We start from the raw sequence: 54,987 nt of genomic DNA, 5'->3' as shown, positions 1-54,987 counted from the left end.
GATGCCGTAGCGGTATTGCGGCTCGGCCCCCGGCGGCCGGCGCGTGCCTTCCGGGTAGATGATGAGCTGGCGGTTGTTGGCCATCTCCTCCTTCGTCCGGTTCATGACGTCGACCATGACCTTGCCGCGGGCGCCGCGGTTGACCGGGATCATCTTCTGTTTGGCGGCGTACCAGCCGAACAGCGGGATCCACATCAGCTCGCGCTTGAGGATATAGACCGGGTCCCGCTGCCAGGGCAGGAGCGCGACGGTATCCCAGGCGGATTGATGCTTGGGGGCGAAGATGCAACCACCCTCGGGCACGTTTTCCAGCCCCTCGATCTCGAAGGTGGCGCCGACGATCTTTGCCATCAGCCAGTTGCAGGAGGCGGCCCAGGCTTTGGGGATGCGGTAGGCCGCCTTGCGCGGCATCAGGAAATAGATCGGGCTCAGCACGATCATGCGGACGATCAGGTTTGTGTAGAAGGCGGTATTGAAAAGAACCGAACGCACCAGCAGCATGAAAGGCTTCCTCTTGGACAGGCGTTGCCTACACGAGATCGCGCTGCGAAAAAAGCGCCGGGGGCTCATGCGGAGGGAAAAGTGTCAGGGCGCGGTCTTTGTTGCGGTCTTCGGCGGGTCCTCGTTGCGCAGTCCGCTGCCGCGCTCGATGCCGAACCAGTCGCGGCAGGTCGCCAGCACGACCTTGCCGTATTCTGAAAGCATGGTGCGCAACACGTCCGGCTCGGCGAACCAGGCTTTTCGGGTGAGATCGGAACTGACCACGGGATAGGGGATGAATTCCGTTACCGGATCGGCGCGGCGCAGTTCGTGCAGGCTGCGCAGCATGTGATAGTTGTTGGTCACCACCAGCACGGACCTGTAGCCGTGGTCGTGGATCCAGCGGGTGATTTCGTTGGCATTGCCGATCGTGTCGATCGCATCGTAGCCGATATCGACGCAGCAGGCGAAGAGGTCGGGCGAGGCCTGCGTGACCTTGCGGATCTGGGTCGGGCTGGTGGACGGATGCGCGCCCGAGATCAGCAGGCGCCGGCCGGCTCCGTCCCGCAAAAGCCCGAGCGCCTGCTCGATGCGCAGGTAACCACCGGTCAATACGACGATCGCATCGGCCTTGACGCCGTCAGGCGCCTTCAGTGACGTCACCGCATTCGCAAACCACAAAAACCCGCCAAAAAGCAGCGCCAATCCGAGCACGCAGGCCATGATGATGCGCCGGGCGGCCCAGCGCAGCCGGCTGTTGCGCGCAAACACTCCCCCGAGCCACCGCCGCGGGTGGCGATCCGCTTCACTTTCGGGTGTTGTCGGAGCCGGTGTCATGATTGTCCATAGCCGGAGATTCGTGGCGAGAACAGGGCTAACCTACAGAGGGACGTGACCCGTTTCAAGAAGCTGATAATCCGTCGGATCGCGCCGGATCGGAACGGATCAGGTCGATTTCGTCGATCGTGCGCATGACCGTGAACCGGGCCGTCAGCGTCGTCAGCAGCGCGATCACGATCATTGTGGCGAAGATGCCGAGATAGCCGCCGAGACCGATGGTGAAGGAGCCGAACAGGGCGCTCGCCTGGTCGCTTTCCGGCGTCGCCAGCGAATTCGCCTGCCACATGTTGGCGATGGCGAACATAGCGGCTGCGAGCGCACCGCCGGCGGCCGAGCCCTTGATGCTGATCTTTAGGAAATGTTTCTGGAATTCACCGGCTACGAAAGAGCTTTCGGCGCCGACGAAATGCAGCACCTCGACGATATGGCGATTGCCGGAGAGCGCCCCGCGGGTGGCGAAGATCACCGTCAGGATCATCGCCGTGAAAACCAGGATGAGGACGCCCATGCCGATCAGCACCGTCGTATGGGCCATCGACACCAGGCGATCCACCCAGGTGCGGTGATCGTCGAGGAAGGCCTGCGGGATTTCCGTCTTCAGGAGATCGCGCATTCCGGCGAAATCGGGCGGGTTCTGCTCGTCGATGGTGACGATGACGAGGCGCGGCACGGGCAGGTCGGCGAGGTTCAGTCCGGTGCCGAGCCACGGCTCCAGAAGCCTTGCCGTCGCGCTTTCGTCCATGATCGTGCCCTCGCGGGTGCCGACGAAGGTGAGCGCCAGGTCGCGGGCCTTCTTCAAAGCCGCATCCATGTCGAGCCCGTCATCGGGTTTGATCTGGATGGTGATCTCGCGGGAAATCTGGCTCTGCCAGCTCGATGCCGTCGCCCTCACCATGCTGACGGCGCCGAGCGTCAGGCAGGCGAGGAAGGCCATGATGGCGATCACCACCAGCAGCGCGTTGCCCTGGATGTTAGAGGGCGGCAGGATCGGGGCTGTCGGGCGCACCCGCATCTCGACGCGGCGCGCCTGCTTCGGCCCGGCCGGCGGAGCCTGCTGCTCGTTCGCGGGCTTCTGCGATTGGGCGCTCTTGGTCGCTTTCGGGCGGCTCAGCTCATTCATAGATGTCGAGCCGCCCTTCGGTGAGGATCATCCGCCTTGCATCCACCTGGTCCATCAAGGCCAGATCATGGGTGGCGATGACGACGGCGGTGCCGAGCCGGTTGAGTTCGAGGAAGAGATTGAGGAGCCGGCGCGCCATCGGCGGGTCGACATTGCCGGTCGGCTCGTCGGCGAGCAGGATTTCCGGCTGGTCCATCAGCGCGCGGGCAATCGCCGCACGCTGCTTCTCGCCGCCGGACAGAACGGCCGGCAGCACGTTGATACGTTCGCCGAGCCCGACCCATTTCAGAAGCTCGATCACGTCGTTGCGGTAGGAGCTTTCCTCCTTGCCGCGCACGCGCAGCGGCAGCGCGACGTTCTCGTAGGTCGTCAGATGGTCGAGCAGGCGGAAATCCTGGAAGACGATGCCGACCCGGCGGCGCAGCATCGGCAGTTCGGCGCGGGGGATCTGCGACAGGTCGCGGCCGAACATGTGGATGATGCCGCGGGTCGGATGCAGCGACATGAACAGCAGGCGCAGCAGGGTGGTCTTCCCAGCGCCCGATGGGCCCGTGAGGAACTGGAATGAGCGCTTGGGGATGTCGAAGGTCATATCCCGCAGGATCTCGGGACCCATCCCATAGCGCAGACCAACATTTTCGAAATGAATCAACGGATGACCCAGTCCTCGCTCTTTCGACTCTCTGGTGCCCGTCTATCTCTTAACGACCCGGGTAAACGAACGGTAAATCACGCGCGGAAAAGGGCTAATTTCAGGCCGTATTTGCGAAGCGTTAACCATTTCAATTTACGACTGAGCAGGATTCGATTCAATGCCCGCAATCCCGAACAAAGGGGAAAACGGGCCGAAGAGGGCCCCATGAGCACGTTTAGCAGCCATCAGGGCAAAACAGTCATCCAGATGGACATCCTGCCGCCGGAACCTTCCGCGCGCACGACGCGGGTGAACCCGCGGCGCGGCGAGGTGGTCGACGCCCAGTTCGTCCCGGTTCGCGAGACCTTCCGTCGAGGGCCGGCCCCGCGCTCGCACAATGACAATCGCACCAAGCGCCCGGAAACCGTGGTCGCCGCACCCTCGTTTGCGGAACGGGTTCTCGCAGGAACTGAGCGTGGCCTTATGCGTCTTTCCGCCGATTTCTTCTCGGCAGTAGTGGCCATCGTCTTCGTTACCGTTTTCAGCCTCGCGGGCGGCTTCACGTTCCTGTTCGCCGGTTCGGCGACGGCAGGAGCCGGGCCGACGCTCGACATCACCCATGTGACGATGACGCCGCAGGATGCGAACGGCATGCGCGTTCTGCTGATCAACGGCATCGTCGAGAACCGCAGCGGCGACAATCGTGCCATGCCGCAAATCCGCGCCGAGCTGATGTCCGGCCAGACGCTGATTGCCACGACGCTGATCTCGCCGCCGGCGTCGTCCATCGAAGGTGGTCAGAGCCGCGGTTTCTCGGCGCGCGTGCCCCACCCCGGTGGAAAACTGCCCGATCTGCGGCTTTCCTTTGCGGACCGCGGCGCCTAGAGCTTTCTCTTTCCCGACTGATTGTGGTATCGCGGTTTTTTACGGACACGCAGGAGAACCTCATGCCCGTCGTACGCGGCAAAATCATCGAGCCGCTTTATACCGCCGAACAGATCGCCGAGCGCAATCATGCGATCGCGGCGCAGATCGCCACCGGACCGACCAAGGATCTCTTGGTCATCGCCATTCTCAAAGGCTCGTTCATCTTCGCCGCCGACCTGTTGCGGGCGCTGCATGACGTGGGTCTTGCGCCGGAAGTCGAGTTCGTCACGCTGTCGAGCTACGGCGCCGGAACCGTTTCGCAAGGGGTGCGGATCGTCAAGGATATCGACAGCGACGTGAAGGATCGCGACGTGCTGTTGATCGACGACATTCTTGAATCCGGCCGGACGCTGAAATTCGCCAAGGAAATGCTCTATGAGCGCGGTGCCCGCAATGTTTCCGTCGCCGTGCTGCTCGACAAACGTGTCAAGCGCCAAGAGGACCTGGAGGCGGACTACGTCGGTTTCGAATGCCCGGACTACTTCGTCGTCGGCTACGGAATGGATGTCGCCTATGCCTTTCGCGAGCTGCCTTTCGTCGGTGTCGTGACCGGAGACGCCTGACCGATTTGCCTAACGTGGCGAGACGAGGTGTTAACCATGTCGGCCCGAAACGGGCCGGCGTTTACTCCTCGACAAGAAAACTCTGTTGATTTGCTCCCACATAAACAAAACACGGGAGCGATCACCGCAATGGCAAAAATCCTGATTACCGAGGACGAGGATTCGCTTCGCATGTTCGTTGCGCGGGCGCTTCGTCTCGATGGTCATGAGACCCATGAAGCGGGCGACGGCGCGGAAGGTCTCGAAAAGCTGAGCGAAGGGCCCTTCGACCTGCTGCTTTCCGACATCCGCATGCCGGTCATGGACGGCATAGAACTGGTGCACCAGGCGTCGGCCAGGTTCCCCGATCTCAAGATTCTACTGATGACCGGTTATGCGGAACAGCGGGAGCGAGCCGACGATCTTGCGGCCAAGGTGATCGACGTGGTGCAGAAACCGTTCGCGCTGCCCGATATCCGCCGGGCCGTCGCCTCGGCGCTGGCGGCCGCGAACTCGCACGCCGCCTGATCGCTCAACGGATATCCAGAAGCCGTTCCAGGTATTGCCGCTCCGCTTCGCCGGAGAGCGCATTGCCGAGCTTTTCGCGGATCGCTTCGAGGATTTCCCGGGCACGCTGGACGTCGATTTCGTCAGGCACCTTCACCTGATCGCCGAAATCCGGGCCTGACGTGGCGCGCGGGCGCCCGAGCGGATCGCGCCCGTTCTGGCCGCCTTGCGAGCTCATGTTCTCGCCCGGGCCGCCGCGCTCCTGACCTTCGCCCTGACCCTGACCCTGCTGCTGCATGGCCTGCATCATCTGCTGCATCATGTTCTGGGCACCCTGACGAAGTGCGCTAAGCGCATTGCCCTGGCCCTGAACCGCCTGTTCGCCCTGGCCATCGCCGAGCGCCTTGCCGGCATTGCCCATCTCGTTCTGCGCCTTGCCGAAACCTTCGCCAGGCTGCATGCCGAGGCCTTTGAGCGCTTGCTGCAGCTCTTCCAGCTTCTTGCCGAGACCTTCCTGCTGGGCGCGGAGGTTCTTCAGCGCTTCCCGAAGCTGCTCGGCAGTCATCTGGTCGGTATTCTGCTGCCCTTGCTGACCCTGTTGGCCCTGCTGACCTTGTTGTTGCTGGCCCTGCTGCTGTTGCCCTTGCTGGCTTTGATCGCCGGGCCGCTCGCTGGGATCGCCGCGCTGCATGCGGTCGCGGAGCGCCTGGTCCAGCTTGAAGGTCTGGTCCATCAGCCGCTGCTGTTCCTGCATGATCTCGCCGAGCTTGTCGATCTGCTGGCGCATCTGGCTGTTCTGCTGCTGCTGACCCTGCTGGCCGCGCTGCGGCCTGCCTGCCTGCAGGTTGTTCATCATCCGCTGCAGTTCGTTGAGCATCTGCTGGGCGGCATCGCGATTGCCGGACCGAGCGAGGTTCTCGATCTGGTCCATCATGTTCTGCAGGTCGCGCTGGCGGATGACGTTCTGGGACTGCATGTTGTTGGGCGCCTGCGGAGCGTTCTGCATCCGCTGGGCAAGCTCGTTCATGAACTGCTGCATGGCTTCGCGCAGTTCCTGCATCAGCTTTGCGATTTCCTGGTCGGACGCCTTGTTCTGCAGTGCTTCGGCAAGATTGCGCTGGGCGTCGCGCAGGCGGCGTTCCGCCTGCGACAGGTCGCCATCCTCGATGCCGAGCGCGATCTCCCAGAGATATTCGGCGGTATCCTTCAGCTGCTCCTCGTTGCGGGCGAGCTTCATGCGCTCGAGCGCAGAGCGGATCAGCAGGAAGTGGCTGAGGTTGGGGATGGTCTCGTCGGGACGGATCGCTAGCGCCTCGTTGAGCTCGATGGCGCGGGGCATCTGGCGGGTGTCGAGCGCGAAGACCTGGCGCTCTTCGGCGACGGCGGCTGCGAGCGGCTCGGAGAAGCCGCGCGACGGCAGCACCATTTCATGGGGCGGGCTGCGGCCGGTCTGGCCGGCGCCGTCCTTGGCGACCAGGGTGATCCTGACCCGCTTGCCGGCGAGCGGATGCTCGATCAGGCTGCGGCTGGTCAGGCTCTTGACCTCGCGGCTGTTCTGCCGCGGCAGGTCGAGCCGGTAGTCCGGGGCCGCATAGAGCGGGGTCGCGCCCGGAGCCGGTTGGTCGACAGGTTCGATCAGCGCATGAGCTTCACGGATGCCGTAATCGTCCTTGCCGGTGTAGCCGATTTCCAGCGCCCCGTTGACGGAACGCTTCGGCTGGCCGTCGAAGGCGATTTCCGGCGGTCGGTCGGGGATGACGTCAAAGGCCCAGCTCTGGCCGTTGACGGTCAGGCTGCCGCTCTCGGCGACGTTAAGCGCATAGGTGCGGGGCTGCCGCGGCTGGTTGGGCTGCTGCGGTGCAGCCTGCTGAGCCGGTGGCTGTTGGGCGGTTTGCTGCCCCTGCTGGCCGGTGGCGCCCTGCTGCGGTTGCTGCGCAGCCGTTTCGGCCGCCTTCTTGGCTTCCTCGGTGGTGAGCGTCGACGGCTGCCCGCCGGCCTTCGGAGCGAAGACCACGGCCTCGCCGCCTTCACCGCCGGTGACGCGCACGGTCAGCGCCGAATTCTGCGGGATCGAGACGGCCGCGACGGTGGTGGTGACCTCGCGGCCGGTCAGGAAGACCGGGGCGCGGCCGGTATAGGAGGGCGGGGTCAGCCAGGCGTCGATGCGCAGGTCCGGGTTGATGCTCGGCGCCGGCGGCGCAGGCCGGAAGGCATCGGCAGGAGAACCGCCGCCGTTCGAGAAGGAATAACCGAGCGCGACGACGAAGACGAGAGCGGGAATGGCGCGGAGCGCGAACCGGTCATACCGGGCGATATCCGGCTGCGGCAGGCCCGCATCGAGCGCTGCAATGCGCTCGGCCATGCGGATCTGGTGTTCCTTCCAGAGCGCGCGTGAGAAGGGCGTCTCGAAAGCCGGATGGTCGTCCTGGACTCCGACGGGCTGGTGCGGCAGGTTGTTGCGGACTTCGAGAAGCCGATCAGCGTCAGCTACCGCCGGCCAGCGCAGGCGGCTTAACGGCAGCAGCGCATACACGAAGGCAAAGGCGAAGCCGCCGACCAGGACCCAGCGCGCCCAGTCGGGCGCGATCCGGAAAATCCCGAACCAGGCGGCCGACAGGAACAGTGCCGCGATCCCGAGGGGGGCGAGCAGCAGCGGCAAAATCCGTTCGAAAAACAACACGATCCGGGCGAAGGACCGTTTCAGTGCAACGCGACGCGCCAGCACAGGATGCAATTCGAAGGCACCTTTGCGGATGAAGCTCATGCGGTCCGACTCCAGTCGTGGCGGCGCAAATCAAGCTTCCAAGATAACGATGTTTGTGGCGAAGACGAGGGCAGGGGGCGATCCGCCCCCATATTTTCCGGGCTTTCCCGTAAAAGTGAACGGCGCGTTAAATGTTCAGTCAAGCCATGCAGGCACGGAATCGAGGCCGATAAGCTCTTCGTAGCTGCCGCGCGGGCGCACCACGTGGAACTCCGATCCCTTCACCAGAACCTCCGGCACCAGCAGGCGGCTGTTGTAGGTGCTTGCCTGCACGGCGCCGTAAGCGCCGGCGGACGAGACTGCGATCAGGTCGCCGGGTTTGGGTTCGGCCATCTCGCGGTCGAGCGCCAGATAGTCTCCGGTTTCGCAGACCGGGCCGACGACGTCGCCCTTGATGCGCGGCGCATCGGCGGCCGGCACCACGACCGGACGGATCTCGTGATAGGCGTCGTAGAGCGTCGGACGGATCAGGTCGTTCATCGCGCCGTCGACGACCACGAAGGACTTTTCGCCGCCGTCCTTCACGTAGATGACCTCGGTCACCAGAATGCCGGCATTGCCGACGATCAACCGGCCGGGCTCGGTGACGATCTTGCAGTTCAGCGATCGCAGCTGGCGCTTCACCGTTTCCGCGTAGGCATCGGGCAACGGCGGGGGATTGTTGTCCTGGCGGTAGGGAATGCCGAGCCCGCCGCCGATGTCGACGTGATCGATGCGGTGGCCGTCGGTGCGCAACGTTTCGACCAGTTCGCGCAGCAGCCGGAAGGCGTGTTCGAAGGGCTGCAGTTCGGTGATCTGGCTGCCGATATGCATGTCGATGCCCTTGACGTCGATGCCATCGAGCGTCGCGGCGTGCGCGTAAACGGCGCGGGCGCGCTCATAAGCGATGCCGAACTTGTTTTCCTTCTTGCCGGTCGAGATCTTGGCATGCGTGCCCGCATCCACATCCGGGTTGATGCGGAAGGAGACATGCGCTTTTCTGCCGGCCTTCCGGGCGCGCAGGTTGAGGACTTCCAGTTCCGGCTCGGACTCGACGTTGAAACAGTAGATGCCGGCCGATAGCGCCAGATCCATTTCCTGCACCGTCTTGCCGACGCCCGAGAACATGATGCGGTTTGCCGGAATGCCGGCCGCCAGCGCGCGACGCAGCTCTCCGCCGGAGACGACATCGACGCCGGCTCCGAGCCGGCCGAGCGTCTTCAGCACCGCCTGGTTGGAATTCGCCTTCATCGCGTAGCAGACCATTGCGTCCACATCGGAGAACGCCTTGGCGAAAACCTTGTAGTGACGTTCCAGGGTGGCCGTCGAATAGACGTAAAAGGGGGTCCCGACCGCCTTGGCGATTTCGGGGATCGGCACGTTCTCGGCGTGCAGCACGCCGTCGATGTAATGAAAATGATTCACGGTAAAACTCGGAAAATTACAGGAGCGGGTCGAGCAGGAAAGGCCGGTTGGCAACCGGCTCGGCTTTCTGTTCGCCCGGTTTGCCGCTCTTGCGGATGTTCTGCTGCTCCACCGGCGTGCTCGGGCGGTCGAGGCTGCCCTTGCGGCCGCAGCCGACGACAACGATGCCGGCGAGGCTCAGCACAAAGGCGATGCGGGCGATTTTTACCAGGGACTTCGACATTCTATTCCTTCTCCGGCACGGCTGCGGAACTTTCATAGCGAAGTTCCGCGCGCTTGTGCAGTCACTATCCGGCATCACTTCTCGGCGTTCGTTCCGGCCGACATCAATTCCGGGTGCGCCACCAGGCGATCTGCTTCCTCACTTCCGCCGGCGCGGTGCCGCCGAAGCTGGTGCGGCTGGCGACCGAGGCGTCGACGGACAGGACGTTGAAGACCTTGTCGGTGATATCAGGGTTGATCGACTGCAGCTCTTCGAGCGACAGTTCGGACAGGTCGCAGCTCTTGCTTTCGGCGAGTGCCACGGCGCGGCCGGTGACGTGATGGGCCTCGCGGAAGGGAAGGCCGACTTCGCGCACCAGCCAGTCGGCAAGGTCGGTCGCGGTCGAATACCCGGCGCCGGCGGCGGCGCGCATCTTGTCGGCACGGATCGTCATGTCGCGCATCATGCCGGTCATCGCGGCGATCGCCAGTTCCAGGTTCTCGGCAGAGTCGAAGACCTGTTCCTTGTCTTCCTGCATGTCCTTGGAATAGGCGAGCGGCAGGCCCTTCATGACGGTCAGGAGCGCCACCAGCGAACCGTTGATGCGGCCGGTCTTGGCGCGTACCAGTTCGGCGGCATCCGGGTTCTTTTTCTGCGGCATGATCGATGAGCCGGTCGAGAAGGCGTCCGAAAGGCGCACGAAGCCGAATTGCGGCGTCGACCAGATGACGATCTCTTCGGCAAGTCGCGACAGGTGCACGGCGCAGATCGCCGCGACTGACAGGAATTCGAGCGCGAAGTCGCGGTCGGAAACGGTATCGATCGAGTTGCGGGTCGGCTCGCGGAAACCGAGGGCCTTGGCGGTCATGTGGCGGTCGATCGGGTAGGGCGTGCCAGCCAGCGCTGCGGCGCCGATCGGGCTTTCGTCGAGATGGTCGATCGCGTGGCGGACGCGGGCGCGGTCACGGCCGAACATTTCCACATAGGCCATGCAGTGATGGCCGAAGGTGACCGGCTGGGCGGTCTGCAAATGGGTGAAGCCGGGCATGACCGTATCGGCATGTTCCTCGGCGCGATCGAGGAAGGCTGCGATCAGGTCGGTCAGCATCGCTTCCGTCTTGGCGAGCTCCTCCTTGACCCAGAGGCGGAAATCGAGCGCCACCTGGTCGTTGCGCGAGCGGGCCGTGTGCAGGCGTCCGGCGGCGGGGCCGATCAGCACTGCCAGCCGCGCCTCGATGTTCATGTGGATGTCTTCGAGCTTGCGCGAAAATTCGAACTTGCCGCTTTCGATCTCTGACATGATCGTGTTCAGGCCAGAGACGATCTTGTCTTTATCTTCGCCCGAAATGATGCCCTTTTCCGCGAGCATCGTCGCATGCGCTATTGAGCCGCGGATATCCTGGGCGAACAGCTTCTTGTCGAAACCGATCGAGGCATTTATCTCCTCCATGATCGCATCCGGCCCTGAAGCGAAGCGTCCGCCCCACATCTGGTTGGAGGATACTGCGTCCTTCGTGCCGTCAGCCATGATGCCTAGTCCTGGAGTAATTGATGACGACCAAAAGACCTTTCGGCCTTCCGTCCGCCAGATTGATCGTGATTGCCGCCGTTGCGGGAATACTTGCCGGTGCCGTGGCGGTATACGTGAGTAGCATGGGGTCTGGCAATGGCGAGAGCGGGCTTCTCGCCCAATCCTCCGGCGCCTGCGAAGGTGCCATCGAGACGGTGAAGTCGGTCTCGCAATTCTCCAGGGGCCAGGTCGCCGCCATGGTTGCCGCCCAGCCGCCGCGGCCACTCGACCTCGCCTTCAAGGGACCTGAGGGCCAGGACCTCACGACCGCCGATTTCGCCGGCAAGACGGTGCTCCTCAATCTCTGGGCCACATGGTGCGGCCCGTGCCGGGAAGAGATGCCGGCGTTGAACGCGCTGCAGAAGGGCATGGGCGGTCCGGACTTCGAGGTCGTCGCGGTCAATATCGATACCGGCAGCGACGAGAAGCCGAAGGCCTTTCTCGCCGAATATGGAGTCGATACGCTCGGTTATTACCGCGACAGCTCGATGGGCGTCTTCAATTCGCTGAAGAAGGAAGGCCTCGCCTTCGGCCTGCCGGTGACCTTGATCATGGACAAGAAGGGCTGCCTGATCTCCGCGATGAACGGTCCGGCGGCCTGGGACAGCCCGGATGCGAAGGCGCTGATCGCTGTGGCGAAGGGGCCTTAACCCGCAATTTTCCAATTGAAGTAACGCAAATCTCTACTCTATGCTGCTTCTGGTTGTGATGGCCAAAGCAGACGCGTCCCTGTCAGGCGCATCGGAGAGGATGGGCCACTTCGACCAAGGCGAGGGCCTCGCCATCCAACAGGAGGGTGATCTATGTGGCTCAAGCCATTTAGCATCACGTTCACCATAAGGAAAACCCGCACGAGCTGGCAGGCAAGCGTGCGGGTACTATTCCGGAGGTGAACCACGGGAGGCGGGCGAAAGCTCGCCTCTCACTCCCAGAAATATAGCGCGCGGTGGCTTCGTTGGCAAGGTCGAGGCGACCTCACAGCCTTACCGCGTCGGAACCGGCACTTCGCCGCGATAGTCATAGAACCCGCGGCCGGCCTTGCGGCCCAGCCAGCCGGCTTCGACATATTTGACCAGAAGCGGGCAGGGGCGGTATTTGCTGTCGGCGAGGCCGTCGTGCAGGACCTGCATGATCGACAGGCAGGTGTCGAGGCCGATGAAATCGGCGAGCTGCAGCGGGCCCATCGGATGGTTGGCGCCGAGCTTCATGGCGGTGTCGATCGCCTCGACCGAGCCGACGCCTTCATAAAGCGTGTAGATAGCCTCATTGATCATCGGCAGCAGGATGCGGTTGACGATGAAGGCGGGGAAGTCCTCGGCGACCGTCGCGGTCTTTTCGAGCGCAACGACGTAGTCCTTGGCGGCCCGGAAGGTCGGTTCGTCGGTGGCGATGCCGCGCACCAGTTCCACGAGCTTCATGACCGGCACCGGGTTCATGAAATGTATACCCATGAAGCGCTCCGGACGGTCGGTGGCCGATGCGAGGCGGGTAATCGAGAGCGACGAGGTGTTGGTGGCGAGCAGGGCCTCAGGCTTCAGGACCGGACAGACCTGCGCGTAAATCTTGCGCTTGACGCTCTCGTCCTCGGTCGCGGCCTCGATCACCATGTCCATCGGGGCGAGATCGTTGAGGTCGGAAGAACCGGAAATCAGCGAAAGAGCAGCCTTACGCTCGTCATCGCCGAGTTTGCCATTCGAGACCTGGCGGGCGAGATTGCCGTTGATGGTGGCGAGCGCTGCTTCGATCCGGTCCTTGGACACGTCGTACATCTGCACCTTGTAACCGGCGAGAGCCGAAACATGTGCAATGCCGCAGCCCATCTGGCCTGCTCCGATGACGCCGATGTTTTTTATGACCAAACCCATGGTTTCGCTCCCTGGGCGTTTACGCTATCTCTAGCGTACGCCGATTTTATGAAAATGCCGGACTGCATGTATGCAGCCCGGCAGATTGTTATTCCGCTACTTGTCGTTTTGCCAGCATTTTTCGCGCTTGCGAGATGAACCAGGCTCAAAGTGCCTTTTCGAGCTTCGGCAGGATTTCGAAGAGATCGCCGACGATGCCGTAGTCGGCGACCTGGAAGATCGGGGCTTCCTCGTCCTTGTTGATTGCGACGATGACCTTCGAGTCCTTCATGCCGGCGAGATGCTGGATGGCGCCCGAAATGCCGACGGCGATATAGAGCGCCGGCGCGACCACCTTGCCGGTCTGGCCGACCTGCCAATCGTTCGGGGCGTAACCGGCGTCGACCGCGGCACGGCTTGCACCGACGGCAGCGCCGAGCTTGTCGGCAACCGGCAGGATCACTTCCTGGAATTTCTCCGCCGAACCCAGCGCCCGGCCGCCGGAGATGATGATCTTGGCCGAGGTCAGTTCCGGACGTTCGGACGACGAGAGCGCATCCGAAACGAAGCTCGACAGGCCCGGGTTTGCGGCAGCCGAGACGGTTTCCACCGAAGCGGAGCCACCTTCACCGGCAGCCTGGAAGGAGGCCGTGCGCACGGTGATCACCTTCTTGGCGTCGGTCGACTGGACCGTCTGGATGGCGTTGCCGGCGTAGATCGGACGCTTGAACGTATCCGCCGAAACGACCTCGATGATTTCCGAGATCTGCATGACGTCGAGCAGCGCCGCGACGCGCGGCATGACGTTCTTGGCCGATGCCGTAGCAGCGGCGATGATCGTGTCGTAGGAACCGGCCAGTGAAACAATCAGAGCGGAAAGCGGCTCGGCAAGGTTGTTGGCGAGACCCGCATCGTCGGCGAGCAGCACCTTCGAGACGCCGGCAAGCTTGGCGGCGGCATCGGCCGCAGCCTTGGCGCCGGAGCCGGCAACCAGCACATGCACGTCGCCGCCGATTTTCGATGCGGCAGAGAGCGCCTTGGCGGTCTGGTCGTTGAGGCTCGAATTGTCGTGTTCTGCCAGAAGAAGAATGGCCATGATGATGTTCTCCCTTTCCTTACAGAACGCCTGCGGTCTTCAAGGCGCCGACCAGTTCCTCGACCGTCTTCACCTTGATGCCTGCCTTGCGGCCGCCCGGTTCTTCCGTCTTCAGGACCTTCAGACGCGGCGCGGTGTCGACGCCGAAATCGCCAGGTGTCTTCTTGTCGAGCGGCTTCTTCTTGGCCTTCATGATGTTCGGCAGCGAGGCGTAGCGCGGCTCGTTCAGGCGCAGGTCGGTGGTGACGACGGCCGGAAGCTTGACTTCGATCGTCTGCAGGCCGCCATCCACTTCGCGGGTGACTTTTGCGGAACCATCGGAAAGCTCGATTTTCGAGGCGAAGGTCGCTTGGGGCCGGCCGAGCAGGGCTGCCAGCATCTGGCCGGTCTGGTTCGAATCGTCATCGATCGCCTGCTTGCCGACGATGATCAGGCCGGGCTGTTCGGCATCGACGATGCCCTTCAAAATCTTGGCGACGGCCAGCGGCTCGACGGCATCGTCGGTCTCGACCAGGATCGCCCGGTCGGCGCCCATGGCGAGCGCGGTGCGCAGGGTTTCTTCGGCCTTGGCCGGGCCGATCGACACGACCACCACTTCCTCGGCCTTGCCCGCTTCCTTCAGACGCAGGGCCTCCTCGACGGAGATTTCGTCGAACGGGTTCATCGACATCTTCACGTTGGCGAGTTCAACACCCGTTCCATCCGCCTTCACGCGGATCTTCACGTTGTAATCAACCACGCGCTTCACAGGCACGAGAATCTTCATGGGGTCCTTCCTTGACTATCTCCAGCCGCAAATTGCGACATTTGCTGCTTCCTCATTTGTCAGTTGGCGACATGGATACGCATTTTTCGCGCGATTACAACGCGGATTTGCCTCCAGGCATTGCCGTTTTCTCATAGTTCTATTCGGTTGCCGCAGCGATCTGCGGAACGTCCGGTTTAAGCTCGACTGCCTTCGGGGTCACGATGTTGCGGTCGAACAGAGGCACTCCCTTGCGGCGCATGAACAGCACGAGGATGGCGCCGGCGATGATGCCGCCCACATGCGCGCCCCAGGAGACCATGCCGTCGAGATCGAGGGCCAGCATGGCGAACTGCTGGACGATCCAGAGCGCCAGCGGAATGAAGGCGGGCAGCGGCAGCGGGATACGGAAGAGCACCAGCACCCAGACGCGCACGCGCGGGTGCAGCAGGAAATAGGCGGCCACGACGCCGGAAATCGCCCCGGATGCGCCGATCAGCGGGCCTTCCGAACTCGATGCCACGAAACCATGGAGAGCGGCGCCCGCCGCTGCGCAGAGGAGATAGAAGGCGAGGAACTTCACATGCCCCAGCGCATCCTCGACATTGTCGCCGAACACCCAGAGGAACAGCATGTTCGAGGCGAGATGCCAGAAATCCATGTGCAGGAAGGCATAGGTGACGAAGGTGAAGTCGTCCGGCACGATCACCAGCGACGGATCGAGCGTCGCATAATTGAAGATGACCGCAGGAATGAAGCCGAGCCCGAGCGAGGCGCGTTCGGCCACTTCAGGCGCGGAGAAATTCGTAAACAGCCAGACCAGCACGTTGACGGCGATGATGCTGATCGTGACGTATTGGACGCGGATGTATTTGAGTTCGACGGCGTCGTGCAGCGGGATGAACATGCTGTGGCTCCTCCGCCCGTTGCGGTTACCGGTTCTTGCCCGGGACCCAGAGTATATCAGCTTTGCCGCCGTCATTGGCGAAACGTGCCGCCACGAACAGAAAGTCGGAAAGCCGGTTGATATATTTCAACGCCGCAGCGCCGACGGTCTCGCTCCGCGACAATTCGACCATCAGCCGCTCGGCGCGGCGCGACACGGTGCGGGCGAGATGCAGATGGGCGGCGGCGCTCGAGCCGCCCGGAAGCACGAAGGATGTCAGCGGATCGAGATGGGCGTTGAGCGCATCGATCTCCGTTTCCAGCCTCGTCGCCTGGGCTTCGACGATGCGAAGCGGCTCGTAGTCCAGCTTTTCGCCGGTATCGGGCGTCGCAAGATCGGCGCCGAGATCGAAGAGGTCGTTCTGGATGCGGAAGAGCATGGCATCGAGCTCGGCTATGCCGGCGGTGTGCAGGCGCGCCAGCCCGATCGTCGAATTGGTCTCGTCGACCGTGCCATAGGCTTCGACGCGCAGGTCGTGCTTGTCGCGGCGCGGACCCGAGACCAGCGCCGTGGTGCCGTTATCGCCGGTGCGCGTGTAGATCTTGTTGAGCTTTACCATCCGCCATCATCAGAATCAGGTCGGGCGACCGCCGCCCGTAATCCAGAGAGTGAGCATGATGAGGACGATTGCAACCGCCTGCAAGAGAATACGCAATTGCATCAGCTTGTTGGATTTGTTCGCGTCGGTGCCCTTCAGCATGTTGAACAGCCCGCGGATCAGGACGAGTACGACGAGGCCCATGACGATCAGGGCAAGCACGGTTGTGAAAGTGGACATTGTCGGATTGCTGCCTTTCAATCCAGCCGGCGCATCAGGTTATAAAAGAGCGCGGCCGGGAGTATTCTTTTCAGGAAAGCGCCCTGCTTGGCGGGCGTCGTTACCAGATAATGTGGCTTCGGGCGAGGTGCGGTCAAGGCATGCGTCAAGACGTCATAGACTGCTTCGGGCCCAAGTTTATGGCGGTTGGCCTGCCCCCCTCCTTCGAGGCGCCTCAGCTGCCGCCGATACTGCTCCGCATGGACCGAACCTTCGAGGTCGACATGCTCGCGGATCTTGGTAAGAGCATTGGCCGTGAAGCGCGAGGTGATCGGGCCGGGCTCGATGAGGCTTACCCCGATGCCGCTGCCTTCGAGTTCCATGCGCATGGTGATCGTCAGGCCTTCGAGCGCATATTTCGAGGCTGTGTAGGCGCCGCGGTAACGATAGGGCAGGAGCCCCAGTATCGACGAACAGTTGACGATGCGGCCCTGGCCCTTCGCGCGCATGACGGGGATCACCCGCCGCGTCAGCTCGTGCCAACCGAAGAAATTGGTCTCGAACTGCTCGCGCAGCACATCGGTCCCCAGGTCCTCCACCGCACCCGCCTGGCCGTAGGCGCCGTTGTTGAACAGTGCATCGAGCCGTCCGCCGGTGCGATCCAGCACGGTTTCCACCAAGGCTGCGATCGTGTCGGGCTTGGTGTAATCCATCAGCAGGGTTTCGATGCCGTCCGCTTCGAGCGGTGTGAGATCTGCTTGCCTGCGCACCGTCGCGAACACCCGCCAGCCGTCCGCCTTCAGGGCCCGCGCGCAATGGGCGCCGATGCCGGAGGAACAGCCGGTAACGATGATCGTTCTATTTTCGCCCATTGAGTAAGGCTCCCTGTACAATCGAAAGAGTTCCTCCCATATTTCCCGGCACGTCACAACGGAGTTGCCCTTGCCCGAAGAAAACCGCCCCGTCCGGTGGTATCGCCTCGCCTTCAAGGTTCTTTGGGACGCCTATTGGCACTTCTCGGATGACGATGGCTGGGCAATGGCAAGCCATGTCGCGCTTTCCGGCCTGCTGGCGCTGTTTCCGTTCCTGATCTTCGGCACGGCGCTCGCCGGCTTTCTGGGCGCCGGCGGTTTTTCGGAAACCGCGGTGCATCTGCTCTTCGACACCTGGCCGGCGAATATCGCCGCACCGATCGCGTCGGAAATCCGACAGGTGCTGGAAATCCCGCGCGGCGGGCTGCTGACGATCTCGGTCCTAGCGGCTGCCTATTTCGCCTCCAACGGCGTCGAAGCGCTCAGGATTTCCCTCAACCGCGCCTACCGGGTGACGGAAACCCGGCCCTGGTACGTGACCCGTCTCGCCAGTCTCGGCTACGTGATCGTCGCGGTCGTCATCTTCGCCGTGATCAGCATCGTGCTGGTTGCCGTGCCGGTGGCGCTGCGTTTTGGCGAAACGCGCTTTCCCTGGCTGATCGGCGACCTGACGCGAGCCGCCAACTGGGGTCTCTATGGCACGGCCCTGCTTTTGATGCTCGGGCTGCTGTTCTCGCACAAATGGCTGCCGGCGGGGCGCCGGCGGATGATCGACGTCCTGCCGGGCGTGACGCTGACGATCGTCATCTGGACCGCCTTCGGCCTCGGTTTCGCCTCCTATCTTTCGACCTTTGCCAACTATGCCGCGACCTATGCGGGACTGGCGTCGATCATGATCGTGCTGGTCTTCCTCTACATGATCAGCGTGATCTTCATTCTCGGCGCCGAGCTCAACGCCGCCCTGATGAAATATCGTATCTACTCGGTCTTCAACCGGTTCCGGCGGGAGCGGCGCCAGCGCGGGGAAGCGTTGTCAAAGGCCAAGGAGGCGACGGATATCACTGAGGCAGAGACCCTGGTCGCGAAGCGCCGCGAGCCCGGTTGACCCCTCGCTTTTCGACAGTTTCCTGCCATCCGCACCGACCACCAGCCGGTGATGGTGATAGACCGGCTGCGGCAGCCCCAGCAGTTCCTGCAGCAGCCGGTGCACGGCTGTCGCCTCGAAGAGGTCGAGCCCGCGCACCACATGGGTGATCCCCTGCGCCGCATCGTCCAAAGTCACCGACAGATGGTAGCTGGACGGCGCATCGGAGCGGGAGAGGACCACATCGCCCCAGACCGACGGATCGGCCGGGATCTCGCCGCGGTCTCCGTCGCCGGTCTCGGTCCAGTTCAGCGGCGTCTCGATGAGGGCAAGCGCCTTTTTCATGTCGAGGCGGAAGGCGTGCCGGACACCATCGGCGATCAGGCTCCGTCGCTCGGCCTCGCTGCGATGCCGATCGCCGTCGGGATAAAGCGGTGAACCATCCGGATCGCGCGGCCAGGTCTTCCCGTCCGTCTCGAAGGCTGTGACTTTGGCCTTCACCTCGCCGCGGGTCAAAAAGGCGGGATAGACCAGGTCCATGCCGGTCAATCGGTCGAGCGCCGCATGGTAGGCGTCGAAATGTTCGGACTGCCGCCGCACCGGTTCCTCCCATCCAAGCCCCAGCCAGGCGAGATCGCGATAGATCCCCGCCTCGAATTCCGGGGTGCGGCGCGCAAGGTCGATATCCTCGATGCGAAGCAGGAAACGGCCGTCGTTCGCCCTCGCCATGTCGTGGTTGATGAGCGCCGACAGCGCGTGGCCGAGATGCAGAAGCCCGTTCGGGCTTGGCGCGAAACGATAGACCGGTTTATCAGAAGGCGAGGCGGGCATGATGTCTTCTGCCACGCTTTTTGAGAAACGGCCATGGGGAGGCAAGCGGTGGCGATCATCCGCGATCATTCGGACGTTCAGGCGGGACTGGAGGCGCTGATTGCGCTCGACCCGCGGCTGGCGGCGATCGTCGAGGCCTCCGGCCCGGTGCCGCTCAGGTTGAACGAGCCGGGCTTTTCAGGCCTTGCCTCGATCGTCGTGTCGCAGATGGTGTCGAGGGCGAGCGCCGAGGCGATCTGGCGGAGGATAACGGCAGCCGGTCCGGTCACCGCCGCCGGGTATCGGGCGCTCGACCCCGCCATCGTCGCCACGTTCGGCCTCTCACGGGCAAAGGCGGCGACGCTTCTTCATTTGTCCACAGCAATTTCGGAAGGACATTTCGATCTCGCATCCGTCTGCGCGCTCGAAACCGGCGACGCGATCCGGCAGATGACCGCGCTGCCCGGCATCGGCCCCTGGACGGCGGAGGTCTATCTGATGTTCTGCGGCGGACATGCCGATATCTTCCCGGCCGGCGACGTGGCGCTGCAGGCGGCGGTCGGCCATGCGTTCCGCCTTGAAACACGGCCGTCGGCCAAAAATCTGGCGGTGATGGCTGAGGCCTGGGCGCCGTGGCGATCTGTCGCGGCCCGGCTTTTCTGGGCGTATTATGCGGCGAAAATGCGCCGCGACGCCACACCTCTCGGCTGAAGCCGGGAACAAGTATCCCACTGCATTTATTGGGCTTCACAATCCTGTAACAACGGACCTAATATAGAAAGGACAGATGCCGAATCGGGTAGGAGCGTCATTTGACGATTGCAGTCTCCCCGCAGGCCCTGCCGGCGCTCGTTCTGAACGCTGACTACCGGCCGCTGAGTTATTATCCCTTGTCGCTTTGGTCCTGGCAGGACGCGATCAAGGCGGTTTTTCTTGACCGTGTGAACATCATCGCGGAATATGACCATTCGGTCTGCTCGCCGAGCTTCTCGATGAAGCTGCCGAGCGTCGTCAGCCTCAAGACCTACGTCCAGCCGACCCGCAACCCGGCCTTTACCCGGTTCAACGTCTTCCTGCGCGACAGGTTCGAGTGCCAGTATTGCGGCGACCATGACGACCTGACCTTCGACCACGTCATCCCGCGCGCCCATGGCGGCGAGACCACCTGGGAAAATGTCGTGGCCGCCTGCTCGCCCTGCAATCTCAGGAAAGGCAGCAAGCTGCCCAAGCAGGCCGCCATGTTCCCGCACCAGAAGCCCTATCAGCCGACGGTGCAGGACCTGCACAATAACGGCCGGCTCTTCCCGCCGAACTATCTGCACGAAAGCTGGATGGACTATCTCTACTGGGATACGGAACTGCAGCCGTAAGACGGAGCGGATCGAGCCGGTATTCGACAGGATGAAGGCCGCTTCAGGCGGCCTTTTTTGCGCCAACGAATGCGATGGCGGCCAAGATGACGCTCGCAATCACGTTCCAGCCGGCAAACGAGAGGCCGGCTACGCGAAGGGCCGCTTCCGTGCAGGAGGGGCCGTGCACCGTGTTCAGATCCGACAGCAGGCTGCCGGCATTGGTGGTGACGCCAGCCCCGCCGCCGCAGCTTGCCGGACCTTCCCAGAAAGCCCATTCGACGCCCGCGTGATAGACGCCCATGCCGGCGCCGACCAGCATCATCACGCCGATGAGGACGAGCAGCGCGCGGGTGACCCAGGCGGGCAGGCCGAGTGCTGCGACGACGATCGCCAGAATACCGACCGGGATGCCGTAATAATAGGGATTGCGCTGCAGCAGGCAGAGCGCGCAGGGGATGTAGCCGCCGATATACTGAAAGGCGAGCGCCCCGCCGACGGTCGCCGCCATGCCAAGGGTCAGGACGATGGCGTAGCCGATACCGGCGCGGGAACGGGGTGTGGAAGCTGTCAGCGCCATGCGCCTCTCCTGATATGCATTTCGACCGGCCGGGACGCCATGGCCTCACTTAGAGCAGATGCGCCGGCGCTGTAAGACAAATTATTTTGAATGCGGCGCCCTGACCGCCGCGGGCTGGAAGCCACAAGACTCCCTTGCCTCGAGGAAAACAGAGTATCGCCATCGGATCATTTGTGCCCATCGCAAATTGGCGATTGATGCGGGCAACATCCTGAGTTAAGAACCACCATCGGACGAAGGCGAGTCATCGCCTTTCAGGTTAGCACCCGTAGCTCAGCTGGATAGAGTGTCGCCCTCCGAAGGCGAAGGTCACAGGTTCGAATCCTGTCGGGTGCGCCAAATTTTACTCCTACCATGCCGCGTCGCATCAGGCTGGAGTTAACGGGTCGTTCTTGGTCGCCTCTAGGTCAGCGTCGTTCGTCTCGATCCAATTTTCGAGCTTTTCCATAAGAGCGGGCCAAACGTCATTATATTCATGATGGAAGGTGCTCATGCACAGTTCCATCGACTCAAGGTGCCGGTCGCCGTACAGTTCCATCCAGCGGTTCGAGAAATGCGTCTCGTATTCGTCATGATCGATCTTTGAATAACCAGCCACCATGCCTTCGTAATTGGGATGCGCACTTTCAGACAGGATAGCATAGAGCTTTTCTATGCCGGGATAACGCCTATCGCATTTCTGAATGATCGTCATGATGTTGATCGATTGATGCTCCGTCGAACCGTCCTTCGACCCGAGTAACAGCACCGAGGTTTTCTTGCCGAAAGCATGGAAGCCTAACTTGCCGTCGAGCACCTGTTGCATGATCTGGTTGAGGTGAATCAGCGTGGCGAGCGACTCGAAGCCGCTCCGCAGCAGGATGCGTGCGCCAAGGCCCTGACGATGCTGATGCAGCGCGTAGGATTGCATCATCAAATCGTGAAGCCGCCAGAACACGGCCTCACGCAGCATCCAGATTCGAAAAGCCGCCTTCCACTTGTACGCAACGGGGTTGCGGGACAGCAGGCCGCCAACCGGAATGCTCGATAGGAGAGACTCCCTCCAGTTGGCAAGATTCTGTTCTACGGTGTTCATGCTCCTGATTACTACAGGTGACGTGCCCAAGTGCAAGTTGTCGGGCTCGATCCCGAGCACCTGTCCTTAAGGTGCCCACCGTTTGATCAAAGAGACGGGCATAGGAATGGCGGCGATCGAAGGGGCGCTCTGTTCTAAAATCGCGAAAGCTTATGGAGATCGCTGTGGCGGCGAAAGCGTCACTACGAATTATATTCTCTGAGGTGCGCCATCTTCCCACAAGTGAGCCCAGCTCAATCGCTACCCAGAGGCGACTTGCTTCCTGCAAATTGCGGCTTTCAACGGCTTAATTTAAACGAGCTCGCGCACGCAATCACTGCGCCGGAAACCCGTAAACATATCAAAGCTTCTGCTTCGCGACCTCCATTGATATTGTTGACGCTTTTGCACAACCGCCCGCACCTTTTGCGCGGTTCCCAATGTCCCGGAGATCGAGATGGACATGTCGTTTCGGCCGGCAGTTATGCCGCCTCCTGCGCAACCCGGAGTCTTGGTCCGCACCTTCGCGGAGGCCGCCGCCATCATCTGCGGGATTGCCGCCATAGCAGCGCCGGTTGATGAGGCGATTGGCTCTGATTGCTATCGTCGCGAAGTGACGGTCTATTTGCCGAAATCCGAGGCCTCGCCGATCAGGCGCTTGCGGTGCGGGCTATTGGCGGGGCCGGCGACCTTAGATGGAACTTCGCTAGAGCAATATCCAATCCCGGTCTTGCTCGCTGTGTAGTGCCCATAGCGATTACCGGTGTACCAGCACCGGTACTCCTGGCGGTCTCCCAAGTCTTCGCGAAGGCATGAGGCGTATGACGTACTCGAATCGTCGAAGGAACCTGGCTTGCCGAATCCAAAGAGACCTTCAGCGGGTGACGGGTCCCATTCCCAGTTGATCAAGTCAGTGCTGTGAAGGGTCCGGACACGGTAGGTCTTGCTGTGGGAACTGACGACCATTCGGTATAGAGGGAGCCCGGAGGAAGTGTCTGTGCCATCCCTGAAAACCATTGGTCGAGAAACGACATATTCCAGCTCGCCGTTTGGTTCTCTTTGAAACCGCGGTTCCACGATGCGGCCTACGCCTTTTGAAGCCGAAGAGGTCAACCTAAGCGATAGCGCAGTTCGGCGCTTGAAATGAATCCCGTCTGTGGATTCGGCATAAGCGATCCCATAATCCGGAATGGCCCCGTCGGGATGTCCGACTTGTTCCGGGCTAGCCGCCAGGTCATCGAGCGTATAGTTGTTCCAGAGCCGCGCGGTGTAATACAGTATGTACTTGCCGTCAGGAGCTCTGATGACCGAACCGCTTCCCGCGGCCGACTGGTCGTAGACCTTGCTCTCCGGCTCAATCGGTCCGCGCCGAGTCTTACTGGGATCCGCCGGATCACGGGACACCTCGAATGGGAAGAGTGGGTTTACGCCGGGCGTGTCGGGAACCTGGAAACTCTCTCCGCCATCACGGCTGATGGCGACTGAGAGCGCACTTCCAGCTGTATGGAAATACATGAACCAAGGCGCGAATTCGCCGCTGGCGGCCTTTTTAGGCATTCCTTTGTCGTCGAGGGAAGGCAGAACCGCGCCATAGTACGGTGATGACCTGAAATACTCGCGACTATAAACTCTCCCATCGGCGTCTTCGTCGGGAGCAAACGGTCCCCAAAACTCCAGCGCCACATTCTTAGGAAAGAATTTCGTGGGCTCGGCCACTGACGCCTCTGCCCGGAGCACCCTGGTGCGGCCGATGAATGGAATTGGCGACGTGTCATCTGGCTGATCGGCCAAGTAGTACATCCAATATTTTGCTGCGTCACCGTTGCCGACTTTGACCACGCTCGGCCCAGCGGATCTCCATGCATCGTAGCTAGGACCTTCCGGCGCGGCTACGCCCTGAGCCTCGGCCCACCATCCTGGATAGATCATAGGATCTGTTTCACAGGACCAGGCTTTTCTCCCTGTGGCTAGCGCCAGGGGTTCACTGAATACGCTCTCTTCAAAGGCTAGAAGTGCAAGCAAAGCATAGAAATAGGCGCGCATGTATCGTGAGGCCATCGTTTGATACGGACTGCACGCACCGTATTGTTTTGAGGACGTTCGTCAAGCGAGGCCGTTCTTTAAGTGAACCACTTTGATGAGGGCGGCGGGTCTCAGCTCGACAGGGCTAGCCGGCGCCAACAACGTCCACGCCGCGCAAGCCGCCTATCGAGCCTTGCCAGACCGCTACCAGGAGAGTGATATCCTGCGGCTTCGCCAGGGCACCCGGGTTATGGCCCGCACGCGAGGCACCGGAGAGGAGCACCGGGCGTTCATGAAGCGGATGTATGGAACCGGGGATGCGCCGAAAACCTGACTGGATATGGCTCGTCGCCATCGCGGGGCTGATCGCACTTCAGATCGTGGCCGTCGTGATGCAGTTCGTATAGGCCAAACGCAGAAAAAAGCCCCGCAGCCGGTTAAGGCCACGGGGCTCTAGGTCCGCCATGAAATGCGGATGGACTATATCACCGGATCACGGCGGCAACCAGCGGCGCAAAGCCGGACCGATGTTTTCGCCGAACCAGAGGAAGGCGGTCCCGAAGGCGCCGATACCAAAGCCAGATCCTATCAGCACCATGCGCATGCCCCACCCGAGTGTCTTCAGCCGGTTCCATTCCTTGAGCGTCGGCTTGATCTCGGTCTCCATGAAGCCAGTCAAACTGGTGATGATGTCGCGCTGTTGGGCAACGGTGGCGCCTGCCGCCACGATCGTCTTCTCGGTTTCGCCGATCCGATGCGCCTGTTCGTCGATCCGCTCATGGATGCGTTGCCTGCTTTCCGAGCTGGATTTTCTATCGGTATCGAACTCGCCTTCGAAACGGTCCAATCGATCGGCCACAGCATCTACCTTTCCCTCGAGCCGGCCAAGCGCTCGAAGGATGTCGTCATTTGAGACCATCGAAAACCTATCTCGCTGCAGATTGCTTCATGTCGACGCCCCATTGGGCGCAGTCCGCCGATTGCCGATCGCGATTGTCCGCAACGACGTCCCAGCGCTTCAGGGTGATAACCCGCGGCTCACTCGGCTTGGGCTTGACGCGCTCCATCTTTGCCGTGCAGGCGCCAGGAAGGTCAGGAAAAGGCGTTGAGGCCTGCGCCCGCCCCTTCGCATCAGCCGCCTTCTCCGCCCGCTCCTGAACGCTCTGGCAGCCGGCCAGCAGCGTCAGCAGGATCAATGACGCCCGTACCATTGCAGTTCCTCCTCGGTCCATGTGTCGAGGCCATCCTTGCGGGCCTGCGCTTCGAGCTCGTCAATCTTCGCCTCTGCCGCCTGGCGTGCCAGTTCGGTCGCGTCCGCGCGCTCCTGCGCTCTGGCGGCTGCCGCATCGGAAATAGCCCTGCGGCGGCGCCTCCTCGTCGAGTTGCGCTTGAACCGTGTCCCGCTCGAACTTGGTGACCATGTTCGCTGTGGCTGCATCCACGCGGTACCAGACAATCCCCGGGACGATCTGGCCGATAAACGGAAGGCGGATGCCCTCATAGAACAGGACGGAAAGTCCGACGCCCGCCAAGACGGCGATCGGCAGCTTGATGATGTCGGATAGGCTCGCGAACATCAGAGACCACTCACGCAAAGTTCAGCTTCGCCGATGCGCTGCGCGTCACCCATCTCGCGGCGGCGAACCAGCCCCGTGACCACCTGGCCGCCTGCCCGATTCCACGCTGTCTGAGCTTCGCATGCCTCCCGATACTTGCCGTCACGGATGAACCCGGCCGCGCGCGAGCCGCACATCCCGGCGACACCGAAGTTATAGGCGCCGGAGATCGCGGTCGCCTGGACGCTGATCGGCTTCTTGTCGAAGTTTGCGATGCATTTCGTCAGTGGGGTGTAATAGTCCCGGTAGACGCGCTTGATCAGCATCGCCTCGCATTCGGCCGGCGTCTTCGTCATACCCTCGGTGATGCCCTTCGTCTCGCCGTAGCAGATGTCCCAGATCTTGGCGAACGGGTCCCAATGAGATTTGAGGACCAGCCCCTCCCATGACTTAATAAGGTGGTCGACGGCGAGAACGACAGCGACCGGGGGCTTGCTGGCGAGATAGGCACTGTAGCCGCCACCGCCCGCGAAGAGCGCGAGCACACCGGCGATGGCGGCCTTGCCGCGGCTACTGCTGCGGATCTTGTTGATCGGGGGCATCGGAAACTCCGTTCTGAACGATGATGCGAGCGACGAATGCTGCCGCGGTGGTGAGGCCAGAGAGCGCCGCAAAGATGCCCTGCGGCCAATCGAGACGGTCGGCGATGTCGGGGAGCGAGAAGATCACTTCCAACCCGGAGAGGATGCCAGCGAGGATCATCAGCCGGATCGACCAGGCGCGCTTAAGCACCCGGCGCCAGTCGGCTACGAGTTTCATGGGTGATGTCCTTTGAGGTTAGGTCAGGGAAGATCGGCCATCCCGGGCCGCAACTGCTGCGGGATTCATGTTCTTGAATTGCCGCCCCGGAGGTATTACGAATCTCATCCGCAATCGAAATGAGATATCGAAATGGTCTACGCATTCAGTGATGGAAACCCGCTTTACGAGTACATGGTGTTTGTTCTCGTTCTATTGGCATCCATCGCCGCGTTCACCGCCGGGCCGGTTCTTCGACAAGCAGGCGTCATCATTCATCGGATAGCTGAGTTCTCCAGGCAGCGGCGGGCGCTGTCCGAGCATGGCTTGACTGCCGATCTCAGACGCGTCGATCTATTCCGCATAATCGTCGGGGCTTTGGCGACCTTCCGATATGGTGAGATGCTGACGATCGCGATCTCGGGCACCAACGTAGCGGCAACGGCTTTGGCAGCCGGCGCGACGCTTGTGGCGGCATGTGTGACCCTTGGTCTCTTCACGCCCGTCTCCGTTTTCGTCTTGATGTCGACATCCAATATCATCTTCGACAACTACCTCGGCGCATCGACGCTGGGGACCATGGTGATGTCGATCTGCCTCATGACCGTTCTCCTGGCGCCAGGCGGGCTGACATTGTCTATCGATGCGGTTTTGGTGAATAAACGGGCGATCGGGAAGCTGATCCGAACACTCCGCGCCTTGACCGGTCCCGCCAGTGAAGATCGCATCCTCGTCGCCAAGCTGTGCGGGCTGTTCGCCTATTTCTGCGTCTGCCTGTACTCGGTTGCGTGGCACACCACCGATGAAGCATGGATGTCCGGGCTGATTATCTCTTGGGTCATGCTTTCCCCGGCCGCGAACCCCGATTTTTTCAGCCATATGTGGAGCTTCTATAACTTCTTCCCCTGGGGCTTCGTCGCGCTCGGAAAGTTCGCTATTGCCGGAATGTTCGCCTGGTATGTGCTTACGCTTCCGGGAATTTTCATGGGCCGATGGGTCCGGGCGTTCACGATCATCTGGGGCCTCTTGTTCTTTCTGATCAGCGCGCTCGTCCTTCCGCTCCAATATCTCGGTTGGTATGAGCTGGCTTTCTGGTTCCTGCTGTTCGCTTACGGCAGGCCGTTCGGATCACGATCAGGGCCCGAACTGGCTGTGTTGTTCGACGATCGCTGCAATCTCTGTGATCGGACAGTCAAAACCCTCGCGCAGATGGACCTCTTCAGCCGATTGGAGTTCCGCCCCATTCGCCGAAACATCGAATTTGCGAATGCGAACGGCGTGACGCTGGAGGAAGGACTTACTGATCTGGTCGGCGTCGACCTCACCGACGGCTCGCGGGTGTCAGGCTTCGATCTCTATTACAGCCTCACAAGCCGTATGGTCCTTCTTTGGCCAATGCGCCCCATTCTGTGGATTGCGCGGATGACCGGAGTTGGTCCCGCGATCTACCGGTACATCGCGGACCGGAGAACGAAGCTGTTCGGTGTTTGCGAATTTTCGAACATCCCGGACCGATATATCAGGCCCGCCTCACTCTCCCCCCATGACCTCGCCAAAGATACAGTGGCTTCGCCTTTCTTCGCCGGCATGGTCCTGACGCTTCTTGTCCTCGCGATGGCCTTTCTCGTAAGGCTCCCGATCGGCACGACAGACCCAGATGCGCGGCCAATCGCCGGCATGTCGAAGAGCATCTTCGGATCGTCGTCTATGGCGTTCGGCATCAACAAGATCAACGTCTTCAATGCGCCGGATCTCGCGCTCTTCAGATTCGGCAGCACCATGTATTTTTACCCGGATGGCGTTGATCTGACGTCACCGTCTCCGCTGGATGACGAGAATGATGATGACCTTCTCTTCAACTATAGCGACCAGGAAACCTATTTCCTGACGAGCCACATGCGACGAATGTCCAGGATGAATTTCGGGTGCGATCGAGAGATGGCGAAAGCAACCCTCCCGACATACGCCACAATCTCCCGGACGCCGGCCGGCGAAATTCCGCAGCAGGATGTCGTGCTCGAGTTCCGAATTTCTACATGGCCATCAGCCAAGGATCTGCAATCCTATTCCGCCTTGGAGTTCCAAACCTGGCCTCTCTGCCGATATCGTTTGAACCTGCGCGATGGAACGGTCAAAGACTTCGTCTTTGTGCAGTCGGGACTGGATGAGGCCGTCAGGCAGAAGGGTTTCCCACCAATCCTAAATGCAAAGTTCGCGGAGGCCGCGACTAAGTTCCCATGCCGCTATGCCGCTGCGTTCACCTATATCACCGCAGGGCCGCAGCCCTTGGACGAGCGGGGCAAGAAATTTACCGACGCCGTGCTGCAATTGCCCGAGGATGCCTTTGGACGCTTCCCCAGCGACTGCTTCCTCGATACCTGGAAGATTATCAACGACCGGCCAGACCTGTTTACCGGAAACAACATTACGATCACCCAAGAAAATTGCGAGATTGGGGTAGAGTTCCTGCGGCGTCTTCAGCAATCGGTGTTATCGGACGCTGCCTTGACGGCGGAAATAGGTGCTGGCCGACAACGCGCCGAGAGGGCGGCATCGCAAACGAACAGCACGCAGTGCTTGCGTGCCGCATTTGAGAGTTGGAGGACGTACTGGTCCGCAGTGGTGCGCCCAGGCTACGCCGCAAACCAATTGAACACGGTAGGCGCAGCCGAGTAGGTGATCTTGATTACTTCGCCCTGACGGACGCGGCAAAGCCCTCCTGTCGCACCATAGACCTGCGTTGCCAAAGCCGGCCCCTTCGCGATGGCTGTAACCGTCCCGCCCAGAATAATTACGTCGCAGTCGTAGGGGAAAGGATTCAGCAGTTCGGCATTCGACGCGGGCACGGCCGGCGACGATAGAACCGGGCTTTTCCAGCCAGGGCCGAAATTGCCGGAAATGTAGTTGTCTTGATTAAGGTTCAGAAGCGAAGCCGCAATCGTCGCCTCAAGCCGGTTATTCATGACGCGATTCTTGACTGTACGCACCGTCGCCCCGACCCGCACGTCGACAACGTTTGAGGATGCGAACTTTGGCGACCGGCTATCGATGAACGAATTTCCGATGATCCCGATTTCCTGGCAGCCAGTCGCCGCCTGATCGAAAGAGTTTTCCATAACGATGAAGCTCATGCCTGTTTCAGCGAGCCCGACATTCTCGATCACGTTTCCCTCTACGACGGTGTCGTATGCATCAATCAAATTGATGCCATAGCGGCCAGCGTTGAAAATGATATTGCCCTTGATGATATTTCGCTGCGCCTGTCCCGACGTGCCGGAAATCGATCCGCCCATAACTCTAATGGCCGGCTCGAAAATGTTTGGCGTCAGATACCAGACCACCCCCGGGGCCGTCGTGTAGGTGAGCTTGTAGGCGTCACCGGAGGCAACCGGAAAGCTCGCGTCAGCACCGAGCGTCTGGGCGACGAAACTGCCATCAGTCCCACGCCGACGTGTGACGGAAACACCAGTGCCACCGATAAGAACAACGCGCCCTGCCTGTGAATATGTCCAGTCGTATTGAGCGCCCGAAGCCCCTAGCGTTGGCGCAGCAATCTGAATGCGACCCGTAGGCTCCCGCATCTTATTGCCATTGATGGTGCAGCCAACAGGGCCAGTCGTCGGGATATTGTCGTTGAAGAAATTCAAGCCCATGTACCCGTTGAGCAGGATGCCACCGCACTTGTCGAAGACATTGTCTTCGATCGAGCAGTTGACCAGGCCAAAGTCCGAACGGATCGTGCCAATCGATTGCTGGTAGAAAGTCGCGTTGAGCGGAGATGCACCCACCGGAGTGATGGCCGCGCCGATGATGCTGTTGTGCTTGATCGATGCCCCTTCGGCGTTGAATATGTCGATCGCCGGACCACCTGGGTTGAGGATAAGGTTGTTTTCAATGACCCCATCGAGCGATGACCCGATTTGAATGACGCTGCCTGTGATGCCACCCGGCGCTGTGGCCGTCGCATATTGCGGCAGGAGGCCACGGACACAGCTCTCAAAAACGTTGTCGCGCGCCCGGCATCCACGGACACCGTTCTGGAAGGCACCATTCTTCTGACGCGGGTTTTGCGTGCCAAAAACGAGGCCGTTGCCAAAGCAGCCGACGAATTTGACCCGCTCGACGATCGCGAAATCGACGTTCAGAAACTCGATGCCCGCGAGGGAATACCCGACGACCGCTCCCACCGGGAGACCGCCTACGCTCTGCAACGATCCATCTAGCTGCAGATCCGAAATCACGATGTTCTTTTGCGGATACCCCGCGCTGGAGGTGACGGGCCCAGAGAAGTTCAGGGCTGTAATAATATCGTTTTTCGTCAAGTTATCGGAGGCGTTGAGCGCAGCCGAAGCTACGATTTTGCTGCCCCAACCAACACCCCTGAGAGTGATATTGGAGCACCCGGTCAAATTTATCGAAGAGCCGACCAGATAGCTGCCGGCGGGGAAGAATATAACGCCACCGCCCCGCCCGTTGACCGTCTGGACGGCTGCGTTGATCGCGGTGGCGCAGTCCGTTACCCCGCCGATCACGGCGCCGAACATCTGCGGCGTCAAGGTCGCATCGGCGATTTCATACCAGACCACACCGCCGCCAGAGAGAGTGATGGAAAACTTCCCATCGTGCGATGGCTGGCTACCGACCTTCTTGTAAAGTGCGGCACCCCAGTCACCGGCGACGGCATAGCCCGCAGTTCGAATATAATCGGGGGCAGCGACCGGGTGCCAAGCCATCGCGACAGTGCGTGAAGCGAACGTATTTTCAGCAATGATAAAGGCTGAAGCCAAGCCCGATGCTATAGCGGCGGATGCCGCCGCGGCATCTCTCGCAGCTTCAGCAGCATCCCTCGCTGCGTAGATCAGAGCCGCGATCGCTTCATCGTTCAATAAACGAAAGTTCGAGCCTTGAACCAAGCCGATGATCGGACCCGACGTCAGGCCGCCGACAGCTACATTCTCGTTGCTGCGCGTCTTGATTGTCAGCGGCGAAGCACCATTGAAAGAAACGGTGACCGGGCTGCCGATATTGGTTTCAAAGACGAACAGCACCACAAGGGCCGAGGCCGACACGGGAATTGGCGTCACTGCCTGGATTGCATCAGGCGTGCCTGCGCCAACGTCAGTCGCGATGATGAAGCTGAAGGGTAGATCGAGGATGCGTGTCCACGACCCGATACCTGACGCTCCAGACTTCCGATAGATGCCATTGTTGGCAACCGTGCTATCAGCGAAAACCCATGCAGTAACGTCTGCCGCATGCGCCAGATCAGCGTTGAGCTGCGCCAGCGTCTGCTTAGCGATAGATCCTGCACCAGCAGAATATGCGTCAATGGCCTGCTCGACCTGAGTCCAAATCTTACGGAGATCGGACTTAGATGGCTGATGCGGGCTGGAGGACGGCCCGTCTGCAAGAACAACCTGAGGGCTAGGGTTCAGCGGCATGATTACCTCATGAAAAATCGCTCCCGCTCGCAGCGAAAGTCGATATTGGATGTTTTGTGGCTCTGTCTGTTTTAGGTCACAACCGTCGTTGCGGATGCTTGAGCGGTTGAAGGAACGCCGGAGATATTCTCCGCGCCGCACCAGTATTTCCAGGTACCTACCCCAGGGGTATCGTTGAACGAGATCACCTGGTTGGCGTTAACGGAGTAGCGGCCGATTAGCGTAGCGGCCGCGAAAGTCTGGCCAGTCGTGCCCCGCCTGAAGATCAGATAACGAGTATTGTCGTTTGCCGCCTTCGCACTGACCGGGACTGTCGTAACACTGTTTGGCGCGGTCATATTGGTTGGAGTACCAGGCGGCACTGCATCCACGGTCGAGGTGATGTTTGCCGTGATGGACCAGTTGCCAGGAGCGCCTCCCGAAGAAAGGAACTGCGCCTGGATATCGAGCAGTTTGTCAGTGGGCACGACAGAAGTATTCAGTTCGACGAAACCGCCAACAGCTGTCGCATCAGCGAATTGCTGCTCGATCCAAGCTCCTGGGCTTCCCGTGCCATTGTCTGCAAGGCGATACCTCACGACAGGCGTCAGGCTTGCATCCTCCGGATCAAGAATAACGACGCGGATATAGACGCTCTGCCCGTTCGGCCTGGCCTGCACCAGATTGATGACAGGGGTCACGACGCCGATCACATTCGGTACGCCCGGAACATTGGGCTGCTTTCCCTCGTCGACGGAAGGATTCCATGCGTCGATATCATCCGGATGCTGGATGAAATCCATCGTAAACCCGCCTTGCGCCGGCGCGAGAACCGACCGTCGGTTTTCGATTAGCTTTCCATAGAGACCCGGAAGCCGGATTGGCGCCAGCACTCTGACCCATCGAGCATAAGCCGCATTCATACCGCATAGGCCAATGTTCAAGGTCCCTCGAACCTTCTGCTGAGATCTCTTCCATTCCCTCGATCCCAGGCGACGGGCCTGTCGCCACTGCTGCACAGCTCCATAATCGGCCTGCACGGACAGAACTCGTCCGGCATCGATCTGGGCATCAACGTCCTCGAAATAGTCGGTATCGGTCGTCGTGTATCCGGTCGCCGGATAGTTGAAGGTCGGCACCAGACGGTTGATCTCATCTTCCGGAAGAACGTCGTTCTCTTTCCGATAGCCGAGGATGTCTTCATCGGTCAGTGTTGCGCAGCGGCTCTCCCTGAATTTGCCTACCGTTAATATTTCCGAACCATCGCCACGGATCACCAGGTGCCCGTCGCAAGCGGCCAAGAGTGCGTTCAGTACTGCCTTGGGGTCATTCTCCGTCGTGTCCCAGACATTGCTCTGGTAGCGCTTCTCCGCTCCGCCGGCCGCGAGCGGAACATCCTCGTCGCAGATGTTCGCCTCCTCGATCCAGTAATCGAGCACGGGAAGGATCGCCTTCTGGTAATCTCGCTTGTAGCCGAACTCGGAAAAACACCGCCAGTGGATGATCTGCAGCACTGTGTTCTGGGTCCACTTCCAGGTGCTCGGATCGGCCGGGTTCTGCGTGGGGTCGCGCATATCCCAGCATAATGCATCGTCCGTCTCGACCTTGAGCAGCGGGGCGCCGTAGGGGAAGAGCTTGTTCTGATCTTTTTGACGCGTGGCGGACGCAACCATATAAATGGATGCCTGCCCGTCTCCCCGGTGGCTGTTTGTCCATAGTCCAACTCCAGCGAACGCAGCAACGGCGGAAGCGTAGGGAATGCCGGTCGGTAGCCCAAGGCGATAACTTATGGCGACGTTTGGCGCATATCGTTCGGTGCCAGAGGAAATGGCTCCACCTCCGACAGGAACATAAACCTCGTCGTCATGCAGCCAAAAACGGTTGAACGACTTGATCCTGTGCCCACGAAGCGCCTGGACGGAATGCAGATTCGGACCTTCAACCGCCCAGAGCATGAATGCGCCGGCGGTCTGATTACGGCCGTAGCCGAAGATCCTGTGCGGGATCGGCTGCTGCATCGGAAGTTTGCCCTTTTCGGGCTTCGGCGGCTTCGGCGCCATCAGCGCCTGAAGGCCGATCGTCAGTGCCGTCGTCGCGATCGCCGACGCGACACCGACGCCAACTGAGAGCGCGGTACCGGAAAGACCAAGGCCGCCAGCACCCAAAATAGCCGTGAACAGCGGCGTGAAGATCGGGTCGCGCCGCGGCGGTGTCGGTATGCGGGTGTTCGAATAGAGATCTATCTCCCGCACCCGGATCTCGATCTCTTCGCTCGGCAGGTTCTCGTGGACGCTCCTGATTTTCACGCCGCAAGCCTCCAGGCCGCGATTGTCGGCAGATGCTTTCCCACCAGGCCAGCCGGGCCGAGCGAGAGCCACAGCGGCCCGAATCGGATCGCCCCAACCACGGCAAAATTCCCCTCGACCCCGGCCGGAGCGCTGACGCAGCCGATATCGCCATCCATCGGGTTCTGGACGCGCTTGAACCCCAAGGGCAGAAGGCGCGCTTCCATGAATGCGACGTGGCCGCCGGCATCCTCGATTATGGCGTGCGCTGCTTCGGCCGTCCGATAGGTGCCGCGAAGATCGGCCGCAGGATCGATTCCTGTCAGGATCTCAACCCAGGTGGCGCAAATCGTCGTGCAGTCGTTATAGTTCCGCCCGTGCGGATCGGCAGGATGCGGCTTGCCGTCGCCGCCCCACATGAACCTGTGTGGCAGGCGGATGAATTCGTGGATGTCCATGTCAGTATCCGAGGCCCCACGCCGGCTGCACGGCAGCCGCGAGGCGAGACGTCTCATTGCAGAATTTATCGGTCGACGAGATCGCCTCCTGATGTGGCTGCGACCACAGCGACCGTGACGGCCGCGACCGCGCTGCGTCGCCCGCCATCACCGACAGACTGAGCGTCAGCGTCGGCGATTGCCCGGACTTGACCGGTAGCGACTCCTCGACCGTGTGCGAAGCCCGCCCCTGCCAGAATGGAATGATTGCGCTCATCGGCTGGAAATAGTCATCCAGCGTCGTAAGCCCGATCGTCACCTGCTTGCCACGGATTGGCGGAAGGCTTTCGATCATGGCCCGACCAGTATCGGGATCGATCCCGGAGAGGCTGAAATCAACCGCGTCGGATGCGCCGTTGAGCAGCACTTCGAGCGTCGGCATGCCGTTCAGGATGCCGCCGCCCAGATACACCGCGCCGTCGTCGTCGATGCTGTCGAAATTGGCCGGAATATCCTCCGCGCCGAACCAGACATGGAGCGGCGGCTCGGTCGCCACATGCATGAAAATGCCGAGGGTATGACTGCCACGCATTTCCTCGATGATGTTTTCGGGAACGAAGTCCATCATTTGCCCTCAGTAAATTGCAGCGTAGGGTTCGATTGATAGAACCCTTCGATATCGGTCGGCAGGGTGAAGCCCATCGGAAACTTCATGACGCACATCGGGCGGGCCAGTTCGATCCGCGTCCCGGCGAGGACGGGAGCGCGGAGCGGCACGTCGAGCGCCAAGCGGTATTCCTGAAACGGAAATTCATACCCGCCGATCGTCTCGACGCCATCATCATAACGATCGAGGACATCCCAGTAGCTGTAGGCGCGCCATCCCTTGATATCGTGGTAGATCGAGAACCAGTCGTTGTGTCGCAACGGCCGCGCTGGGTTATAGACGCGGATACGGACGATCCCGGCGTACTGGGCTGCATCCTCCATGACCTGCCCCCAGACCGTCGCCTGCGAATATCCGGACTCATCCGAGAACAGGCTTCCATCCGAATGCGGAATGCCCGCGACGATCGGCGTCGGCACTCCGCCAATGATGGGAAACGGGCCATACCAGTCGTTCAGCAGCGGCACGTTGATGAATCGCACCCCGCTGTTGAGGTAGGCCCGCAACCATCCGAGATACTCGAATTGCTCGGGTTCATGGATGAAGCAGTTTTCAGCGGTCGCGGTGACGATCGGCCCTCCGGAGAGGTTGATACTGATTGCGTCACCCATGCCGTTACGGCCGCCATCGACGCCGCCCCCAGGCGTATCGAAGGTCACCTTGGCCGGCATGATGAAGTCCATGTTGAGTGTCGGGACGGAAGAATATTTGGACAAGTTCAACCCTTCCGCTTGGTATAAGTGGCCTGGACTGCGCCGAAGCCGCCGCGCTCTTGCTCTTTCCGCTCCCGGCGCAGCTGATCGCTCGTCACCTGACGGGAGATGTCCGGCGCCTCTTCTCGAACGATTGTCCTGGTCATCGTCTTGATATTGCCGTCGCCATCGAAGGAATGGACGTGCTCGAAGCGCAGGTTGGTATTTGCTGGCGCGGGAGCCGCAGCCTGTCGGATGGGCGCAACGGTCGGCCGGCCACCTCCGACACCGCCGTCCGCGTAACCCTGCAGACCGAGACGCATGCCCTCGACCACACCGACGCCGCCGGCCCTCGCAATGTCGGCTTGGCTCCAGACAACCTCACCCCGATGCACCACGCCGGCGGGGTCGTTGACGCCACCGTGTCCGGTGAAGCCACCGCGATCGTAAAGCCCGATACCGCCGAGCGACCATGCCTTGGTGAACTGCGGCGATGCGGACAGCGCCGAATTCAGGCCCCCGCCGCCAAAGAGGCCACCGAGCCATCCGAACAGACCGCCGCCACCGCCACCCAGAAGGCGCGGCCGGAGCTGTGGGGAACATGCCGGTGGAAAGCGACTGACCCAGCTTCCCGAGGCCTCCGCCAAACGTATCGACGTTCTTCGATGCTCCTCCGAGAGCGTTGGTGAACTTGTTTACGTATTCGGTCCCGCTCGTGCCGAGCATATCCGAAACGTTTCCGCCCTTGCCGACAGATCCCGGACCGCCGAACCATGCTTGCGCGGCGCCTGACGGCCCGTACTTGTTCACGTAGCTCCCGAACCGATGATCAAAGACTTTGTCCTGCATCGAAGGGTTGGCAAGAAAATCGCTCGCGGATAGACGCTGCCCGAGAGCCGCTTCGGACCAAGGACCGATATTATTGCCCATGACCTGGTAGCGGCCATAAGCTCGGTCACCGTTCTTCGTGATCGGGCCAAGCGCGCTATATCCGCCGCTTCCAGCGCTCTCGATCGACGCAATGGCATCCCGATATGCGGATAAACTGGATACCGCGCCGACATCTGGCAAAGGTGCCCTGGTTACGGGCGTGACAGGCGCACGGTTATCATTGGCAGCCCGTCCGGAAAACAGTGATCCTGCGATCGATCCCGCCGCCGAAATGCCGGAGACTTGGCTACCGCCGCTCGCGGGGAACATGACAGCGGCAAGGCCATTGAACACGCTATCCCAAAGGCGGTCCGCCTGCTTGCTCAAAGCGTTGATGATGGAATTTCGCAACGCGTCGCCAATGCTGTCGCCGGAAAGCAGGCCTTCCTTGAAGTCATTGAAGAAGCCAGTCACATCAGAGCGCAGCTCCTTCACCCGTTCGAGCTGACGAACCTGGCCGGCGTAGTCGCCATTGAGGTCGATCGGCAGGCCGGCACTCCTCTGGCTGGATGCAATCTGCTGGTCGATCGGCGACCGTCCAAGCTGATCGATGTCGAACTTCAGATCCGCCTGCATGCGGGCACGCGCCATCTGCTCGGTCAACTGACCATAGGCTGCCGCCTGGTCTCGAATTGCCGCAAGTTGGTCTGGCGAAAGCTCCAGGTTCTGCGCATAGGCGGCATTGAGCTGCTCCTGCTCAAAACGCAGGGCCGCAGCTGCAGAGCCGGTGAGGCCCAGAAGGTCCGCTTCCTGCTGAAGCTGCCGCAGGCGGTCGCCGCCGCTCTTATTGATCTGGTCGTATGGGTTGAAGGCCGGATCGAGCTCGCGGTTTGGCCGCGCCTGCGGTGTCGGCACACTGCCGGAAGGGATGAAGTCTTCGGGCGCATAGAGCTTACCGCCCTCAGAAAAGAGCTGCGAGAGAGTGCCTAAGTCCGGAAGGATGGAGCCGCTGCCTTCCTGCCGGATATCTGCCGCCGCCTTTGCAACTTCTCGGAGCCGAGGCAGCAACGCGTCGTAGGCCTTGATCAGTCGGTCAATGACCGGCAGGCCTGTCTTTTCATAAGCCTCACTAAGCGCGTTCTGCACGGTCGTCAGGTTTTCAATGGTGGCAGTGCCATCCATGATCTTCGACTGGAGCTCGGTGAAGCTCCCGGTGACCTTTCGAAACAGTGGGTCCGCGTCTTGACCGAGGCCTTGCATCGCCCGCCGCGCCGCTATGTATTGCGGGTTAATGTCGGAGAGCACGTCTTCGACCGGCTTGAACTGCTCCTTGGCAACGACGTCGGCGGCCTTCAGGCGGTTTGCCGCGTCGGCGGCCCGCTCCATCTGGTCGGCATAAGCCTTGAGCATCGGGGTTGCGTCACCCCACTTGTTCGCGACCGAGGCGATCAGTTCCGCCTGAGCACGCAGATCCGCGCTCATCTTGCCGGAACCCTCCGACGACGTGCTGAAATACTGGATGAGCGCCGCCACCCCGGCCGTTAGACCGATCGTCACAAGCGATACCGGGCTGATCAGCGACAGGAAGGCAGTCGCCAGGCCCCTGACAGGCCGCTCCATGGTCGAAACGACTGAGGCGAGCTGCGTGCCCTGCTGAAGGCCGATCATGAGCGGCGACATGCCCATGGCTGCCGTCACCGCGATGTCCTGGAACTGATAGCCGATATTCGCGGCATCCAGGCCCCCCCGCGGCGGTTGTCGTTCGCGCCTTGCATGCGCAATGCATTATTGGCCTGAACCTGCGCATCGCGAACGCGGTTGATCTCCTCGATCTGCTGCCGCTTCAGCCGAGTGATCGTGGCAGTCGCCTCCTGTTCGGTGGTGACGCCAAGCATGACGGCCCGATTGATCACAGCCAAGCTCTGCGTCATTTCCCGTTCGGCGCGCAGCTGCGAATTGAACACCGGGTCGATACGCCCCCGAAGGCGGTCGTAGGCTTCGCCAACCTGGTCTATCGACCGTGGCAACTGACGTTCATAGACCTGTTGCTGGCGGTCGAATGCACTCTGCGCCTTCTGCATCGCAGCTTGCGCGCGGTCGCCCATGTGGTCGTAGGCCTGGCTTGCCAGACGCGCACCAGCGACAGCGCCGCTGGCGTCAATGACGAGCTCGACTACTCTCTGTTCAGCGGCCATGAACTGCTTCCGTGGGCTCAAAGTCAGGATGAGATGCCGCCACCGTAGTCACGGTGACGGGGATTGCTTGACCGACATGAACGCGTCGTCGAGGGCTTCGATGACCTCGATCTCCCAGGGAGCGAGCATCATGCGGGCATTGCGAACGAATGCGTCGATATCGGTCCATTCGATCGGCGTCCGGCCGGCAAACCCGCTTCCCTTGCGACGCCTGATACGGTTGTAGGCGCGCCAGAGATAAGCCAACTCCTCCGGGTAGGGAGGCATGGCTAGATCCGCTTCTAGCTCTTTGATGCGCTTTGGTTTCCGGGTCCGCTCGATCTGCGCAAGAAGAGACTCACGGACCGTGAGGCCGTCCGCATCGGTTACTGCCAGGGCGAACGCCCGCTCCGCGTAGGCGATCAGATCTTCGCGGAGGCCTTGGTAAAACGGCGCTCGTCCCCGAATGCGTCGAGGATCTGGGCATAAGCCCAACCCATTTCCGGCTTGACCAGCAACTCGGCGGCCCGCGATGCGTCGTAGGTATCTGCCCCGATTTTCACCGGCGTCCAATCGACGATGCGAGCGACGACGCTTTCGACGTTCTCGCGACGGACATCATCGGGCGTCTGATCTTCAGCCTTATATTTCTTCCCGTTCACCTGTGCCTGCTCGATCCGCTTAGCGCGATCAAGCGCGCGACGCGCGGCGGCTTCGCTATAGGCAAGGGATTTTGGATGCGAGGGGCCGGCGAGCGTTACGACCCATCCGGTCTGCTGGCCATTTGCATTCAGAATATGCAATTCGCCCGTGTCCGCCGGCAGAAAGGCGGAAATATCGATAGCTTCGGTCATGGCATACGTCCTTTGTCGGAAGGGAACGGGCGAGCGCCGACACGCCCGCCCGCCATTGCGCGCAATTTTCATCGGCTCGTCGGCGCCGATCTCTTACTTCGACCGCTCGACCGTCTTTTCGACAGCCTTTACGGCCGCAGCTTCCGCCTTGCCGGCAAGAGCAGGGTCGGTGCCCTCCGGCATATCGACATGGACGGTGGTCGCCACCTTACCGGTTTCGCTGACCGCGATCGTCGGGAGATCGTAGACGGTGCGCGGCCAGACGACATGAAGGCCGGCAGCGCGGGCCTCGGCAATGGCGTCATGCAGTGCGGTCGCAGTCTCCCGCACCTTCTGTTCGGCAGCTTTCATTACAGCCTCCTTTGGGCTAGTTCGTCAGCTTGCGTTGCTGACCTGGAACTTGACGGTCGTCGGATCGAAAGCGCCGCCACGGGTATCCTTGCCGACCAGATCCGCGGGCACTCCGATCGTGACGGTGCGAGCGCCGCCGGCCTTGGTCAGGGCCGATTTGGCGACGCTTCCGAGCGTGAAGTTCGGGACGACGAGGGAGAAGAAATCGGCCGGCGAGGTTTCGTTCTCGGACGCCAGCAGATGCAGCGACAGCACGGTTTCGTCCGACAGGTCGGCAAGCGCCTGCATGTCCTTGCGCAGCAGCGTCAGGTTCATCGACGCCTGCACCGTGCCGAGGAAGACATCCGGCGCCAGCCCGGTCGGATTGACGGTAGCCGGCGCTGCAGGCTGAAGGTCCATCGTGAAATCGAAGCTGGTGAGATCGAGCTCGTCACCAGAATCGAACCGCAGCACTGCTTCCGACGCGGCGAGAGAAACGTTCGTCGGATCTGTCGGATTGGTGAAGTGCGGAGCGGCGGCGGCATCGACGACATCCAGCTGACCGGTACCGGTCCAGCCGTACTCGCATTCGAGAAGCCCATCGGCACTCATGCGCAGCATCAGGCGAGACCAGCGGCAATCCGTATAGACTTCCGACGCATCGAGGTCGTATTCGTGCTCCTCGATCGTGAAGTATTTCCGGGCCAGGGCGCCCGCCGCTCCGTTGATGATGACGCGGCCAGGCCGGACGATCGAAAAGGTGGTGTCCGCTGCGGCGTTGACGACGAGGGTTTCTGCAACGGTGATGACCAGCGAAGTCAAACCGACGATCCGCAGGTTCCTCCCGTTATTGGCGGCATCCGGCAATCCCGAGGGGCGGACGACGTCACCGACCCGCAATCCCTTGGTGATCCAGTTGCCAGCCGCAGCAACAAGGGTATTGGCGCCGGTCGTAACGCTGGTCATGTCGGCTTGCGTGATGGCGAGATCCGCCGTCGACCAGGCGCTGCGCATCACAGCCTCGAGGACAGGATCGGCGCGGCCGATCGCAATCTCGCTGGCATAGGTGCCGGCCGTGCGCCGCGAGCCGTGCCGGCCGCGCAGCTGCTGGGCGTCGTGCCGCACGATCTGCGACTGGATCGCCTGCTTGGTCAGCTGACCGCCCTGGCCGCCGCTCGTCCACAGGAGCAGGCCACCGGCTCCGGACGCTTGCGCGCCCTTGGCCGACTGCTCCTTGATGGCGACATAGCCGTTCCAATTCTCAGAATAGCTCATCGCGAGCGCTCCTCAGTGTTATCCGCTCATGCGCGGGTTGCTGTTGGTGGGTGCGGACTAACCGCGATGCCAGTAGGCGAACGGACACGTCATTGTCGTGCCGAACCAGTTTCCGTCGTCGGACCGGCTATTGCCGGCCGCTGGATAGGGATCTTCCGTCCGGACGTAGCAACCGGGCGTCTGGTCGTAGAACTTCTTGCGGCGGAAGATCTCGCCGATCGCCACCGCATATTCTTTTCCGAGGGCGGTCCCCGTGCCGACCGGCGTGAACACATGCACCTCTATCAACCCGTCATAACGATAGACGTGATTGCCTGGCCTTCCCTGCCCAATAATCGGAGCGCTGAAGCACTCGATCTCAAGATTGACCCAGGGCGCCAGGATCGTCGCGTCCGGATCTTCCGGCGTCGGCGCGGCGATGACCGGCGGCCAGGGATCGGCAGGCGTCTCGTTCTGGTAGGTGATGCGCGTCGTCGTCCACCCAGCCTGCAGACGGGCAAGGATGGCAGCTTCCGCGCCGGCATAATCGGCCATTATCGTTCCCTGATCACGAGCGTCGGAAAACGGTAGCTGTCGCGATCGGCGCCTTTGGTCGGCGCGCCGCGAGCTGACCGGTAGGTAAAGCGCACCGTCACCAGGTTTCCGAAGCGGTCCATGATCTTGCGAAGCGCCTGCTGGTAGACCCTGGACGTGCCGGAAACCCGCATCTTCATCTTGCCGACTTCGATTTTGCGGCTGTAGGAAAGCTGGTTCATAATCGAGATCTCGGAACCCGGCTTCCAGTGTTTCAGGTTCCGCTCGGCAATGCCGTCGACCATGATCGTGTGCGACAGACGATATTCACCGGAAAGAACGGGCGACAGATCGAATAGCGTCACCATCGCGAATTCGACGACCTCGTCGAGGCGGCGATATTGGTAGATGATGATGCCGTCCGGCCTGGCGCGATCTTCCGGCGCGCCGATAATGCCGTCGACGATGCGGACGAAGGATTGCGGCGCGGGATCTGCGGCCATGATTTTGGCATGCTCTCGCTTCGCGGTTTGCACCAGAAGCGCCTTGGTCGCCTCGACGGTATCCTGCTTGAGGATCCGCACCGTTTCCGCGATTGCAGCCATCAGCCCTTCACCACCATGTTGATGCGGACGATGATGTCGTCCATCTTCAGGATCTCCGGCGATCCGACGATTGCCCGCGGCGTCCCATCCACGACAACACTGCCGCCGGCGGCGGGCATGCCGAAGGTGGCGAGGCCGGTCGGCGAAACCGTCACCTTCTTGTCGGACTGCGTGATAGTTCCGGCAATTTCGTCAGCTGCGATGCCGCGCACGAAAGCCTTCACGACGGCTTCGCCGGCGGCAGTGTTCCCCTTGCGAAGTTTCACCGTCTGACCATGCTGGGCAAGCTGCCGATCGAGCATGGAGATCGCTTGATCTGGGGTCACCCGTACATCCTCAATCCCATGAGCAATTCGTCGGATGCCTTTCGCAGGACCTCGCCGGCCTGGTCGAAGATCGTGTAATCGATCTTGCCAACTCCATCGACTTCCTCAGATCGCAGGAAAAGGCTTTCCTTGCTAAAGGCGGTCATCTTCAAGGCCATCAGGATGACAGCGCGCTTGGCTTCCGGCGGAACATTGTCAGCCTCGTAACCCGCATCGTACTGGACGCGGACTGCATCAGGCTCACAGGCCAGCCTTGGAAACGAAAAGGAGGACGAGAACCGAATCCCAGTGTCGACCGTCCGGTAGGACGACTGATCAACGGTCTGAAGTACCCCCTGAACATCAAGGTATTGGACGACGATATTTCCGATGATTGGCGGGTAATAGAGAGAGACATCCCGACCGCACCAACCATCGTCTTCCATGATCAGCCGCTGTTTACCCAGCGCCCGCCCCAACCAACCGCTCGGGCCGTCAATGGTGCGCTGAACAGCTGCGATGATCTGCGTCACGGCTGAATCATTCCCCGCGTGCGAGCCCGGCACATCGCTGGGCGTAGCAATAGGAGCAGGCCCAGAGAGGCGCCGGGTCGTCATCTTACTTCGCCAGCTTTGCGAGGTCTTCAGATGCAGCCTTTGCCGCTGCTTCCGCCGACTTGAAGGCTTTTTCCGAGGCGGTCTTTTCTTCCGCCGTCGTGGCCTGAGCCACTCGGTTCTTGGCGTTTTCGAGCGCTTGATCGGCCGTAGCTTTGGCGGACCGGGCCTCGACGAGCTTCAAGGCTTCTTTTTCAGCCTTGTCGCGCGCCGCCTTTTCGGATGCCGCCTTCTGTTCGTCCGGCTCGTCAGCTTTTTCGGCCAATTCGCGAGCGCCTTCCGGCAGGCAGCCAGCAGCAATCAGCCGATTGGCTTGCTCAAGGGTCGGAACGGGATCGAACGTATCGCCCCGCTCGAAACGCTCGCCACTGCGGATGTCGACGCATGCAGCAAGCACAATCAGTGCCGTTTTTGTCATGATGATTCTCCAGATTAAGAGGTTCCGCCAATGGCGGATGCGTTACATCGCCAGTCAGGCGACCGGCGAGTAACGGGAGCCAGACAGGATTGCGACGGCGGCGATGAGAGCGGCTGAGGCATTCCCGGCGGGCGTGATGGTCATACGGAGGTATGCCTTCGGCCCGACATAGCCGATTTTCCGGGTCTGATCGTCGTTGTCGAATTTGAAGCCGGCGTCTGCCTCCGTTCCCGTCAGCTGACTATCGGGAACCGCAGCCGCGTCGGAAAGATTGGCCTGGTCGCCGTGCTCGACGAGGACGGTGAAGGTTGCGTCGGCATCTGCGACAGATCCGATCGCGATGGCGAACATCGCCTTTTCGTAGCCTGCCAGGGAGATGATCTGAGAAACGAGTGGCGTGTTATCCGCGACAGAAACCGGGCTGATCGCCCGCTTTACTGCGAGGTGGTGAGCAAGATCGCGCATGGCGATGTCCTTTCTGAGGGGTGTAGAGGGAAAGTGCGACCCGATGTCTTCGGGTCGCTTACATCACTCCGGCGATCAGGCCGGGATATCGAGGCCGACGAAGGGCGAGACTTCGTAGCCGTTTTCTTCCTTGATCGGCGCCTTCATCCAGGGAGCGCCATCGACGTTCCAGAAGATCTTGATGACCGTCTTGTTCTGGGTGAACTTGACATGCTCGGAAGCGGCAACGAACGGGCCGGAGCCGTCCTTGATGAGGTAGTACGACCAATCCGCAAGGATAATGTCGCCCTTGACCCCGAGCGCAGGCGCACGGTTGTTCCAGCGCACCGGATAGCCAAGCAAGGTGCCCGCGAACCCGTCGCGCGCGTCCGGCTTCCAGATGTAGTGACCTTCCGGGTCCGTGAGCTGCGCCAGCGGAATGATGGCCGACTGAGGCATAGACCATACCGGCACGCCGCCGCGCATCAGGAGGACGGCGACCATTTTCAGCAGGTCGACATAAGTGACCTGGAGCGCGGTGGTGCGGTTGATGTATTTCATCGCCGGCGCGTTGATAGCGCCGAGCGGTTGCGTCACGCCGTTGCCTCGCAGGAACGCATAATCTTCAGCGGCGGAAACACCGCTGCGCATCTGCCCTTCCAGGAAAGATGCTGAAGCGCGCCAGTTGCGGAGCAGCTTGTCGGTCACCGTGACGAAGCCCGCGATTTCGTGCGGCGTCAGCGTGATTGCCGACAGATCAGCATCCGTTTCCAGCTTTTCGCCGCCTTCCTCGATCCAGGAGAAGGTCATGCCACCGAACATGTTGCCGGGATTGGCGCCGCCCTGCTCGATCGCCGGCATGGTGACACCGGCATCCGGCGGATCGCCGGCTTCCAGGACGGTTGCGCGCGGCCGGACAAGCGCATCCTGCGGTCTGACACTCAGGAGGGTATTGCGCAGCTGCGTCGGCACCATGAAGCCGCCGGAAGTGTCGTTGTCCATGCGCATTTCGGCCTGCATGCCATTGTCGTCCGGCTGATGACCGACGCCCTCCACGAAATTGAGGCGCTGATCGCTCGGACGGAAGCGAACAGCATGGAGGAACTCGCCCATGCTCTCGAATTCCTTCGCTGCTTCCGGACCGCCGGCACGCTCGATGCCGCCGCGACGGGAGGCGGCGGGAATGACGACGTTGAGCGCCGTTTCCGCTGCTTCCTGCCCTTCAAGGCGTCCAATCCGGGTATCCAGACCATCCTTTTCGGCCTGCAGCGCGTCGTATGCCGCCTGCTCTTCAGCCGAAAAGTCTCGATCTGCGGTTTCGGCGGCGGTAATCATGCCGCGCATATCGGCGACAAGCTTGGCGCGCTTTTCACGCAACTGCTTCAGCATGTGGATTCTCCTGTTTGCTGAGGTTCGGTCGGACACGTCCAGGCGTCGCCCGGCCGACCGACCGGGACGTGGAATTTCAGAAATTGGGTGGTGGATCAGAGCGACGCGGCGCGCTTCATCCGTTCAGGCGCCAGAGCCCGCTTGCGATCAGGCTGCGGTTCAACCCCGAACCGCTGGAGGGTTTCCTCCATCGTGCCGATCCTGTCCGCCATGCCATCAGCCACGGCTTGGCGGGCCATGACCATGCGGCCCTTGCCGAAACCATCCCGAACCGCAGACGTCGCGACGCCCCGGCCGCTCGCGACCCGCTCAACGAACATGTCGTAGTAGGCGGTTACCTGCGAACGGACGTGATCGAGTGCCTCCTCGCTCAACGGCGCGAACGGATTGGTTTCGGTCTTGAACTGGCCTGCGCCGATGATGGTCTTTTTGATGCCAGCCTTTTCGAGCGCAGCGCTGATATCATCGTGAATGGTATAGACGCCGATTGATCCGACCTGGCCGCTCGGGGTAACTACGATTTCGTCGGCGCCTGCAATCATCCAGTACCCAGCGCTCGCAGCGGACGCATTGACCTGCGCGATGATGGGCTTGATACCCTTGAAGCTCTGAACGACGCCTGCGGCCTCATCAGTACCAGACACCGCTCCGCCAGGCGTATCGACATCGAGGATGACAGCTTTGACGCCCTCGTCGTCTCGCGAGTTTCGGAGCTGCTGAATGAAAGCTTCGGAACTGGTCCCGCCACCGCCGGAGATGTTTCCCATCAGGTTCATCCGGTTTGAAATGACGCCCCGAAGCGGAATAATGGCCACCGCTCCCTCCCGGCGAGCGACCGCTTTCGCCGTCTGCGGTGCGATCTTTGCCTCGATCTCTTCTGGCGGAGAACTTGATGCCGTCCGCCTGCGTCGCGAGGAAATCGATGATCGCTACCATTTTCTCAGGCTGCATGGCCCAGATCTCGGAAGCGACTGCCATCAGGATATGAGCGTATTTCATTCCGGATCATCCTCATTTTCGAAGGCGTCAGCAGCAGGCTCTTCGGCCGGCGGCTGTTCCGCGCTCTTCGCCCCGCTGGGCTGATAATTGGGGTCCGTGGCGCGCTTCAACGTCACGAAATTCGCCGGCACAAAATGGTGGTCGCCCATCTCGCCGATGCCATCCTCGTCTTCCTTGGCGAGGATCATGTTTGGAGACATCCCGCCGACGCCGAACAGGCGGTTGTAGTATTCCGCTCTCGCCTTCATGTCGCCGCGCAGAAGGGCGTTCATGTTGAATTTGACGTAATAGCCCTTTTCCCGCTCCTCCTCTGTGAAGAGCTTGAAGTTGAGCTCCTCCTCCCAGGCATTAACCCACGGGTCGATCGTCTGACGCACGAACGCGATCATCAACTGCTCGATGCCAGCGCCGAAACTGGTCTGCTTCTCCTGACTTTGCAGCAGGATGAGAGGCACATCATAAATCCGGGCGATTTCGGCAATCTGAAACTCGCGAGACCCGAGGAATTGCGCATCTTCCGGCGGGATGGTGGTCTGAATGAATTTCATGCCCTCTTCGAGGACTTTCACCCTATGGGCGTTCTCAAGCCCGCCCTGAGGTTCAAGCCCCGATTTTGGATTTTCCGGGCTGGGCTTCTGCTCGCCATCCTTGCCGCGGATATTTCGCCTTGCCTCGCCGCTCAATCTGCCCGGATGCATCAGGAAGCCGCCAGACTTCGCATCGTTGGCGAAGAACTTGGAGCCAAACTCCTCCATAGCGAAACCCCAGCCCACAGCCTGGCGAGCCATGGATATCTGAGAAATGCCAACGTATCCGTCCTGGCTCTGGTCCATGATGTGGATGACGTTACCGCTGTCGATATCGACCTGCTTTCCGTCGATCCGCGTCCGGAACCAGTGGTCGCCGTTCTCACGAACCGGTGCGGTACGGTCAGGCAGGAGCGGGTAAAGGCCGACAGACTGGTTCCTGCCGTTCCGCTCGATCTCGACGTATCCGTTTCCCCAAAGCAGCGCGTGCGCCTGTGTGGTCTTGCGCAAGGTGCGAGAGCTCATCAGCTCATTCGGCCGCAATCCCAGGAAACCGGCAAAAGGGTGATCGTCGGCCGTCAGCTGACGGCGGCTTCCGTCAGGCATTGCCCGATACATTTTCAGCGGGAAACGCGCTATGGGATTGCAGATCCGGTTGACGCAGGCATAGACGACAGGAAGCTGCAGCGCGTTGTACTCGCTGACGCGCGTGCCGGCCTTGGTCTTGCTGCCTCCGATGGCTCTCACAAGCCATCCACCGGGTGAGGAGAAGCTGCCGCTTTCCTCGTATGTCGGCGGCCGGAAAATTGATGACATCAAACCCATTATCGCCTCGCCATCGCCACGGCGGCGACAATGATCAGAGTGCCCACAACGATGAACGCGGCCGGCGGATAAATTTTCCAGACGCCATAGGAGACCAGACCAAGCCCGAGCACGCCGGCGAAGTCGGTTAGATCAGGAGTGAGCTTTCTCACAGGTAATCTACCTCGATTTCCAGAATACCCCGGCTCTCGTAGACCGAGATCCCTTGAGCTTCAGGATTGCGCGACATCAACATGCCTGCGTTGAACCCCGCGACCAGCGGGTCAATCTTGGCGCGACCGGCCGTCTGCTTCGTGATGAGGATCGCGCCCCCGCGAACCTCGACCTTTGCATTAGACACGCACCACTTCATAAGCGGCTGGTCGGCGTGAACGAGTGTTCCATCTTTGAGCTTTCGCTCCATTCCCCAGGTAGCTGGAGAAAGCGCTGTACCCTGGCGGATCGAGACCAGCATCTCTTCCGGTATGCCCCGTGACATCAACTCGTCGATCAGCGCCGCAATCGCGAAGGGGTCAAGACCCACGCCGGCGGTTTCCGGCAGGATGCCCTCAATCCAAAGGCGCTCGATCAGATCGGCGGCCTCGCGAATATCCTGCGTCGCATCATCACAGATCGTCACATCGTCGAAGGATTGAAGCTGCTCGGAAATATCCTTCCGTCGCTCAAGTACCTCACGATGTGCCCAGGCCTTGCTCCACCAGAGCCAGCGCTTGGTTTCCTTTTCCCGCCCGATCACCCCAAACCCGAACAGATCGTCGAGTCCACCGCCATCGATCCCGACGCAGCACACCTCGCAACGCTCGATCAAGCTGTCGAGCGTCAAGCTCTTGTCTGTCGAGGACAGCCAGAAATCGGCCCCTCGCCAGCTCGTGCCGTTGATCGCGATCCCGATCTCAACATTGAGATGCTGAGAAGCCCAGATCGAGAAAGCTTCGATCCCCTTTTCCTTGTTCTCACGAAACAGCGGCAACAGCCGATCGATGGTAACCGACCTGTTGAGGTTAGGAAGAACGAGAGGCCAGAGCTTCGGGTCTTCCCATGGTTTGGCTTCGTCGGCCTGAAGTTTGAGGGGAAACTCGTAAAGCATGGCGAGGGTTTCCCCGCCCTCATACTCTCCATCCCGAACCGCTCGTGCGTGCTTCAGTTCAGTCTCGAATACCCCGGCCGGTGGCGCGTCTGACTGGGTCGTTATGATAACGATGAAGCCTTCAGGGTTGGCAATAATGCCCCCCTCGATCTGGGCCATAACCTTCTGCGCGTACGGTATCTTCCCGAGCTCGTGCAGCTCGTCTACCAAGACAGCGACCGGCTTGACCCCGGTCATGACCTTGTTGTCGAAAGACTTGATCTTCAGCTTGGCGCCGAGCTTCCTGTCCTCGATCGTCTTTTGATGATCCCTGGTATGAAACCGCTTTTTCAGCCAGGGGTCCGCCATCACCATGCCGGCCGCCTGGTCATAAGCAAGTTCGGCAGTGGCCTGGGTCGGACCGACCAGCAGGAACTCGGCGTTCGGCCGGCGATTGCGGAGAAGCGCCGTCATCATGATCGCGGCGCCGTTCGTCGTCTTAGAGTTTTTCTTCGGAACGAGCTGGAAGAACTTCCGGACCTTCCGATTGACGACGACGGTTCTCGCGTCGTTCATCTCGACGAGGCCGAAGATTACCCCTACGAAGTCTCGCGCCCATTGACCCGCAACGTCTCGCAGCAAAGGCTGCCCTGGTACATCCGGAAGCCGCAGCTTCTCGAAAACGTTGATCGCGGCGTTGGCTTCCGCGACATCCAGCGGCAGACCATCCGGCAATGGCGGCTTGCCGGCTTGCAGCTTCTCGAACCAATTGCGGCAGGAAAGGTCGACGACCATCAATGCGCCGTTTGCGGGATTGCGTTTTCCCAATCATCCGGCGGATTCTCCGCCTCGATGCGGGCCTGTTCCTTCTTGCCGAGCTTGCGTTGCTCGCGCTCCACTTCATCCGCGAACACATCGCCGATCGCCGCATCATGACGGCGGAAATATTCCTTCATGGCGGCGACGTTTCCCTCGCGACCCATATTCCAAAGGGCCAGCAGGCCGATACCTTCCACCCGATCGCGCGCCGTGTCCCGAACTTTCAGTTCTGAAAAATAATGCTTCTTCAAAGTCGGGATCGTGATCCCCATTGCACCGGCGATCCGCTGATCTGTCCAACCCTGTGCCAGCAACAGTATGACTTTGTTGCGATTTTCCTTTGTGGGGATATGCGGAGGCCTGCCGCGCTTCCCATAACCAACCGGAACATGAACCCGGCGAATGGACCCATCACGATATCGGCCCTGTCACCGTCTTTCATCGTCTTGTCGACAGCCAGCCGCGGCGCCTCGGTCTGTTCGCAAAACCGTCTGAAAACATCAACATCCGCATCCCGAATCACGTGATACGATCCGGTCTTGCTTCCGACGATATCGACGACGTCATGATGGCTTTTCAGCCCCAGAAAGGCCGCTGCAGATGGCACGACACGCACCAACATGTAGCCCGGAAAGCAAGGGATATTGCGCTCGACCTTGCGGCCACGACGAACCTCGACCAGCAATTCACGCGGCATAAATGCCTCGATGCGCGAAAGCCTCAGAGCATTTTCCACAGAGGTTTCGCAATCTTTTTTGATCTGCAGGCAATACCAACGCGCCTCCCAGAGATTTTCATAGACGCGATCTACGCATGCTGCATGCCGATTCGTTGCCTCTTCACCCATCTCCCGCACATCCCTCGCAATCTTTTCCATGCCTCGCGTCACGTCCACTTCATTGCCTTCGTGCATCATCGTGATCCTACGCTGCATCAACATCGCCCTTGCCCTCGCTCAACCGTGCCTGAAATTCCGCCATCGCGTCTTCCGGCTCGCCCGCCGGGAAGAAGAACCACTCGTGATCGCCATCCTGGAACCACGGCCATCCCATGCGTTCGTGCAGCGCCTGCCAACGCAGGTATCGCTCGTCACCGCGGCGCATCCGCTCGAAGCTTTCTGACAGCGACACCAGCCTTGGGGGGACGGATACCGCCTTGCCGTCCGTGACCATTGCCGAGGCCTTAGGCCACCCATATTTCGCTTTGCGCTCCCGCTCCAACTTGCGAGCCTCTTCGGCATCACGCATCTGATTTCTCTGGAAGTGGGTTAGCGCCGGCCAACCGTTCGTCGACATGGGCTTGGAGATCTCGGCGAGGAAAAGCGCCGTCCACGGCCGGCTGAACGCCTTGTGCATCGTCGGCGGGGAGATTTCGTCTTTGGGGTCTTCAAGACGACGCCAAGCACGATCGGCGAGGTAGACGGCCGCGAATGTGAACTTGGTGGTCTTGGTCGCCCTGACTGCCGCGATGAACGCTGGCGTGCGTTCGATGCATGCGGCCCGATCTTCAGGTGAAAGGGCATGGAACGCGCGCCGTGCCGCTTCTTCGCTGCTCGAAAGATAGGTCGGCCACGTCGGGTACCAAGCCTTGAACTTGCGCTCTATCTTTTTCGGATCTTCATCCGAGCCAGCGCACGCGCCCTCTCTCTCGGTTAATATTACCGGTTCTATTACAGGTTTCTCTTTAGAGGACTCCAGTGTCCGGTTCAAACTGTCAGAAATGTCCGGTTCAAACTGCTCGATTTGTCCGGTTGAAGCCGAATTTGAACCGGGCAAATTGTCCGGTTGATCTTCTGTCGGCGCGGCACGGAACCCATCTTCAGAAGGCAAGGGCATACCGGTTGTTTTTGCGATACTTCCCGTCGCGCTGCTCGGTCCAATTTATGAGGCTCTTTCCTCGCAGATTCGCCAGCAGCCGGCGCACCGTCCGCTCGTCAATCTCGCATGCTTCAGCAAGGTAATCTTGGGAAGGGAAGCATCCCTCGACGGGATTATGGCAGTCGGCGAGATGCCACAGCACCCGCGCTTCCGCACAAGTGATGCCGCGCACCGTGACGGCCCACATGGTCGCTTTGTGGCTCATCCGCGCCCCTCATCGTCCGTCGTCACGCCATCCGCCACGCGCCAAAGACGCCCGTTCGCAGCGGAAAAGCTCATGATGTGAAGAAGATTCCCATCCTCGCGCCGGTCCTCGCGCATGATGGAAAGAATGGTGTCGAGGTATCCTAGCCCCTCGCGGAAGCCCGCCATCTGAAGCCAGCGGCGGATGAATGCCTCCTCGGAAATCATCGTCGAGAACGGGCAGGTCAGCAGCCAAGAGGCCATCTCGCGAGGCCCGTTGCAGTCGACGATATCGGGGCGGAGCAGACGGTCTTTCACCGGCCGATCTCCCGCTCGATGCGCTTGGACAACATGCGCAGCTCGTCAAGCTTCGGTACCATGGCCTCCCACGCCTTGCGGCAGTCAGAGGCTGCTGAATCCGCCTGCTTGGCGAGGTCGCAGACCGTCGCGGCCTGCGCTGCAAGCGCCGCCTGCTTTTCCAGATACTCGTCGAACATCGGGTTAGAGCCCGCCGGCCCGAAGAATTCCTCGCGCAGTTTCGATACCCAGTCACGAGGAACGCCGAGGTCCTTGGCAACCGCATTGTCCGTCCAGGGCGCCTTATAGGAATCCTTGCCATAGGCCTCGTCGAGTTTATCCATGATGATGCGGCGATCCTCGCGCGAGCATTCACGCGGCGGCTCCGCCAGCGGCTGTTTCGCCGCCACGGTGTTATCCATGGGTTTCTCCAGTTTTGGTTTGCGGCGCTTAGCGCAGGCGGGGCAAAGGTCTTTGCGATGGACGCTGCCGACCACCCACTGCATCCCGCGGAAATGTTCCATGATGGCGGGCGGCGGACGAGGCACGCCACCGCGTTTCTGGGGATAGAATCCGACCGCCGGACAAGCCGAGCATTCGATGCGGTAAGCGACGGCTGAAACGCCTCCGGACTCGATTCTCTCTTCAGGAAAGACGCGGTCGATCATGCCAAGCCACCCCTCTGCCAGGTGTAGTAATCGGCGCGCAGATGGAAGAAGCGCTTACGCGCAGCCTCGTCGCTGTTCAGTTCCGCTTTCGAGGAAATGTTGAGCAGGCCCTTCATTCGGGTTTCGGCCGCGATGCGGGAGGTGATCACGCCGTCGATCCCTCGCGTTTCAAGGAAGCGCCAGAATGAGGTCTTCTCGCAGAGCGATTTTGCGATGAAGCCGTAGTTCTCGGCACGCTTGCGGCCGATCAATCGGTCCAGTTCGGCCTGCAATTCCCGCACGCGCTGAACGGCGCGGCCGACGAACCCCAGGAAGAAGAACAGGTGGTCGAGCGCGCCAGCAACCAGATCCTGCTCATCCGGCAACGCTTCATGGTGGATCGTCAGGATCTTGACCTGCTCCCCCGTCGCCCGGCGGGAAATCACATGGATGCCGTCCTGATCTGCCTCCATGTCCCAGACGTCGCCGGCCACGCGCGCAGCAATGTCGCGCAGCTTGATGAGCTTGAGCTTTTCCTTTTCCCGATCGGCAGGCGTGGTCGCGTCGGTCATGCCTCACCGCCTTCCAGCGAAAGGCCGAACTGTTCCGCTACAGCCGGCTTTTCCGGCGCCGCCACGAACATATCCGGCTGCGCGTAGGCCTTGCGGATGCGCTCGCAAGCGATCTCGAAGTACCCATTATCGATCTCTATGCCGACAAAGGGACGGCCGGACTTGACGCAGGCTACCCCCGTCGTGCCAGAGCCCATATATGGATCAAGGATCAGTTGCCCTACCGTGGACACTTCACGGAGTGCCCACTCCATGACAACAATCGGCTTTTGCGTCGGATGTACCCTTGGGACCCCCTTCTCGGAGTCGCGCATCATCCCGTTCCAGTAATGGGCTATCAGGCGCGCAACGCCCTTCTGGTTCGTCCAGGCTATCTCACAGTCTGCAAAATCATTTCGCGTAAAACCCTTTCTCTTGTCCCAGATCAGCCATTTGGATGAAGCCGGGAGCTTGTCGGCGAAGTGATTGGCGCCCCACAGAACTACGACAGGAGCGGCGGAAACCATGTGCCTCGGGTCGAACGGCTTGTCATCGCCATGGATCGCGACGTTATTGAACTTGGACACGTAGCGCCCCCCCCAATACCATCGCCACCAGAACCATGGGAAAACGCTATGCCGTAAGGAGGGTCGCTAACGATTGCATCGACTTTTCCAAGGGTCGGCATGATCTCCAGGCAATCACCGAGGTACAGCGTGCAATCGCCGATCACTTCCTTGCGGCGATAGGGAAGCGCGTTCATGCCGCCACCTCATCCGCATCGGTCTCGGCCTCGTCATTGACCACCGCCGCCAGTTCCGCCGGCACGTAATCCTTCCAGTCGACCCGCCGGATAACGGTCGGGGTCGCATAGGTGCCGTCCGGCTGCAGCTCCCAGATAAACCACGCCGTGTTCATGCTGCTGTTGGCCTTGTTCCCTTCCCAGCCTTCCCGGTGCATCATCGGCAGCCGGCGCGAGAACCACCAGATCCGCGCGGGCGAGCATTCGTCGAGCGTGAAATTGCGGTCGTCGTCGTCGAACCCGCCGAAGAAGTTGACGTTCAGCAGTAGCGCCATTTTGCGCGGCCGGTGGACACGCAGCGCGTGGGCTACGAAAGCGTTCAGCGCCGCCCCGTAGGGCGGATTGGTGACGATATCGAAATCGCCGTCTACCTCCAGCGGCGCCGAGGTGAGGAAGTCCTCGACCTTCTGGACCTCGCCGAACTGGTCAGCCGTGCCGTAGTCAATGAGGTCGGCGAGGATGAGATCATCCCAACCCGCTGCCTCCAGATGCCGCACGATCGCGCCCTTGCCGCACGCCGGCTCGAAGATCGTCGAGCAGAAGCTTTCCAATCCCAGAAGGGTGAACATTGCTTCCGGGCCGGTCTGGTAGAGATTGTCGCCGCGCTCTTCCTTGGTCGCCGTCTTAGTGCCTATCGAGACGCGCAGGTTGGACCGCGA

Annotated in this window: 64 protein-coding genes and 1 tRNA gene (2 of these 65 running past the window's edge); 9 read left to right on the top strand and 56 right to left on the bottom strand. The window is 61.0% G+C overall.

Annotation, left to right across the window (positions count from 1 at the left end; all coding sequences use genetic code 11):
- The 4 genes from LZK81_RS20185 to ftsE form a co-directional block, all read right to left on the bottom strand.
- Positions 1–501, bottom strand: the 5' portion of a protein-coding gene (locus tag LZK81_RS20185; RefSeq protein ID WP_233954427.1) for a lysophospholipid acyltransferase family protein. It extends 291 nt beyond the left edge of the window; only the first 501 of its 792 coding nucleotides appear in the window; the start codon lies at positions 499–501; its stop codon lies off the left edge, out of view.
- An 84-nt stretch (positions 502–585) separates the two neighbouring features.
- Positions 586–1,317, bottom strand: coding sequence for a YdcF family protein (locus LZK81_RS20180; RefSeq protein WP_080952494.1), 732 nt, complete (start codon positions 1,315–1,317; stop codon positions 586–588).
- Between the two features lie 64 nt (positions 1,318–1,381).
- Positions 1,382–2,332 carry a cell division protein FtsX gene (locus LZK81_RS20175; RefSeq protein ID WP_046610702.1) on the bottom strand — a complete coding sequence of 317 codons (951 nt, stop codon included), beginning with the start codon at positions 2,330–2,332 and terminating at the stop codon, positions 1,382–1,384.
- Positions 2,333–2,432: 100 nt separating this feature from the next.
- Complete coding sequence (ftsE, locus tag LZK81_RS20170) at positions 2,433–3,092, bottom strand: cell division ATP-binding protein FtsE (RefSeq protein ID WP_007770735.1); 660 nt, start codon at positions 3,090–3,092, stop codon at positions 2,433–2,435.
- A 207-nt stretch (positions 3,093–3,299) separates the two neighbouring features.
- Between ftsE and LZK81_RS20165 the strand changes: the two genes are divergently transcribed.
- The 3 genes from LZK81_RS20165 (at position 3,300) to LZK81_RS20155 (ending at position 5,071) form a co-directional block, all read left to right on the top strand.
- Positions 3,300–3,959 carry a hypothetical protein gene (locus LZK81_RS20165; protein WP_233954426.1) on the top strand — a complete coding sequence of 220 codons (660 nt, stop codon included), beginning with the start codon at positions 3,300–3,302 and terminating at the stop codon, positions 3,957–3,959.
- Positions 3,960–4,021: 62 nt separating this feature from the next.
- Positions 4,022–4,564, top strand: coding sequence for a hypoxanthine phosphoribosyltransferase (gene hpt / locus LZK81_RS20160; protein ID WP_038546323.1), 543 nt, complete (start codon positions 4,022–4,024; stop codon positions 4,562–4,564).
- Between the two features lie 129 nt (positions 4,565–4,693).
- Entirely contained in the window at positions 4,694–5,071 is a 378-nt protein-coding gene (locus tag LZK81_RS20155; RefSeq protein WP_233954425.1) for a response regulator, read from the top strand.
- A gap of 4 nt (positions 5,072–5,075) precedes the next feature.
- Here LZK81_RS20155 and LZK81_RS20150 read toward each other — a convergent pair whose 3' ends face one another.
- The 4 genes from LZK81_RS20150 to argH form a co-directional block, all read right to left on the bottom strand.
- Complete coding sequence (locus LZK81_RS20150; RefSeq protein WP_233954424.1) at positions 5,076–7,814, bottom strand: TIGR02302 family protein; 2,739 nt, start codon at positions 7,812–7,814, stop codon at positions 5,076–5,078.
- 135 nt (positions 7,815–7,949) lie between these two features.
- The gene (gene lysA, locus LZK81_RS20145; RefSeq protein WP_233954423.1) at positions 7,950–9,218 is read right to left on the bottom strand and encodes a diaminopimelate decarboxylase; all 1,269 of its coding nucleotides are present in this window, start codon (positions 9,216–9,218) and stop codon (positions 7,950–7,952) included.
- Positions 9,219–9,234: 16 nt separating this feature from the next.
- Positions 9,235–9,441, bottom strand: coding sequence for an LPS translocon maturation chaperone LptM (gene lptM / locus LZK81_RS20140; protein WP_038590638.1), 207 nt, complete (start codon positions 9,439–9,441; stop codon positions 9,235–9,237).
- 103 nt (positions 9,442–9,544) lie between these two features.
- Positions 9,545–10,948, bottom strand: coding sequence for an argininosuccinate lyase (gene argH / locus LZK81_RS20135; RefSeq protein WP_233954422.1), 1,404 nt, complete (start codon positions 10,946–10,948; stop codon positions 9,545–9,547).
- Positions 10,949–10,971: 23 nt separating this feature from the next.
- On the opposite strand from argH, the gene tlpA reads away from it, so the two are divergent.
- Complete coding sequence (gene tlpA / locus LZK81_RS20130; protein WP_233954421.1) at positions 10,972–11,640, top strand: thiol:disulfide interchange protein TlpA; 669 nt, start codon at positions 10,972–10,974, stop codon at positions 11,638–11,640.
- A gap of 333 nt (positions 11,641–11,973) precedes the next feature.
- Here the strand turns inward: tlpA and LZK81_RS20125 are convergent, their stop codons facing one another.
- The 7 genes from LZK81_RS20125 to LZK81_RS20095 all read right to left on the bottom strand — a co-directional run bounded on the left by LZK81_RS20125 (position 11,974) and on the right by LZK81_RS20095 (position 17,250).
- Positions 11,974–12,855: a 3-hydroxybutyryl-CoA dehydrogenase gene (locus LZK81_RS20125; RefSeq protein ID WP_046605326.1), complete on the bottom strand. Its 882-nt coding sequence runs from the start codon at positions 12,853–12,855 to the stop codon at positions 11,974–11,976.
- Positions 12,856–13,000: 145 nt separating this feature from the next.
- Positions 13,001–13,930 carry an electron transfer flavoprotein subunit alpha/FixB family protein gene (locus LZK81_RS20120; RefSeq protein ID WP_046610671.1) on the bottom strand — a complete coding sequence of 310 codons (930 nt, stop codon included), beginning with the start codon at positions 13,928–13,930 and terminating at the stop codon, positions 13,001–13,003.
- Between the two features lie 19 nt (positions 13,931–13,949).
- Positions 13,950–14,696 carry an electron transfer flavoprotein subunit beta/FixA family protein gene (locus tag LZK81_RS20115; protein WP_046605328.1) on the bottom strand — a complete coding sequence of 249 codons (747 nt, stop codon included), beginning with the start codon at positions 14,694–14,696 and terminating at the stop codon, positions 13,950–13,952.
- A 139-nt stretch (positions 14,697–14,835) separates the two neighbouring features.
- Complete coding sequence (locus tag LZK81_RS20110) at positions 14,836–15,582, bottom strand: rhomboid family intramembrane serine protease (protein WP_046610673.1); 747 nt, start codon at positions 15,580–15,582, stop codon at positions 14,836–14,838.
- A gap of 25 nt (positions 15,583–15,607) precedes the next feature.
- Positions 15,608–16,180 carry a cob(I)yrinic acid a,c-diamide adenosyltransferase gene (locus LZK81_RS20105; protein WP_046610674.1) on the bottom strand — a complete coding sequence of 191 codons (573 nt, stop codon included), beginning with the start codon at positions 16,178–16,180 and terminating at the stop codon, positions 15,608–15,610.
- 15 nt (positions 16,181–16,195) lie between these two features.
- On the bottom strand, positions 16,196–16,399 hold the full coding sequence (locus tag LZK81_RS20100) for a twin transmembrane helix small protein (protein ID WP_038546293.1): 204 nt from the start codon (positions 16,397–16,399) through the stop codon (positions 16,196–16,198).
- A gap of 17 nt (positions 16,400–16,416) precedes the next feature.
- A complete protein-coding gene (locus LZK81_RS20095) occupies positions 16,417–17,250 on the bottom strand; it encodes an SDR family oxidoreductase (protein ID WP_046610675.1) in 834 nt (277 codons plus the stop codon).
- Positions 17,251–17,320: 70 nt separating this feature from the next.
- On the opposite strand from LZK81_RS20095, the gene LZK81_RS20090 reads away from it, so the two are divergent.
- Positions 17,321–18,295: a YihY/virulence factor BrkB family protein gene (locus LZK81_RS20090; RefSeq protein WP_233954420.1), complete on the top strand. Its 975-nt coding sequence runs from the start codon at positions 17,321–17,323 to the stop codon at positions 18,293–18,295.
- On the opposite strand, the gene gluQRS is transcribed toward LZK81_RS20090, so the two are convergent.
- Complete coding sequence (gene gluQRS / locus LZK81_RS20085; RefSeq protein WP_233954419.1) at positions 18,224–19,105, bottom strand: tRNA glutamyl-Q(34) synthetase GluQRS; 882 nt, start codon at positions 19,103–19,105, stop codon at positions 18,224–18,226. The two genes, LZK81_RS20090 and gluQRS, sit on opposite strands and share 72 nt — an antisense overlap.
- A gap of 48 nt (positions 19,106–19,153) precedes the next feature.
- On the opposite strand from gluQRS, the gene LZK81_RS20080 reads away from it, so the two are divergent.
- The gene (locus LZK81_RS20080; RefSeq protein ID WP_233956635.1) at positions 19,154–19,795 is read left to right on the top strand and encodes a DNA-3-methyladenine glycosylase family protein; all 642 of its coding nucleotides are present in this window, start codon (positions 19,154–19,156) and stop codon (positions 19,793–19,795) included.
- A gap of 101 nt (positions 19,796–19,896) precedes the next feature.
- Positions 19,897–20,454: an HNH endonuclease gene (locus tag LZK81_RS20075; RefSeq protein WP_046605335.1), complete on the top strand. Its 558-nt coding sequence runs from the start codon at positions 19,897–19,899 to the stop codon at positions 20,452–20,454.
- A 43-nt stretch (positions 20,455–20,497) separates the two neighbouring features.
- On the opposite strand, the gene LZK81_RS20070 is transcribed toward LZK81_RS20075, so the two are convergent.
- Positions 20,498–21,013 (bottom strand): disulfide bond formation protein B, encoded by a 516-nt coding sequence (locus tag LZK81_RS20070; protein WP_233954418.1) that lies wholly within the window; start codon positions 21,011–21,013, stop codon positions 20,498–20,500.
- 262 nt (positions 21,014–21,275) lie between these two features.
- Between LZK81_RS20070 and LZK81_RS20065 the strand changes: the two genes are divergently transcribed.
- Positions 21,276–21,352, top strand: a tRNA-Arg gene (locus tag LZK81_RS20065).
- A 28-nt stretch (positions 21,353–21,380) separates the two neighbouring features.
- Here LZK81_RS20065 and LZK81_RS20060 read toward each other — a convergent pair.
- The 7 genes from LZK81_RS20060 to LZK81_RS20030 all read right to left on the bottom strand — a co-directional run bounded on the left by LZK81_RS20060 (position 21,381) and on the right by LZK81_RS20030 (position 26,464).
- A complete protein-coding gene (locus LZK81_RS20060) occupies positions 21,381–22,088 on the bottom strand; it encodes a hypothetical protein (protein ID WP_233954417.1) in 708 nt (235 codons plus the stop codon).
- Positions 22,089–22,688: 600 nt separating this feature from the next.
- A complete protein-coding gene (locus LZK81_RS20055; protein WP_233954416.1) occupies positions 22,689–24,110 on the bottom strand; it encodes a hypothetical protein in 1,422 nt (473 codons plus the stop codon).
- A 472-nt stretch (positions 24,111–24,582) separates the two neighbouring features.
- Positions 24,583–24,948 carry a hypothetical protein gene (locus tag LZK81_RS20050; protein WP_233954415.1) on the bottom strand — a complete coding sequence of 122 codons (366 nt, stop codon included), beginning with the start codon at positions 24,946–24,948 and terminating at the stop codon, positions 24,583–24,585.
- A 67-nt stretch (positions 24,949–25,015) separates the two neighbouring features.
- Positions 25,016–25,300 carry a hypothetical protein gene (locus tag LZK81_RS20045; protein WP_233954414.1) on the bottom strand — a complete coding sequence of 95 codons (285 nt, stop codon included), beginning with the start codon at positions 25,298–25,300 and terminating at the stop codon, positions 25,016–25,018.
- A gap of 60 nt (positions 25,301–25,360) precedes the next feature.
- Entirely contained in the window at positions 25,361–25,666 is a 306-nt protein-coding gene (locus LZK81_RS20040; protein WP_233954413.1) for a hypothetical protein, read from the bottom strand.
- Positions 25,666–26,247 (bottom strand): lysozyme, encoded by a 582-nt coding sequence (locus tag LZK81_RS20035; RefSeq protein WP_233954412.1) that lies wholly within the window; start codon positions 26,245–26,247, stop codon positions 25,666–25,668. The genes LZK81_RS20040 and LZK81_RS20035 overlap by 1 nt, the downstream gene beginning before the upstream one ends.
- On the bottom strand, positions 26,216–26,464 hold the full coding sequence (locus tag LZK81_RS20030; RefSeq protein WP_233954411.1) for a hypothetical protein: 249 nt from the start codon (positions 26,462–26,464) through the stop codon (positions 26,216–26,218). The genes LZK81_RS20035 and LZK81_RS20030 overlap by 32 nt, the downstream gene beginning before the upstream one ends.
- 132 nt (positions 26,465–26,596) lie before the next feature.
- Here LZK81_RS20030 and LZK81_RS20025 point away from each other — a divergent pair, with 132 nt between their 5' ends.
- Positions 26,597–29,119, top strand: coding sequence for a thiol-disulfide oxidoreductase DCC family protein (locus LZK81_RS20025; RefSeq protein ID WP_233954410.1), 2,523 nt, complete (start codon positions 26,597–26,599; stop codon positions 29,117–29,119).
- On the opposite strand, the gene LZK81_RS20020 is transcribed toward LZK81_RS20025, so the two are convergent.
- The 32 genes from LZK81_RS20020 to LZK81_RS19865 all read right to left on the bottom strand — a co-directional run.
- Positions 29,077–31,884, bottom strand: coding sequence for a glycosyl hydrolase family 28-related protein (locus LZK81_RS20020; protein WP_233954409.1), 2,808 nt, complete (start codon positions 31,882–31,884; stop codon positions 29,077–29,079). The genes LZK81_RS20025 and LZK81_RS20020 overlap by 43 nt on opposite strands.
- A 71-nt stretch (positions 31,885–31,955) precedes the next feature.
- A complete protein-coding gene (locus LZK81_RS20015; protein ID WP_326491497.1) occupies positions 31,956–34,169 on the bottom strand; it encodes a hypothetical protein in 2,214 nt (737 codons plus the stop codon).
- The gene (locus tag LZK81_RS20010; RefSeq protein WP_233954408.1) at positions 34,166–34,606 is read right to left on the bottom strand and encodes a DUF6950 family protein; all 441 of its coding nucleotides are present in this window, start codon (positions 34,604–34,606) and stop codon (positions 34,166–34,168) included. The genes LZK81_RS20015 and LZK81_RS20010 overlap by 4 nt, the downstream gene beginning before the upstream one ends.
- 1 nt (position 34,607) lies before the next feature.
- Positions 34,608–35,210: a hypothetical protein gene (locus tag LZK81_RS20005; protein WP_233956631.1), complete on the bottom strand. Its 603-nt coding sequence runs from the start codon at positions 35,208–35,210 to the stop codon at positions 34,608–34,610.
- Positions 35,210–35,968, bottom strand: coding sequence for a hypothetical protein (locus tag LZK81_RS20000; protein ID WP_233954407.1), 759 nt, complete (start codon positions 35,966–35,968; stop codon positions 35,210–35,212). The genes LZK81_RS20005 and LZK81_RS20000 overlap by 1 nt, the downstream gene beginning before the upstream one ends.
- A gap of 2 nt (positions 35,969–35,970) precedes the next feature.
- Positions 35,971–36,342 (bottom strand): hypothetical protein, encoded by a 372-nt coding sequence (locus LZK81_RS19995; protein WP_233954406.1) that lies wholly within the window; start codon positions 36,340–36,342, stop codon positions 35,971–35,973.
- Positions 36,326–38,512, bottom strand: coding sequence for a phage tail length tape measure family protein (locus LZK81_RS19990; protein WP_233954405.1), 2,187 nt, complete (start codon positions 38,510–38,512; stop codon positions 36,326–36,328). Before LZK81_RS19990 ends, LZK81_RS19995 begins: the two co-directional genes overlap by 17 nt.
- Complete coding sequence (locus LZK81_RS19985) at positions 38,509–39,009, bottom strand: hypothetical protein (RefSeq protein WP_233954404.1); 501 nt, start codon at positions 39,007–39,009, stop codon at positions 38,509–38,511. The genes LZK81_RS19990 and LZK81_RS19985 overlap by 4 nt, the downstream gene beginning before the upstream one ends.
- A 48-nt stretch (positions 39,010–39,057) precedes the next feature.
- Positions 39,058–39,276 carry a phage tail assembly chaperone gene (locus LZK81_RS19980; protein ID WP_233954403.1) on the bottom strand — a complete coding sequence of 73 codons (219 nt, stop codon included), beginning with the start codon at positions 39,274–39,276 and terminating at the stop codon, positions 39,058–39,060.
- 134 nt (positions 39,277–39,410) lie between these two features.
- The gene (locus tag LZK81_RS19975; protein ID WP_233954402.1) at positions 39,411–39,842 is read right to left on the bottom strand and encodes a hypothetical protein; all 432 of its coding nucleotides are present in this window, start codon (positions 39,840–39,842) and stop codon (positions 39,411–39,413) included.
- A gap of 93 nt (positions 39,843–39,935) precedes the next feature.
- Entirely contained in the window at positions 39,936–40,193 is a 258-nt protein-coding gene (locus LZK81_RS19970) for a hypothetical protein (protein WP_233954401.1), read from the bottom strand.
- Positions 40,194–40,217: 24 nt separating this feature from the next.
- Positions 40,218–41,447, bottom strand: a complete 1,230-nt coding sequence (locus LZK81_RS19965; protein WP_233954400.1) for a phage tail tube protein — start codon at positions 41,445–41,447, stop codon at positions 40,218–40,220.
- A gap of 57 nt (positions 41,448–41,504) precedes the next feature.
- Complete coding sequence (locus LZK81_RS19960; RefSeq protein ID WP_233954399.1) at positions 41,505–41,981, bottom strand: hypothetical protein; 477 nt, start codon at positions 41,979–41,981, stop codon at positions 41,505–41,507.
- On the bottom strand, positions 41,981–42,565 hold the full coding sequence (locus tag LZK81_RS19955; RefSeq protein WP_233954398.1) for a hypothetical protein: 585 nt from the start codon (positions 42,563–42,565) through the stop codon (positions 41,981–41,983). The genes LZK81_RS19960 and LZK81_RS19955 overlap by 1 nt, the downstream gene beginning before the upstream one ends.
- Positions 42,565–42,891 (bottom strand): hypothetical protein, encoded by a 327-nt coding sequence (locus LZK81_RS19950; RefSeq protein ID WP_233954397.1) that lies wholly within the window; start codon positions 42,889–42,891, stop codon positions 42,565–42,567. Before LZK81_RS19950 ends, LZK81_RS19955 begins: the two co-directional genes overlap by 1 nt.
- The gene (locus tag LZK81_RS19945) at positions 42,888–43,403 is read right to left on the bottom strand and encodes a hypothetical protein (RefSeq protein ID WP_233954396.1); all 516 of its coding nucleotides are present in this window, start codon (positions 43,401–43,403) and stop codon (positions 42,888–42,890) included. Before LZK81_RS19945 ends, LZK81_RS19950 begins: the two co-directional genes overlap by 4 nt.
- 85 nt (positions 43,404–43,488) lie before the next feature.
- Positions 43,489–43,902, bottom strand: coding sequence for a hypothetical protein (locus tag LZK81_RS19940; RefSeq protein WP_233954395.1), 414 nt, complete (start codon positions 43,900–43,902; stop codon positions 43,489–43,491).
- 54 nt (positions 43,903–43,956) lie between these two features.
- On the bottom strand, positions 43,957–44,367 hold the full coding sequence (locus tag LZK81_RS19935) for a hypothetical protein (protein WP_233954394.1): 411 nt from the start codon (positions 44,365–44,367) through the stop codon (positions 43,957–43,959).
- A gap of 75 nt (positions 44,368–44,442) precedes the next feature.
- The gene (locus LZK81_RS19930) at positions 44,443–45,735 is read right to left on the bottom strand and encodes a phage major capsid protein (RefSeq protein WP_233954393.1); all 1,293 of its coding nucleotides are present in this window, start codon (positions 45,733–45,735) and stop codon (positions 44,443–44,445) included.
- A 95-nt stretch (positions 45,736–45,830) separates the two neighbouring features.
- The gene (locus tag LZK81_RS19925) at positions 45,831–46,550 is read right to left on the bottom strand and encodes a S49 family peptidase (RefSeq protein WP_233954392.1); all 720 of its coding nucleotides are present in this window, start codon (positions 46,548–46,550) and stop codon (positions 45,831–45,833) included.
- Between the two features lie 180 nt (positions 46,551–46,730).
- Positions 46,731–48,008 carry a phage portal protein gene (locus tag LZK81_RS19920; protein ID WP_233954391.1) on the bottom strand — a complete coding sequence of 426 codons (1,278 nt, stop codon included), beginning with the start codon at positions 48,006–48,008 and terminating at the stop codon, positions 46,731–46,733.
- A 77-nt stretch (positions 48,009–48,085) separates the two neighbouring features.
- Entirely contained in the window at positions 48,086–48,238 is a 153-nt protein-coding gene (locus LZK81_RS19915) for a hypothetical protein (protein WP_233954390.1), read from the bottom strand.
- A complete protein-coding gene (locus LZK81_RS19910; RefSeq protein ID WP_233954389.1) occupies positions 48,235–49,947 on the bottom strand; it encodes a terminase large subunit in 1,713 nt (570 codons plus the stop codon). The genes LZK81_RS19915 and LZK81_RS19910 overlap by 4 nt, the downstream gene beginning before the upstream one ends.
- Positions 49,947–50,243: a hypothetical protein gene (locus LZK81_RS19905; RefSeq protein ID WP_233954388.1), complete on the bottom strand. Its 297-nt coding sequence runs from the start codon at positions 50,241–50,243 to the stop codon at positions 49,947–49,949. Before LZK81_RS19905 ends, LZK81_RS19910 begins: the two co-directional genes overlap by 1 nt.
- Positions 50,219–50,884 (bottom strand): transcription termination/antitermination protein NusG, encoded by a 666-nt coding sequence (gene nusG, locus LZK81_RS19900; protein WP_233954387.1) that lies wholly within the window; start codon positions 50,882–50,884, stop codon positions 50,219–50,221. Before nusG ends, LZK81_RS19905 begins: the two co-directional genes overlap by 25 nt.
- A gap of 10 nt (positions 50,885–50,894) precedes the next feature.
- Positions 50,895–51,806, bottom strand: coding sequence for a hypothetical protein (locus LZK81_RS19895; protein ID WP_233954386.1), 912 nt, complete (start codon positions 51,804–51,806; stop codon positions 50,895–50,897).
- Positions 51,790–52,053, bottom strand: coding sequence for a helix-turn-helix domain-containing protein (locus LZK81_RS19890; protein WP_233954385.1), 264 nt, complete (start codon positions 52,051–52,053; stop codon positions 51,790–51,792). Before LZK81_RS19890 ends, LZK81_RS19895 begins: the two co-directional genes overlap by 17 nt.
- Positions 52,050–52,349 carry a hypothetical protein gene (locus LZK81_RS19885; protein WP_233954384.1) on the bottom strand — a complete coding sequence of 100 codons (300 nt, stop codon included), beginning with the start codon at positions 52,347–52,349 and terminating at the stop codon, positions 52,050–52,052. Before LZK81_RS19885 ends, LZK81_RS19890 begins: the two co-directional genes overlap by 4 nt.
- Positions 52,346–52,996, bottom strand: coding sequence for a hypothetical protein (locus LZK81_RS19880; RefSeq protein ID WP_233954383.1), 651 nt, complete (start codon positions 52,994–52,996; stop codon positions 52,346–52,348). The genes LZK81_RS19885 and LZK81_RS19880 overlap by 4 nt, the downstream gene beginning before the upstream one ends.
- Entirely contained in the window at positions 52,993–53,547 is a 555-nt protein-coding gene (locus tag LZK81_RS19875) for a hypothetical protein (protein ID WP_233954382.1), read from the bottom strand. Before LZK81_RS19875 ends, LZK81_RS19880 begins: the two co-directional genes overlap by 4 nt.
- Positions 53,544–54,113 carry a site-specific DNA-methyltransferase gene (locus LZK81_RS19870; RefSeq protein ID WP_233954381.1) on the bottom strand — a complete coding sequence of 190 codons (570 nt, stop codon included), beginning with the start codon at positions 54,111–54,113 and terminating at the stop codon, positions 53,544–53,546. Before LZK81_RS19870 ends, LZK81_RS19875 begins: the two co-directional genes overlap by 4 nt.
- Before the next feature lie 172 nt (positions 54,114–54,285).
- A protein-coding gene (locus LZK81_RS19865) for an SAM-dependent methyltransferase (protein ID WP_233954380.1) crosses the window boundary here: on the bottom strand, positions 54,286–54,987 show its 3' end. The gene runs 708 nt beyond the window's last position; the window shows 702 of its 1,410 coding nt (coding positions 709–1,410); its start codon lies off the right edge, out of view; it ends in the stop codon at positions 54,286–54,288.

It is taken from the genome of Neorhizobium galegae (genome assembly GCF_021391675.1).
Taxonomy (GTDB): Bacteria; Pseudomonadota; Alphaproteobacteria; order Rhizobiales; family Rhizobiaceae; genus Neorhizobium; species Neorhizobium galegae_B.
This window is presented reverse-complemented; position numbering and strand designations above follow the sequence as displayed.

What these genes read in the sequence shown, in the direction of transcription:
- hpt (WP_038546323.1), top strand. Translation starts at nt 4,022, where the DNA reads ATGCCCGTCGTACGCGGCAAAATCATCGAGCCGCTTTATACCGCCGAA.
- LZK81_RS19970 (WP_233954401.1), bottom strand. Translation starts at nt 40,193, where the DNA reads ATGAAAGCTGCCGAACAGAAGGTGCGGGAGACTGCGACCGCACTGCAT.
- LZK81_RS20095 (WP_046610675.1), bottom strand. Translation starts at nt 17,250, where the DNA reads ATGGGCGAAAATAGAACGATCATCGTTACCGGCTGTTCCTCCGGCATC.
- LZK81_RS20025 (WP_233954410.1), top strand. Translation starts at nt 26,597, where the DNA reads ATGGTCTACGCATTCAGTGATGGAAACCCGCTTTACGAGTACATGGTG.
- LZK81_RS19910 (WP_233954389.1), bottom strand. Translation starts at nt 49,947, where the DNA reads ATGGTCGTCGACCTTTCCTGCCGCAATTGGTTCGAGAAGCTGCAAGCC.
- LZK81_RS20180 (WP_080952494.1), bottom strand. Translation starts at nt 1,317, where the DNA reads ATGACACCGGCTCCGACAACACCCGAAAGTGAAGCGGATCGCCACCCG.
- LZK81_RS20125 (WP_046605326.1), bottom strand. Translation starts at nt 12,855, where the DNA reads ATGGGTTTGGTCATAAAAAACATCGGCGTCATCGGAGCAGGCCAGATG.
- LZK81_RS19875 (WP_233954382.1), bottom strand. Translation starts at nt 53,547, where the DNA reads ATGACCGACGCGACCACGCCTGCCGATCGGGAAAAGGAAAAGCTCAAG.
- LZK81_RS19965 (WP_233954400.1), bottom strand. Translation starts at nt 41,447, where the DNA reads ATGAGCTATTCTGAGAATTGGAACGGCTATGTCGCCATCAAGGAGCAG.
- LZK81_RS20040 (WP_233954413.1), bottom strand. Translation starts at nt 25,666, where the DNA reads ATGTTCGCGAGCCTATCCGACATCATCAAGCTGCCGATCGCCGTCTTG.
- LZK81_RS20035 (WP_233954412.1), bottom strand. Translation starts at nt 26,247, where the DNA reads ATGCCCCCGATCAACAAGATCCGCAGCAGTAGCCGCGGCAAGGCCGCC.
- LZK81_RS20165 (WP_233954426.1), top strand. Translation starts at nt 3,300, where the DNA reads ATGAGCACGTTTAGCAGCCATCAGGGCAAAACAGTCATCCAGATGGAC.
- LZK81_RS20115 (WP_046605328.1), bottom strand. Translation starts at nt 14,696, where the DNA reads ATGAAGATTCTCGTGCCTGTGAAGCGCGTGGTTGATTACAACGTGAAG.
- LZK81_RS20155 (WP_233954425.1), top strand. Translation starts at nt 4,694, where the DNA reads ATGGCAAAAATCCTGATTACCGAGGACGAGGATTCGCTTCGCATGTTC.
- LZK81_RS20010 (WP_233954408.1), bottom strand. Translation starts at nt 34,606, where the DNA reads ATGGACATCCACGAATTCATCCGCCTGCCACACAGGTTCATGTGGGGC.
- LZK81_RS19935 (WP_233954394.1), bottom strand. Translation starts at nt 44,367, where the DNA reads ATGCGCGATCTTGCTCACCACCTCGCAGTAAAGCGGGCGATCAGCCCG.
- LZK81_RS19890 (WP_233954385.1), bottom strand. Translation starts at nt 52,053, where the DNA reads ATGAGCCACAAAGCGACCATGTGGGCCGTCACGGTGCGCGGCATCACT.
- LZK81_RS19905 (WP_233954388.1), bottom strand. Translation starts at nt 50,243, where the DNA reads ATGGGGATCACGATCCCGACTTTGAAGAAGCATTATTTTTCAGAACTG.
- LZK81_RS19955 (WP_233954398.1), bottom strand. Translation starts at nt 42,565, where the DNA reads ATGGCTGCAATCGCGGAAACGGTGCGGATCCTCAAGCAGGATACCGTC.
- LZK81_RS19940 (WP_233954395.1), bottom strand. Translation starts at nt 43,902, where the DNA reads ATGACAAAAACGGCACTGATTGTGCTTGCTGCATGCGTCGACATCCGC.
- LZK81_RS20020 (WP_233954409.1), bottom strand. Translation starts at nt 31,884, where the DNA reads ATGCCGCTGAACCCTAGCCCTCAGGTTGTTCTTGCAGACGGGCCGTCC.
- LZK81_RS19975 (WP_233954402.1), bottom strand. Translation starts at nt 39,842, where the DNA reads ATGACCGAAGCTATCGATATTTCCGCCTTTCTGCCGGCGGACACGGGC.
- LZK81_RS20045 (WP_233954414.1), bottom strand. Translation starts at nt 25,300, where the DNA reads ATGGTACGGGCGTCATTGATCCTGCTGACGCTGCTGGCCGGCTGCCAG.
- LZK81_RS20150 (WP_233954424.1), bottom strand. Translation starts at nt 7,814, where the DNA reads ATGAGCTTCATCCGCAAAGGTGCCTTCGAATTGCATCCTGTGCTGGCG.
- LZK81_RS19960 (WP_233954399.1), bottom strand. Translation starts at nt 41,981, where the DNA reads ATGGCCGATTATGCCGGCGCGGAAGCTGCCATCCTTGCCCGTCTGCAG.
- LZK81_RS20100 (WP_038546293.1), bottom strand. Translation starts at nt 16,399, where the DNA reads ATGTCCACTTTCACAACCGTGCTTGCCCTGATCGTCATGGGCCTCGTC.
- LZK81_RS19930 (WP_233954393.1), bottom strand. Translation starts at nt 45,735, where the DNA reads ATGCTGAAGCAGTTGCGTGAAAAGCGCGCCAAGCTTGTCGCCGATATG.
- LZK81_RS20110 (WP_046610673.1), bottom strand. Translation starts at nt 15,582, where the DNA reads ATGTTCATCCCGCTGCACGACGCCGTCGAACTCAAATACATCCGCGTC.
- LZK81_RS20005 (WP_233956631.1), bottom strand. Translation starts at nt 35,210, where the DNA reads ATGGACTTCGTTCCCGAAAACATCATCGAGGAAATGCGTGGCAGTCAT.
- argH (WP_233954422.1), bottom strand. Translation starts at nt 10,948, where the DNA reads ATGGCTGACGGCACGAAGGACGCAGTATCCTCCAACCAGATGTGGGGC.
- LZK81_RS20175 (WP_046610702.1), bottom strand. Translation starts at nt 2,332, where the DNA reads ATGCGGGTGCGCCCGACAGCCCCGATCCTGCCGCCCTCTAACATCCAG.
- LZK81_RS20060 (WP_233954417.1), bottom strand. Translation starts at nt 22,088, where the DNA reads ATGAACACCGTAGAACAGAATCTTGCCAACTGGAGGGAGTCTCTCCTA.
- LZK81_RS20120 (WP_046610671.1), bottom strand. Translation starts at nt 13,930, where the DNA reads ATGGCCATTCTTCTTCTGGCAGAACACGACAATTCGAGCCTCAACGAC.
- LZK81_RS20055 (WP_233954416.1), bottom strand. Translation starts at nt 24,110, where the DNA reads ATGCGCGCCTATTTCTATGCTTTGCTTGCACTTCTAGCCTTTGAAGAG.
- LZK81_RS19985 (WP_233954404.1), bottom strand. Translation starts at nt 39,009, where the DNA reads ATGGCCGCTGAACAGAGAGTAGTCGAGCTCGTCATTGACGCCAGCGGC.
- lptM (WP_038590638.1), bottom strand. Translation starts at nt 9,441, where the DNA reads ATGTCGAAGTCCCTGGTAAAAATCGCCCGCATCGCCTTTGTGCTGAGC.
- gluQRS (WP_233954419.1), bottom strand. Translation starts at nt 19,105, where the DNA reads ATGCCCGCCTCGCCTTCTGATAAACCGGTCTATCGTTTCGCGCCAAGC.
- LZK81_RS20030 (WP_233954411.1), bottom strand. Translation starts at nt 26,464, where the DNA reads ATGAAACTCGTAGCCGACTGGCGCCGGGTGCTTAAGCGCGCCTGGTCG.
- LZK81_RS19880 (WP_233954383.1), bottom strand. Translation starts at nt 52,996, where the DNA reads ATGATCGACCGCGTCTTTCCTGAAGAGAGAATCGAGTCCGGAGGCGTT.
- LZK81_RS20070 (WP_233954418.1), bottom strand. Translation starts at nt 21,013, where the DNA reads ATGGCGCTGACAGCTTCCACACCCCGTTCCCGCGCCGGTATCGGCTAC.
- tlpA (WP_233954421.1), top strand. Translation starts at nt 10,972, where the DNA reads ATGACGACCAAAAGACCTTTCGGCCTTCCGTCCGCCAGATTGATCGTG.
- LZK81_RS19895 (WP_233954386.1), bottom strand. Translation starts at nt 51,806, where the DNA reads ATGCCCTTGCCTTCTGAAGATGGGTTCCGTGCCGCGCCGACAGAAGAT.
- LZK81_RS20105 (WP_046610674.1), bottom strand. Translation starts at nt 16,180, where the DNA reads ATGGTAAAGCTCAACAAGATCTACACGCGCACCGGCGATAACGGCACC.
- nusG (WP_233954387.1), bottom strand. Translation starts at nt 50,884, where the DNA reads ATGCACGAAGGCAATGAAGTGGACGTGACGCGAGGCATGGAAAAGATT.
- LZK81_RS19980 (WP_233954403.1), bottom strand. Translation starts at nt 39,276, where the DNA reads ATGCCTCCCTACCCGGAGGAGTTGGCTTATCTCTGGCGCGCCTACAAC.